General features: G+C 43.0%; 76 protein-coding genes and 2 pseudogenes (1 of these 78 cut by a window edge). 11 read left to right on the forward strand and 67 right to left on the reverse strand.

Annotation, left to right across the window (positions count from 1 at the left end):
* Positions 1–45: 45 nt before the first annotated feature.
* A complete protein-coding gene (locus tag IQQ51_RS13620) occupies positions 46–1,554 on the forward strand; it encodes an efflux transporter outer membrane subunit (RefSeq protein ID WP_193841338.1) in 1,509 nt (502 codons plus the stop codon).
* 124 nt (positions 1,555–1,678) lie between these two features.
* Here the strand turns inward: IQQ51_RS13620 and IQQ51_RS13625 are convergent, their stop codons facing one another.
* Complete coding sequence (locus IQQ51_RS13625; RefSeq protein WP_193841339.1) at positions 1,679–1,894, reverse strand: DUF6434 domain-containing protein; 216 nt, start codon at positions 1,892–1,894, stop codon at positions 1,679–1,681.
* Between the two features lie 34 nt (positions 1,895–1,928).
* Positions 1,929–2,261 (reverse strand): YnfA family protein, encoded by a 333-nt coding sequence (locus tag IQQ51_RS13630; protein ID WP_004733816.1) that lies wholly within the window; start codon positions 2,259–2,261, stop codon positions 1,929–1,931.
* 164 nt (positions 2,262–2,425) lie between these two features.
* Between IQQ51_RS13630 and IQQ51_RS13635 the strand changes: the two genes are divergently transcribed.
* Positions 2,426–2,749, forward strand: coding sequence for a hypothetical protein (locus tag IQQ51_RS13635; RefSeq protein ID WP_193841340.1), 324 nt, complete (start codon positions 2,426–2,428; stop codon positions 2,747–2,749).
* A 33-nt stretch (positions 2,750–2,782) separates the two neighbouring features.
* Here the strand turns inward: IQQ51_RS13635 and IQQ51_RS13640 are convergent, their stop codons facing one another.
* The 13 genes and pseudogenes from IQQ51_RS13640 to IQQ51_RS13700 all read right to left on the reverse strand — a co-directional run bounded on the left by IQQ51_RS13640 (position 2,783) and on the right by IQQ51_RS13700 (position 9,725).
* Positions 2,783–3,232: a DUF3291 domain-containing protein gene (locus IQQ51_RS13640; RefSeq protein WP_193841341.1), complete on the reverse strand. Its 450-nt coding sequence runs from the start codon at positions 3,230–3,232 to the stop codon at positions 2,783–2,785.
* A 44-nt stretch (positions 3,233–3,276) separates the two neighbouring features.
* Positions 3,277–3,735, reverse strand: a complete 459-nt coding sequence (locus tag IQQ51_RS13645) for a GNAT family N-acetyltransferase (protein WP_193841342.1) — start codon at positions 3,733–3,735, stop codon at positions 3,277–3,279.
* 191 nt (positions 3,736–3,926) lie between these two features.
* The gene (locus IQQ51_RS13650) at positions 3,927–4,442 is read right to left on the reverse strand and encodes a GNAT family N-acetyltransferase (protein ID WP_193841343.1); all 516 of its coding nucleotides are present in this window, start codon (positions 4,440–4,442) and stop codon (positions 3,927–3,929) included.
* Positions 4,443–4,542: 100 nt separating this feature from the next.
* Positions 4,543–5,001 (reverse strand): GNAT family N-acetyltransferase, encoded by a 459-nt coding sequence (locus IQQ51_RS13655; protein WP_193841344.1) that lies wholly within the window; start codon positions 4,999–5,001, stop codon positions 4,543–4,545.
* A gap of 90 nt (positions 5,002–5,091) precedes the next feature.
* Positions 5,092–5,373, reverse strand: a complete 282-nt coding sequence (locus IQQ51_RS13660) for a hypothetical protein (RefSeq protein WP_193841345.1) — start codon at positions 5,371–5,373, stop codon at positions 5,092–5,094.
* 194 nt (positions 5,374–5,567) lie between these two features.
* A complete protein-coding gene (locus IQQ51_RS13665; protein ID WP_102479195.1) occupies positions 5,568–5,972 on the reverse strand; it encodes a DUF1801 domain-containing protein in 405 nt (134 codons plus the stop codon).
* A 104-nt stretch (positions 5,973–6,076) separates the two neighbouring features.
* The gene (locus IQQ51_RS13670; protein ID WP_193841346.1) at positions 6,077–6,529 is read right to left on the reverse strand and encodes a hypothetical protein; all 453 of its coding nucleotides are present in this window, start codon (positions 6,527–6,529) and stop codon (positions 6,077–6,079) included.
* A 26-nt stretch (positions 6,530–6,555) separates the two neighbouring features.
* Positions 6,556–6,978: a hypothetical protein gene (locus IQQ51_RS13675; RefSeq protein ID WP_193841347.1), complete on the reverse strand. Its 423-nt coding sequence runs from the start codon at positions 6,976–6,978 to the stop codon at positions 6,556–6,558.
* 207 nt (positions 6,979–7,185) lie between these two features.
* On the reverse strand, positions 7,186–7,668 hold the full coding sequence (locus IQQ51_RS13680; RefSeq protein ID WP_193841348.1) for an AAA family ATPase: 483 nt from the start codon (positions 7,666–7,668) through the stop codon (positions 7,186–7,188).
* Between the two features lie 113 nt (positions 7,669–7,781).
* On the reverse strand, positions 7,782–8,327 hold the full coding sequence (locus IQQ51_RS13685; protein WP_017077823.1) for a GNAT family N-acetyltransferase: 546 nt from the start codon (positions 8,325–8,327) through the stop codon (positions 7,782–7,784).
* Entirely contained in the window at positions 8,324–8,521 is a 198-nt protein-coding gene (locus tag IQQ51_RS13690) for a hypothetical protein (protein WP_122081532.1), read from the reverse strand. The genes IQQ51_RS13685 and IQQ51_RS13690 overlap by 4 nt, the downstream gene beginning before the upstream one ends.
* Before the next feature lie 133 nt (positions 8,522–8,654).
* The gene (locus tag IQQ51_RS13695; protein ID WP_193841349.1) at positions 8,655–9,278 is read right to left on the reverse strand and encodes a GNAT family N-acetyltransferase; all 624 of its coding nucleotides are present in this window, start codon (positions 9,276–9,278) and stop codon (positions 8,655–8,657) included.
* A gap of 64 nt (positions 9,279–9,342) precedes the next feature.
* Positions 9,343–9,725: pseudogene (locus IQQ51_RS13700) on the reverse strand (nuclear transport factor 2 family protein).
* A gap of 154 nt (positions 9,726–9,879) precedes the next feature.
* On the opposite strand from IQQ51_RS13700, the pseudogene IQQ51_RS13705 reads away from it, so the two are divergent.
* Positions 9,880–10,008, forward strand: a pseudogene (locus IQQ51_RS13705) (IS110 family transposase); the annotation flags it as partial.
* 376 nt (positions 10,009–10,384) lie between these two features.
* Here IQQ51_RS13705 and IQQ51_RS13715 read toward each other — a convergent pair.
* From IQQ51_RS13715 to artP, 5 genes are all read right to left on the reverse strand, one after another.
* Positions 10,385–11,353 carry a hypothetical protein gene (locus tag IQQ51_RS13715; RefSeq protein WP_193841351.1) on the reverse strand — a complete coding sequence of 323 codons (969 nt, stop codon included), beginning with the start codon at positions 11,351–11,353 and terminating at the stop codon, positions 10,385–10,387.
* A gap of 414 nt (positions 11,354–11,767) precedes the next feature.
* Positions 11,768–12,436 carry an arginine ABC transporter permease ArtM gene (artM, locus tag IQQ51_RS13720; protein WP_193841352.1) on the reverse strand — a complete coding sequence of 223 codons (669 nt, stop codon included), beginning with the start codon at positions 12,434–12,436 and terminating at the stop codon, positions 11,768–11,770.
* Entirely contained in the window at positions 12,433–13,119 is a 687-nt protein-coding gene (gene artQ, locus IQQ51_RS13725) for an arginine ABC transporter permease ArtQ (protein WP_060981998.1), read from the reverse strand. Before artQ ends, artM begins: the two co-directional genes overlap by 4 nt.
* A gap of 3 nt (positions 13,120–13,122) precedes the next feature.
* Complete coding sequence (locus IQQ51_RS13730; RefSeq protein WP_193841353.1) at positions 13,123–13,854, reverse strand: lysine/arginine/ornithine ABC transporter substrate-binding protein; 732 nt, start codon at positions 13,852–13,854, stop codon at positions 13,123–13,125.
* Between the two features lie 120 nt (positions 13,855–13,974).
* The gene (gene artP / locus IQQ51_RS13735) at positions 13,975–14,703 is read right to left on the reverse strand and encodes an arginine ABC transporter ATP-binding protein ArtP (protein ID WP_032545343.1); all 729 of its coding nucleotides are present in this window, start codon (positions 14,701–14,703) and stop codon (positions 13,975–13,977) included.
* Positions 14,704–15,265: 562 nt separating this feature from the next.
* On the opposite strand from artP, the gene IQQ51_RS13740 reads away from it, so the two are divergent.
* Together IQQ51_RS13740 and IQQ51_RS13745 are read left to right on the forward strand one after the other, a co-directional pair.
* The gene (locus IQQ51_RS13740; RefSeq protein WP_193841354.1) at positions 15,266–17,089 is read left to right on the forward strand and encodes an ABC transporter ATP-binding protein/permease; all 1,824 of its coding nucleotides are present in this window, start codon (positions 15,266–15,268) and stop codon (positions 17,087–17,089) included.
* A gap of 180 nt (positions 17,090–17,269) precedes the next feature.
* Positions 17,270–17,734, forward strand: a complete 465-nt coding sequence (locus IQQ51_RS13745; protein ID WP_017061819.1) for an acyl-CoA thioesterase — start codon at positions 17,270–17,272, stop codon at positions 17,732–17,734.
* Between the two features lie 107 nt (positions 17,735–17,841).
* On the opposite strand, the gene IQQ51_RS13750 is transcribed toward IQQ51_RS13745, so the two are convergent.
* Entirely contained in the window at positions 17,842–20,097 is a 2,256-nt protein-coding gene (locus tag IQQ51_RS13750; RefSeq protein ID WP_017063916.1) for a peptidase U32 family protein, read from the reverse strand.
* A 104-nt stretch (positions 20,098–20,201) separates the two neighbouring features.
* On the opposite strand from IQQ51_RS13750, the gene IQQ51_RS13755 reads away from it, so the two are divergent.
* Complete coding sequence (locus IQQ51_RS13755) at positions 20,202–20,861, forward strand: glutathione S-transferase (RefSeq protein WP_081322207.1); 660 nt, start codon at positions 20,202–20,204, stop codon at positions 20,859–20,861.
* A 200-nt stretch (positions 20,862–21,061) separates the two neighbouring features.
* On the opposite strand, the gene IQQ51_RS13760 is transcribed toward IQQ51_RS13755, so the two are convergent.
* From IQQ51_RS13760 to IQQ51_RS13770, 3 genes are read right to left on the reverse strand one after another with little or no spacing between them, the layout of a single operon-like run.
* Positions 21,062–21,511 (reverse strand): GyrI-like domain-containing protein, encoded by a 450-nt coding sequence (locus IQQ51_RS13760; RefSeq protein ID WP_193841355.1) that lies wholly within the window; start codon positions 21,509–21,511, stop codon positions 21,062–21,064.
* A 58-nt stretch (positions 21,512–21,569) separates the two neighbouring features.
* Positions 21,570–21,803, reverse strand: coding sequence for a hypothetical protein (locus IQQ51_RS13765; protein ID WP_193841356.1), 234 nt, complete (start codon positions 21,801–21,803; stop codon positions 21,570–21,572).
* Between the two features lie 8 nt (positions 21,804–21,811).
* Positions 21,812–22,063, reverse strand: a complete 252-nt coding sequence (locus IQQ51_RS13770) for a Rho-binding antiterminator (RefSeq protein ID WP_048611134.1) — start codon at positions 22,061–22,063, stop codon at positions 21,812–21,814.
* 207 nt (positions 22,064–22,270) lie between these two features.
* Between IQQ51_RS13770 and IQQ51_RS13775 the strand changes: the two genes are divergently transcribed.
* Positions 22,271–22,636, forward strand: a complete 366-nt coding sequence (locus IQQ51_RS13775) for a c-type cytochrome (RefSeq protein ID WP_052878388.1) — start codon at positions 22,271–22,273, stop codon at positions 22,634–22,636.
* A gap of 118 nt (positions 22,637–22,754) precedes the next feature.
* On the forward strand, positions 22,755–23,933 hold the full coding sequence (locus IQQ51_RS13780; protein ID WP_193841357.1) for a BamA/TamA family outer membrane protein: 1,179 nt from the start codon (positions 22,755–22,757) through the stop codon (positions 23,931–23,933).
* 68 nt (positions 23,934–24,001) lie between these two features.
* Here IQQ51_RS13780 and catB read toward each other — a convergent pair whose 3' ends face one another.
* The 4 genes from catB to IQQ51_RS13800 form a co-directional block, all read right to left on the reverse strand.
* Positions 24,002–24,628 carry a type B chloramphenicol O-acetyltransferase gene (gene catB, locus IQQ51_RS13785; RefSeq protein ID WP_193841358.1) on the reverse strand — a complete coding sequence of 209 codons (627 nt, stop codon included), beginning with the start codon at positions 24,626–24,628 and terminating at the stop codon, positions 24,002–24,004.
* Between the two features lie 92 nt (positions 24,629–24,720).
* Positions 24,721–25,452, reverse strand: coding sequence for a glucose 1-dehydrogenase (locus IQQ51_RS13790; RefSeq protein WP_009846813.1), 732 nt, complete (start codon positions 25,450–25,452; stop codon positions 24,721–24,723).
* A 71-nt stretch (positions 25,453–25,523) separates the two neighbouring features.
* On the reverse strand, positions 25,524–25,907 hold the full coding sequence (locus IQQ51_RS13795; RefSeq protein ID WP_193841359.1) for a nuclear transport factor 2 family protein: 384 nt from the start codon (positions 25,905–25,907) through the stop codon (positions 25,524–25,526).
* A gap of 51 nt (positions 25,908–25,958) precedes the next feature.
* The gene (locus IQQ51_RS13800) at positions 25,959–26,675 is read right to left on the reverse strand and encodes an HAD family hydrolase (protein WP_193841360.1); all 717 of its coding nucleotides are present in this window, start codon (positions 26,673–26,675) and stop codon (positions 25,959–25,961) included.
* A gap of 255 nt (positions 26,676–26,930) precedes the next feature.
* Between IQQ51_RS13800 and IQQ51_RS13805 the strand changes: the two genes are divergently transcribed.
* Positions 26,931–27,263, forward strand: a complete 333-nt coding sequence (locus tag IQQ51_RS13805; RefSeq protein ID WP_017063923.1) for a PBPRA1643 family SWIM/SEC-C metal-binding motif protein — start codon at positions 26,931–26,933, stop codon at positions 27,261–27,263.
* A 94-nt stretch (positions 27,264–27,357) separates the two neighbouring features.
* Here IQQ51_RS13805 and IQQ51_RS13810 read toward each other — a convergent pair whose 3' ends face one another.
* The 3 genes from IQQ51_RS13810 to IQQ51_RS13820 form a co-directional block, all read right to left on the reverse strand.
* The gene (locus tag IQQ51_RS13810) at positions 27,358–27,909 is read right to left on the reverse strand and encodes a DUF1349 domain-containing protein (RefSeq protein WP_193841361.1); all 552 of its coding nucleotides are present in this window, start codon (positions 27,907–27,909) and stop codon (positions 27,358–27,360) included.
* Positions 27,910–27,926: 17 nt separating this feature from the next.
* On the reverse strand, positions 27,927–28,955 hold the full coding sequence (locus IQQ51_RS13815; protein ID WP_193841362.1) for a B12-binding domain-containing radical SAM protein: 1,029 nt from the start codon (positions 28,953–28,955) through the stop codon (positions 27,927–27,929).
* 149 nt (positions 28,956–29,104) lie between these two features.
* Entirely contained in the window at positions 29,105–30,004 is a 900-nt protein-coding gene (locus IQQ51_RS13820) for a LysR family transcriptional regulator (protein WP_050646671.1), read from the reverse strand.
* A gap of 149 nt (positions 30,005–30,153) precedes the next feature.
* Between IQQ51_RS13820 and IQQ51_RS13825 the strand changes: the two genes are divergently transcribed.
* Complete coding sequence (locus IQQ51_RS13825) at positions 30,154–31,113, forward strand: NAD(P)H-dependent oxidoreductase (RefSeq protein ID WP_193841363.1); 960 nt, start codon at positions 30,154–30,156, stop codon at positions 31,111–31,113.
* Between the two features lie 144 nt (positions 31,114–31,257).
* Here the strand turns inward: IQQ51_RS13825 and IQQ51_RS13830 are convergent, their stop codons facing one another.
* The 33 genes from IQQ51_RS13830 to IQQ51_RS13985 form a co-directional block, all read right to left on the reverse strand.
* Positions 31,258–31,728, reverse strand: a complete 471-nt coding sequence (locus IQQ51_RS13830) for a DUF302 domain-containing protein (protein ID WP_048611159.1) — start codon at positions 31,726–31,728, stop codon at positions 31,258–31,260.
* A 151-nt stretch (positions 31,729–31,879) separates the two neighbouring features.
* A complete protein-coding gene (locus tag IQQ51_RS13835) occupies positions 31,880–32,884 on the reverse strand; it encodes a S66 family peptidase (protein ID WP_193841364.1) in 1,005 nt (334 codons plus the stop codon).
* 139 nt (positions 32,885–33,023) lie between these two features.
* Complete coding sequence (locus IQQ51_RS13840; protein ID WP_050634388.1) at positions 33,024–33,281, reverse strand: hypothetical protein; 258 nt, start codon at positions 33,279–33,281, stop codon at positions 33,024–33,026.
* Between the two features lie 176 nt (positions 33,282–33,457).
* Positions 33,458–33,850, reverse strand: coding sequence for a hypothetical protein (locus IQQ51_RS13845; RefSeq protein ID WP_193841365.1), 393 nt, complete (start codon positions 33,848–33,850; stop codon positions 33,458–33,460).
* A 122-nt stretch (positions 33,851–33,972) separates the two neighbouring features.
* A complete protein-coding gene (locus IQQ51_RS13850) occupies positions 33,973–34,554 on the reverse strand; it encodes an HD domain-containing protein (RefSeq protein WP_050653446.1) in 582 nt (193 codons plus the stop codon).
* Between the two features lie 67 nt (positions 34,555–34,621).
* Positions 34,622–35,029: a GNAT family N-acetyltransferase gene (locus tag IQQ51_RS13855; protein WP_050653445.1), complete on the reverse strand. Its 408-nt coding sequence runs from the start codon at positions 35,027–35,029 to the stop codon at positions 34,622–34,624.
* Positions 35,030–35,117: 88 nt separating this feature from the next.
* A complete protein-coding gene (locus IQQ51_RS13860) occupies positions 35,118–35,537 on the reverse strand; it encodes a GNAT family N-acetyltransferase (RefSeq protein ID WP_050653444.1) in 420 nt (139 codons plus the stop codon).
* Between the two features lie 52 nt (positions 35,538–35,589).
* Positions 35,590–36,006, reverse strand: a complete 417-nt coding sequence (locus IQQ51_RS13865) for a VOC family protein (RefSeq protein WP_009846821.1) — start codon at positions 36,004–36,006, stop codon at positions 35,590–35,592.
* Between the two features lie 119 nt (positions 36,007–36,125).
* Positions 36,126–36,470 carry a VOC family protein gene (locus IQQ51_RS13870; RefSeq protein ID WP_193841366.1) on the reverse strand — a complete coding sequence of 115 codons (345 nt, stop codon included), beginning with the start codon at positions 36,468–36,470 and terminating at the stop codon, positions 36,126–36,128.
* 88 nt (positions 36,471–36,558) lie between these two features.
* Positions 36,559–37,029 (reverse strand): GNAT family N-acetyltransferase, encoded by a 471-nt coding sequence (locus tag IQQ51_RS13875; protein ID WP_193841367.1) that lies wholly within the window; start codon positions 37,027–37,029, stop codon positions 36,559–36,561.
* 36 nt (positions 37,030–37,065) lie between these two features.
* Positions 37,066–37,422 carry a hypothetical protein gene (locus IQQ51_RS13880; RefSeq protein ID WP_048615783.1) on the reverse strand — a complete coding sequence of 119 codons (357 nt, stop codon included), beginning with the start codon at positions 37,420–37,422 and terminating at the stop codon, positions 37,066–37,068.
* 89 nt (positions 37,423–37,511) lie between these two features.
* Complete coding sequence (locus IQQ51_RS13885) at positions 37,512–37,946, reverse strand: GNAT family N-acetyltransferase (protein WP_050621394.1); 435 nt, start codon at positions 37,944–37,946, stop codon at positions 37,512–37,514.
* 34 nt (positions 37,947–37,980) lie between these two features.
* A complete protein-coding gene (locus IQQ51_RS13890; protein WP_193841368.1) occupies positions 37,981–38,400 on the reverse strand; it encodes a GNAT family N-acetyltransferase in 420 nt (139 codons plus the stop codon).
* Between the two features lie 80 nt (positions 38,401–38,480).
* Positions 38,481–38,912, reverse strand: a complete 432-nt coding sequence (locus tag IQQ51_RS13895; RefSeq protein ID WP_050648970.1) for a DUF2000 domain-containing protein — start codon at positions 38,910–38,912, stop codon at positions 38,481–38,483.
* Between the two features lie 148 nt (positions 38,913–39,060).
* Positions 39,061–39,468, reverse strand: coding sequence for a bleomycin resistance protein (locus IQQ51_RS13900; RefSeq protein WP_193841369.1), 408 nt, complete (start codon positions 39,466–39,468; stop codon positions 39,061–39,063).
* Between the two features lie 43 nt (positions 39,469–39,511).
* Positions 39,512–39,889, reverse strand: coding sequence for a VOC family protein (locus IQQ51_RS13905; RefSeq protein WP_193841370.1), 378 nt, complete (start codon positions 39,887–39,889; stop codon positions 39,512–39,514).
* 161 nt (positions 39,890–40,050) lie between these two features.
* Complete coding sequence (locus tag IQQ51_RS13910) at positions 40,051–40,968, reverse strand: class I SAM-dependent methyltransferase (protein WP_193841371.1); 918 nt, start codon at positions 40,966–40,968, stop codon at positions 40,051–40,053.
* A gap of 484 nt (positions 40,969–41,452) precedes the next feature.
* A complete protein-coding gene (locus IQQ51_RS13915; RefSeq protein WP_048615768.1) occupies positions 41,453–41,791 on the reverse strand; it encodes a GFA family protein in 339 nt (112 codons plus the stop codon).
* A 45-nt stretch (positions 41,792–41,836) separates the two neighbouring features.
* Positions 41,837–42,253: a nucleotide triphosphate diphosphatase NUDT15 gene (locus IQQ51_RS13920; RefSeq protein WP_048615767.1), complete on the reverse strand. Its 417-nt coding sequence runs from the start codon at positions 42,251–42,253 to the stop codon at positions 41,837–41,839.
* A 245-nt stretch (positions 42,254–42,498) separates the two neighbouring features.
* A complete protein-coding gene (locus tag IQQ51_RS13925) occupies positions 42,499–43,086 on the reverse strand; it encodes a cold shock and DUF1294 domain-containing protein (protein WP_048611194.1) in 588 nt (195 codons plus the stop codon).
* 112 nt (positions 43,087–43,198) lie between these two features.
* Complete coding sequence (locus IQQ51_RS13930; RefSeq protein ID WP_193841372.1) at positions 43,199–43,540, reverse strand: hypothetical protein; 342 nt, start codon at positions 43,538–43,540, stop codon at positions 43,199–43,201.
* Between the two features lie 123 nt (positions 43,541–43,663).
* On the reverse strand, positions 43,664–44,509 hold the full coding sequence (locus tag IQQ51_RS13935; protein ID WP_193841373.1) for an MBL fold metallo-hydrolase: 846 nt from the start codon (positions 44,507–44,509) through the stop codon (positions 43,664–43,666).
* A gap of 126 nt (positions 44,510–44,635) precedes the next feature.
* Entirely contained in the window at positions 44,636–45,238 is a 603-nt protein-coding gene (locus tag IQQ51_RS13940; protein WP_193841374.1) for a glutathione S-transferase family protein, read from the reverse strand.
* 111 nt (positions 45,239–45,349) lie between these two features.
* Complete coding sequence (locus IQQ51_RS13945) at positions 45,350–45,982, reverse strand: RraA family protein (RefSeq protein ID WP_193841375.1); 633 nt, start codon at positions 45,980–45,982, stop codon at positions 45,350–45,352.
* 2 nt (positions 45,983–45,984) lie between these two features.
* Positions 45,985–46,398 (reverse strand): GFA family protein, encoded by a 414-nt coding sequence (locus tag IQQ51_RS13950; RefSeq protein ID WP_017057358.1) that lies wholly within the window; start codon positions 46,396–46,398, stop codon positions 45,985–45,987.
* Positions 46,399–46,475: 77 nt separating this feature from the next.
* Complete coding sequence (locus IQQ51_RS27765; RefSeq protein ID WP_086049349.1) at positions 46,476–46,610, reverse strand: hypothetical protein; 135 nt, start codon at positions 46,608–46,610, stop codon at positions 46,476–46,478.
* A 236-nt stretch (positions 46,611–46,846) separates the two neighbouring features.
* Positions 46,847–47,197 carry a hypothetical protein gene (locus IQQ51_RS13955; RefSeq protein ID WP_193841376.1) on the reverse strand — a complete coding sequence of 117 codons (351 nt, stop codon included), beginning with the start codon at positions 47,195–47,197 and terminating at the stop codon, positions 46,847–46,849.
* Between the two features lie 141 nt (positions 47,198–47,338).
* Positions 47,339–48,193, reverse strand: a complete 855-nt coding sequence (locus tag IQQ51_RS13960; RefSeq protein WP_193841377.1) for a hypothetical protein — start codon at positions 48,191–48,193, stop codon at positions 47,339–47,341.
* 95 nt (positions 48,194–48,288) lie between these two features.
* Positions 48,289–49,092, reverse strand: coding sequence for a hypothetical protein (locus IQQ51_RS13965; RefSeq protein WP_193841378.1), 804 nt, complete (start codon positions 49,090–49,092; stop codon positions 48,289–48,291).
* A 161-nt stretch (positions 49,093–49,253) separates the two neighbouring features.
* Positions 49,254–49,862 carry a sugar O-acetyltransferase gene (locus IQQ51_RS13970; RefSeq protein ID WP_048664954.1) on the reverse strand — a complete coding sequence of 203 codons (609 nt, stop codon included), beginning with the start codon at positions 49,860–49,862 and terminating at the stop codon, positions 49,254–49,256.
* Positions 49,863–49,958: 96 nt separating this feature from the next.
* Positions 49,959–50,333, reverse strand: coding sequence for a VOC family protein (locus IQQ51_RS13975; protein WP_193841379.1), 375 nt, complete (start codon positions 50,331–50,333; stop codon positions 49,959–49,961).
* A 78-nt stretch (positions 50,334–50,411) separates the two neighbouring features.
* Positions 50,412–51,110: a pseudouridine synthase gene (locus IQQ51_RS13980; protein ID WP_193841380.1), complete on the reverse strand. Its 699-nt coding sequence runs from the start codon at positions 51,108–51,110 to the stop codon at positions 50,412–50,414.
* A complete protein-coding gene (locus IQQ51_RS13985; protein WP_017059212.1) occupies positions 51,110–51,271 on the reverse strand; it encodes a hypothetical protein in 162 nt (53 codons plus the stop codon). The genes IQQ51_RS13980 and IQQ51_RS13985 overlap by 1 nt, the downstream gene beginning before the upstream one ends.
* Positions 51,272–51,481: 210 nt before the next feature.
* Here IQQ51_RS13985 and IQQ51_RS13990 point away from each other — a divergent pair, with 210 nt between their 5' ends.
* The gene (locus IQQ51_RS13990) at positions 51,482–51,883 is read left to right on the forward strand and encodes a YkgJ family cysteine cluster protein (RefSeq protein WP_017065706.1); all 402 of its coding nucleotides are present in this window, start codon (positions 51,482–51,484) and stop codon (positions 51,881–51,883) included.
* 53 nt (positions 51,884–51,936) lie between these two features.
* On the opposite strand, the gene IQQ51_RS13995 is transcribed toward IQQ51_RS13990, so the two are convergent.
* The 3 genes from IQQ51_RS13995 to IQQ51_RS14005 all read right to left on the reverse strand — a co-directional run.
* On the reverse strand, positions 51,937–52,338 hold the full coding sequence (locus IQQ51_RS13995) for an NUDIX hydrolase (RefSeq protein ID WP_048617150.1): 402 nt from the start codon (positions 52,336–52,338) through the stop codon (positions 51,937–51,939).
* 228 nt (positions 52,339–52,566) lie between these two features.
* Positions 52,567–52,947, reverse strand: coding sequence for an STAS/SEC14 domain-containing protein (locus IQQ51_RS14000; RefSeq protein ID WP_193841381.1), 381 nt, complete (start codon positions 52,945–52,947; stop codon positions 52,567–52,569).
* A gap of 112 nt (positions 52,948–53,059) precedes the next feature.
* Positions 53,060–53,593 carry the 3' portion of a class I SAM-dependent methyltransferase gene (locus IQQ51_RS14005; protein ID WP_193841382.1) on the reverse strand. It continues 63 nt past the right edge of the window, so only the last 534 of its 597 coding nucleotides appear in the window; the start codon falls outside the window, past its right edge — the gene reads right to left on this strand; it ends in the stop codon at positions 53,060–53,062.

A 53,593-nucleotide genomic window follows, 5' to 3' on the forward strand; every position in this document is an offset into this window, starting at 1 on the left:
TACAAATAGCGGCACTCCAACCTCATTCAACAAGGAGCAATAAACATGTATCCATTAACGAAGTTTAAAGTGGCTCCTATTGCTCTCGCCTTGTTGTTGACAGGTTGTGTGGTTGGCCCCGATTACGAAGAACCACAAACGACCATGGCTGAGACCTTCTTATATAGCCAAGGTGATGTAAACCAAGACGGCGTGAGCCAAAACGAGCAGCACAATCATTGGTGGACACAGTTCAATGACCCAACGCTCAATCAGTTAGTGGCCGATGTTCAAAACCAGAACATCCCACTTAAACTGGCCGCCGAGCGTATCAACATGGCGAACTCATATAAGACCGTTGTGGAGTCATTCAAAGTTCCGACCATCAATGTCGGTGGCGGTTATTACAACTACCAATTGAGCGAGAACGACTCCCTACTCGGCCCGGTATTTGGTGCCTCTGATGCGGTTGAATCGGCCACAGGTATGTCGTTGCTTAAAGCACAACACGATGGTGGGTTCTTAGGTGCGAGCATCGCGTGGGAAATGGACTTGTTTGGACGTATCGACAAGCAATCCAACGCGGCAACAATTCGAGTGGAACAAGCTGAGATCTTTCAATCGGGTTTGAACACCTTGATCACTGCCGATGTTATTCACAACTACCTGCAATATCGAGGCGCGCAAGAGCGAAAGGCGATCGCACTAGAGAACATTGCCGACCAAAAGCAGACTTTAGAACTGGTCACCAAAGTGGTTCGCAGCGGCTACGGCTCTGAGTTAGACCTTGCTCAAGCCAAAGCCATGCTTGCCGCGACTGAATCCATTGTTCCTCAACTTGAAATCGCAGAGCAAGTACATAAACAACGTATGGCAGTGTTGTTAGGTGAATCACTTACGAACGTGAACCAACGTTTAGCGGGTGAATTTACCTTGCCGCGAATGAACGATGTGATTCCGACAGGCTTACCTTCTGACTTGTTAGAACAACGCCCAGACATCCGAATAGCAGAGCGTGAAATGGCTGCCATTAATGAAGAACTCGGCGCAAGCATTGCCAATCGCTATCCAAAATTCTTCCTAACGGGCACACCAGGTGTGACGGCAGGAAGTTTTGATGACCTATTCAGTAGCGACTCGTTCGGTTGGGCGGCCTCTGCAGGCATCAGTTGGAATGTATTCGATGGTGGCCGAGGTGAAGCCATGGTGGAAATGAACGAAGCAAGGTTCCGTTCTGCTGCGCTTAACTACCAACACTCGGTAGACAGCGCCTTTGCAGAAGTCGATTCAAGCTTGTTTGCCTATGGCCGTAGCCAAGAGAACCAAAAGCGCATCGATGAAGCCACCCTCGCCGTCGATAATGCAGTGAGCAAAGCAAAGTCACTCTATAAAGCCGGCCTAGTCGATTACTTGTCGGTGTTAGACGCACAAAGACAACAAAAAGCGATGCAAGATCGCCAAGTGGCCGCCAAGCTTCAAACCGCCAACACCACGATTGCGGTGTATAAAGCGTTAGGTGGCGATTGGAAAGTCGCGAATGAAACGCAGACTGTTGAATTAGCCCGCGTAAACTAGGCTAACTGCTCTTCGTTATCTACTGAATAATGCGATAAGCGTAATAAAAAATACCGCCGTTGATTACGGCGGTATTTTTGTGAACTGGTTAGCTGGTAAATGAGTTTACCAACGAGATAATCCGTTACTTTATATCGTTACGCTTCGCCCGCTCTTGTAAGGCATCACCCATAGTCAATCCTGTCGCATTGTTCATCCACTGCATAAAATCACGGTCAAATTTAAACTCTTCGCCAAGCTTGGTCTTAAAATATCGACGCACGTTCTGAGTCGTTTTGTAGCTGTCCGTTATGACGGTACTGTCATCAATCTGATTCTTGTGCCAATCAACCTTTTCCATGGTTTATTCTCTTCCTGTCATCTCAATGCACGCACTACGCGTTTCGAGGGCCAAACATAATAATCGCCATACCGAGTAGTGCAACTGAGCCACCAACCAGATCCCACGTTGTCGGCTTCTCGCCATCAACAAGCCACAGCCATATTAGGGCAACAGAAATATACACACCGCCATAGGCCGCATAAACACGCCCTGTCGCGGTAGGATGAAGCGTCAATAACCAAGCAAATAACGCGAGGCTTATCGCAGCAGGAATCAATAACCAAATGCTCTTGTCTTCTCTCAACCAAAGATAAGGTAGATAACACCCTACAATCTCGGCGACCGCCGTAAGTACAAAAAGACCGACCGTTTTAAATTCAATCACAACTTACCTTTATTTGTTTAAATGCAGAGTACACTGTTAATTCTTAGGCTTTGTTAGCCCAGTAAAACCAAACCTTCACTAAACGCATGTTCAGTATTTATTGATATTTCGAGAGTTTATCTGTTTGATAAACTTGTCTCATTCACTACAAGAGTGAGCGAAAAATGATTCATATATCCCAAGTACTAACGTTAGTCGAAAAGCAGCTTAAGTGCTTACAACCTAAAGAAGCTGTGCACTTTAAAACCTACAAAAGAGACCGTGGCTTTCTGCTTTATTGCCTTGGTGACACGCAGTTTCAGATCATTGAAGCGGGTTATCACAACCATACATTTACTGGTGATGTAGCAAGCACTCGAAAACACGTTAAGAAAGTATTGAAACGAGAGTTTCCTAGAAGCAATAAGGTTTGGGTTGAATACTATCAAGCTGTCGATGACCCATCCAACGTCAACAGTTCCCACACACCACAGATGCCCCTATTTTAGTTTCAATGGAACATAACGCTGATTGGACGAACGCTATTTTGGTGCTTCTGACTCTGAAAAATTGGTTTTAAAAGTGAAAGCATACGGCGTATCACCGGTTTCTCTGAGGTGTTCAAGTCGCTCTATCGCTTCTTCGAGTGTGGGAATATGGTCTTCTTCGATCCACCAAAGAACATAAGTATCTTCAGGTAAACGATGAAACCAATCCCCCTTTCGGCGCATGAAATCACGGTGATGTGTGCGGAACATGAAGTTCTTTAACGAATCCACAGAGTCCCACACCGACATGTTCACGATCATATTAGGATCATCGAAAGCTTGGATGTTGGTGGCGTCACCAGATTCATCTTTCAGACGCCAAACAAACCCTTCACTACTTTCTGCGATTCCATTAACCAACTCTAAGTTATCGACAAACTCTTTGATTTCTGGCGCATCTAACGGGTATTTTGCCAGAGCGATATTCAACTGAGCTAATTTCATAACGTTTCTTCCTTGATAAATTATGAGTAATAAGCGACGTTTTGTTAGGCGTTCTTACTCAAGTAAACCCTAACAAATCCAAACTCTTCGTCGGTTTCTTCCCTATCAATTGACCAACCGTTTTTCAGATAAAACTGAATCGCTTGATCATTACCTTTGAATGTTTCAAGACGATAATGTTCATGGCCCAATGTGCTCATCTCATTCTCAACATACTTGAGAAGAGTCGCACCGAAGCCTGAACGTTGAATGTTCGGGGAAACCATTAAGATATGTACGAAGTTATTTTCAAACGCACAATAACCTTGAATCCGATTATTTGATTCGAGCACGACACAATTTGAGAGTTGTTTCTCAACTTCTTTATCAGACTCACCACTGTTGATGAACCAATCCACGCCTTCGTCGCCCAAAAATGAACGGTAACACGCATTGATTGTGTCTCTCGCTAGCTCTTGGATTGACGCTAAATCAGATGCTTGGGCTTTTCTAATATTTTCCATATAACCTTCTTGTTCTCGCGAATAACGCTTCACTCAATAGTGAGAAGTGCGACTACTGTACCTAAAAGTTTGTGCTGTAAACACTAAAGTTGAATCAAACGGGTGATTTTAAGCATTGGGGATGAATGTAAACGCAGATATGGCTTGAGTTAGGGATTAGAAATTAAGCACTGAGAGCTCAGAGTTAATAATTAAGAGTTAAGACGAGAAAGCTTATATTCATAAAAAACAACGGCACTTTCGTCAGAGGCTTGCTCAACAAAACCTAGCTTATTAAGTAAGTGTGTAGAGGCTATGTTTGAACGGTCGACACCGCCAATCAGTGTTAACCATGACTCCGTTTTTGCGACTTCTGTGATGAAACTCTGCAATAACTCACTTGCTAAACCTTTGCCCCAGAACTCTTCTGCAAGCAAGTAGCCAATATGAGCATCACTTTCCTCTTCCACATAAGCGAACAGAAAACCAATCAGTTGATTATCGTGGGTTTTCACTTGAAGTAAGCGGCTCTCCGACAACATTCGATCGAGCCAAATTTCAGCCAGCTCACGTGACACAATACCGTGAAAGTATGGTGGAAGATTTTCAACAACTGATGGGGCTAGAATGCCAGGTACTCGCTCAAGCAGTGCCGAACGTTCAGGAACAGTAAGCTCACCTGCAACTTCTTCTACTTTTAGTCTTTGAGTTTCAAACGAGATCGCCATGTGTCCTGCCTAATTCGATAAAAATGTGGATTATACACCTGAGTTCTCGTATTGGCTTCGTTTCCAAACCAACACGTCTTGTTCTAAGTAGAGTTGACACCTAAAAGTAATCTGGTATTCGTCCATCAAATTCAGAAGAGTCGTTCGAAATATACATACAATCTGAGCCTACTATGCTCACAAAGCCCAGCCTATTATAAAATTGATGCTTAATGTCGCTGTGTAGGTATAAAGCCTTACAAGTATGACGAGTGAATAACTCCGTTTTTACCAAGTTGATCAACTCAGACGCATAACCTTGGTGCCGTAATTCTTGAGGCGTAGCCACAGAGCCAATACCGAAACATCCTTTTGCAAGGCCAAACATATCACTGTAAACGATAAGAGACGACACGACTCTATCCTTCTCGACTAACACATACCAAGTACCAGATAAGTACTTTTCACTGTTACGACAACCTGTTAAGTAATTGTCTAACGTCAAGCCATCACCCCAAACATCGAAGCCCATTGTATAAATGGTATCTAGCTCATGAAGCTCTGCTTTTCTTACGTGCATTACTCTAAATATCCTGAATTAACTAACCCATGTAATGACACATTACCTAGACAACGACGGCAACTCATAAACTCTCGGATACGAACCAAACTAAAGAACAGCCACGCCTTCAACTTCAATCACTGAGTTCACATTAGCGCGTTCGATTATCTTGAGTAACGTCGTTTGGATTAACTCATTATCTCGGATTTCGGTTTCACAAGAAAAACGCTCTTCTTGGACACCATCGCCCTCACCCAGCATAAATTGAACTGCGACTTCCGTTGCGAGATCTTTGGTCGCTCCGTAGTACGCTAACGTGATTTTTGGGTATCCGTGGTCGCCTTTTTTAACCTGCTTTGCGATGCGTTTTTTAGCTTTATTTAAATTCATATAACTTCCTTTTAAGTCTGAAATACAAGGTGACTAGAACACCTTTTTAAACGGTAAGCAATACAATCAGCGTTGGTTATAGAGATTCCCTAGCCTCTTGATACTAATCAAGATGGTACAGTCTTAGCGCTTTAAAGAGTGATAGCTAGAACACAGATAACCAGTTTAAGAAATATAATGACAGCGCGTAAGAATTACGCGCCAAGAAGCGGTAGATGTTTTCGTTGTTGATAAGTTAAGGCTAACTCTAAGCACTGCTTGATTGGTGCTTTGGGAAGTGGTTCAGTTAGGTTCAAGATGATTGCCCGATTACCTTGAAATGCCAATGTGCCATCGTGCAATTCTCTGAATGTGTCGATTAGCTTCGTTTGACAGTTAAAGAACAAGTAATAGTTATTTGGCGATTTTAATTTCCAATCGATTCGAATTGGACTGCCCGTCTTAACGCTATAACTCGGCTCGCCCCATTTCAGAGACTCTTCGACGTCACCTAAATCCAAATCAGAACAAAGTTCAAAAATTAATGCACGCAACTCTTCAAGCCGAGCTCGAACATCATCGGGATACTCATCGAAATGTGTTTTAATTGCTTTGTCCATTCAATCTCCGATTCACTTGTTGAGATATTAAAGTGCAGCTCACTTACAGCATAGAGCCTTAAAAATTAGTCCAACTTAAAATGAAAAATGCCAAGCCTAGTAAATCATTTTTCGGTTATCTGTTCGTTAGCGGTTTTCAACGCCAGCTTTAAACCATCTGTATCCTTACAACCAATGTAAACATGCTTTCCATTGTTTAGGCTTAACTTCAGCGCTGAACCTATCGATGCATTATACAACCAGCCATCGCTCAGCATTCGGATGCCAATACCTTGGTACCACTTGCTTTGATAGAACGATGTCTCTGTAATGTCTGATACTTCTACATTCTTACGCCAAACACCAAAGCCGAAATACCAGCTTAGTACATTGTCTTTGACCTCAATTGTCATGGAGAAGAAGAGCAAAGCAATTAAACCATTGATGGCATGAGCGATTAATGTCCCAGGGTTATTATCCGAGGTAACGACAATGAAAGCACTTATCGCAACAAGGATGAGCAGCAATCCCTTGTTGAATTCCTTACTATAAAACACAGCGACAACTCCTATAGACAACGAACACCCCACTAACTAGCCAACAGTTATCTTACTGCAGCCTTTCTAAATAATCGTAGTAAGTAATGCAGGCATACTCCCACAACCAAACCAAATAGCATCGTCTTGATACTACCAACCCAAAGTATCAAACCAGAATAACCTTGTCCCGGACCTAAGCCTTGTTTATTAATCACATCGACGAACATAAATCCGTTCCACAGCACATGCAGTGAGGCTGTAAATCCATGCACACAAATTGCGATGGTTCCAAGTAACTTGTACTTGTTAATAACTGGTGCGCCACAAAAAATGACAACAAGCGCAAAGGTCAAAATCAGAGGGCCAGACAGTACTAAAGTGGGTGTTATTACTTCAACGTAGCTCTCTGTTCCATAACTGTATGTACAAAATACCATTGTCATTGAAAACAAAAGCGAAATGAGTGCGAACCATAGCGTTCTATTCATTGGGCTTCCCTGCCTTAATAGTGGGTTTAGGACAAATTCGATAATCGACAGGAAGAACTAATTACCAAAAATACGGCATGAGAAATGCCCTTGTTACACTACTATTCGATGGACGACTCAGACTTTCATAAACCCAATGTAACGTGAGACTTAGAACACAAGCTAGATAACAAAAACGCCACTCACCTTCGCGCCTGACTACATACCTTATCGAGCTTCCTGTTGAACCCAAACAACACTTTCATTTGAAGTTGGAACCTCAAACCAAGACCAAAACAGATCTAACATTTCAGGTGTCATTTCATAAGACTTGCCATTGAGTTCCGAGTTACGGTTAAATGCCCTCTCCTTACAAGTCTCAAAGGGAACATCAAGGTAGTGAACTTCGCTGTCCACGCCTAGGTTTGACGCCCAGCTTGTAAAAGAATCTCGGTCTGATTTACGCCAAAAACCAAAGTCAAAAATTACCGGAACACCCAAAGAAAAGAGCTGCATTGCAGAGTCCTTGAATAAACCTTGAAGCGTAGCCAGCCGGCTATCAAAAACTTCACGCTCCATATGTTCGCCATACAAAGGAATCATCCACTCATCAATCGAGAAACGAAAGGCGCCATGCTTTTCTTCAATCGCTTTAGAGTAAGTCGTTTTACCCGAGCCAATAAAGCCACATACGAAATAGATTTTAGTCATGATGCCTCTTTTGCTTATAGGTAGAGTTGCCGTGTAAAAGCGCTGACACCAAGCTTAAGCACTAACATAAGCTTTAGGATGCCAAGTGTCATAATTCATTCTTAAAAGCATTCTTACCCGGAACTTCTCGTGCATAGTGTCATCATTGTTTCAGACACAGACTGTCCTTCTATAAGATAACAATCTGGGACTTCTCCAATCACTTCGAAACCACATTTCAAATACAAATTTTTTGCAGGAAGATTATTCGAGAGAACATTGAGGTCTAACCAATCGATACTTGGGCTTTCGTTACAAAACTCAGTCACGCGCTTAATCAGTTCTACACCCAACCCTTGCTTTCTTAGACTTGAATCAACACCCATGCCGAGAAGCACACGATGAAACTTATACTCTTCACCGTAATGACGTAGGTCTATATGACCAAACACTCGTTCCTTAGAGTCTTTGATTACCCAGAGCTTTCTCCAGCCATGTTCACCAAGGCTTGCCTCAAAACCATTTCGAAACTTGTCTTTAAATTGTTCTGAAACTACACAATTCTCTTTAGAGATCGGTTGGAAAAGTGGAGAGTTATCATCCGCATTCTCAAGAAGCTGTGCTCCTATGTATTCGAAAAAGGATTCTAAATCCGACAGAACGGCTTCCGATATTCTCATGTAATCTCCTTCTTGCGCATGATTCTTTCTTTTAGAAGTGTACCAATACTGCTAACTACAAACGTAAAAGCAAACGCCACAAGTGGTCGATAGAAATCAAACGCACCATCCGTCATAAAAAAGTACTGATGAATGGCAACACCAAAGCCAACCCCTAATGCCAGCTTCAAGTTCTTGAAAAGTCGTTGTTTCACGTTCATTCCCTCGTAGAAAGCAACACTTTGTATAGGTGTGAGTGACGTTATGGTCGAACTCTCTGTGATATAAACGCTTTAAAGCCAAGTAAGTCGAAACTGCAAAGCGTTGGGAATTCATCTTGAGCGGTTGTTAGGCAAATTTCGTTTCGCGCGCCATTTCCTGAAAAGTTTGCCCATTGAGATCGAAATCTTTTGTATATTTAAAGCCTGCTTTATTGGTATGAGCAGCAAAAGAACGAGCATTGTCTTTATGCACGTACGTGTAAACGTAAGAAAATTTAGAACTTCTTACTTCACAACTAAACCGAAACAACTTCTCAAACACACCTTGACCACGACAAGCCTTACCCACACAGACAGGTCCCCAAAAGTATGAATTAGAAGAGCTTAGTTGGGTACACCCAACTACCACTGAACCAAGCTTGTTCGCCACAGAAGTGAGTCCTTCTGAACATTCCCAGAACTTCCATGAAGCACAAGCAGCCATCGCTACTATCGTATTGTTGAGTTCAGCAACATATATAGCCTGCTCTTGCTCGATAACTTGAGTTAGAAGCACTTCGTCCATCACTGTATTTAAGAAACCATCGCATTTATCAGATTCATCCAAGTTAGATACATGACAAGATTTCTGTAGTTCTACGATTTGACTGATGTCCTCAAGTTTTGCAGCTCTTATTTCCATGACTTCCTCTGTTGAATATTTCTTCTTTTTGCCTAAGGCTAAGTTAAGCCGCCACAACGCTGATGGCACTACAATTCGCGAAGCGAGAGTGCCATGCGTTAGAGGTCGGCTTGAACGCCTTGTTATGTGACTATTAAAACATCGAGTTATTATTGGCTGACTCTTTCGGGACCACTTGAATTGAATCCCAATGCTCGACTATTTTTCCATTTGAATCGAAACGGAAAAAGTCCATCGTTACGTACTCTCACCAGCAGGCCATGTTTGCCTTGTATGCAAAGCTACCTGATCACCTTCAGCAATAATTCTCAAAAACTCTATATCCTTTTTTGGATAGTCCCGAGACATTTCTTCAAAGTAATCTATAAAGCCCTGCTTACCATCAGCAACAACTGGGTTGTGCTGGATATAATCATCACCAACATACAAATCTACTGCTTTTGCTGGATCACCCATGTAAGCAGTTCTATAAAAAGCAATAGCATTGTCTTTGTTTTGTCTAAGTTGATTCGTCATAGCAGCCTCATGAAGGGAAGTTTCACACTAACAATATGAGATATCGAGTGCTTTCGCCAGCGATGGATTAACGCTTGTCACATAATGAATGACACGGATTCCCCTTCCGAGGCTCTGCCACACTTATGTGGTATTTAATTGCACCGGAGGCACCATGTCTGATTTTTCTTATTTCTGCGGTATCGACCTAGCTAAAAAGCACTTTAGTCTTCATGCCGTAGACCAAAATGGTAAGGTCATACTTCATAAGTCAGTAACTCGCTCTAAACTACTGACTACAGTAAAAACCTAAGCAACATAAAGAGTTAAACCTACCGGGTCATTGCAGACGCTAATGATGGAGATAGGTTAAGACCACTTGCGGAGAGCCTGTTAATGCGGCGGACACACTAGATGTCATCTAACGAATAAGGCACCGCAGTCGCGCAAAGTCATCAGGGCCACGACGTATGCGAATCGTCGACAAGTAGGCCGAATGTAGAGCGGCAGTCCAAAACCCATCAACATAAGTTTAGCGGATGTTTGACAACCGGGGGAATCCATGTAGCCCTGTTAAAGTGTGAGCAATGCAATACCGATGTTGCCGCATACCACCGTAAACACCAAACGCAACGCATAGTAAAAATGCCACGCGTTGCGAATCAATCTTAAACAGTTTGTTAGTTGCTGACGATATAGGTATTGTCTATATATTCTCTATAGTGGCTTTCCAAATACTCTCTTAAAGTAATTTTCCTATCTTCTTCTAGGTCATTACGAAAGATAAACATTTCTGAATATATTTCCTCATTCTTCGAGTCTTTCAATACTAACTGTGCATTTCGACTGCCATTCAAATACTCTCGTTTAACCAAGTCGAGCATTCTTTGTCTATTATTGTATTTATCAACAACTAGATTGATACTGTTAAACTCTTTCTCTTTGACAACTACAAAATCACTATTTGACAGCAAATTAAGATCTGGTAGGAATACCGAGTCACTTATAGGTGGCTGCTTGAGGTAAACGACATCTTCTCCGAACTTTAGATACCCCGAATTCCTAACTAATGCTTGGGTCTTACCAGAGTTTAAGATTATAACGTTAATCTGAAACTCCTGTTCTCTGTTTGAACGTAACGACTCATTGACTATAACTTTTATAGCATCATTAATTTTCTTCAGCCGATCTTCATTCTGTCCAATTTTCACCTCTATTTTCGCAGATATCATATCTAGTTTGTTTTCAGAATCGAAGCTATCCAAATACTTTGAGGCTATTTTATAAAACAACGCGAGATCAGGGTTGGTATTTTTCATACCATTTATTGCATTAAGGTCTTTTTTCAACACTGCTAAGGAGTCATTAAGTGCTAACTTTTCCCTACTCACATTCTCAAGCATGGATTTAATATGCTCGACACTGTATTGCTCTTTAGCATCTCGACGGATAGATAAAGGATAAATACCATATTCATCCACGTTAGTCGCATGCCTTTTAAACTCGGTAGAAGCTGAAATAGTCACTTCTTTCGGCTTAATCCCAATATGAGCTATTGATACTTTTTCTCGATCAAGGTAATCACTGATAAAAACACCAAATGTGGTAGATACAACAGCGATTAGTATCGCAACGGTTGCATTTTTCAAATTATTAGACTCTGTACTAGAACTCGTCCCTGACATTCACTAGGCCTCATTATTTTTAATATCAATATCATATATTTAAAAGGAAAATTATACAGAAAAACGATACTCATGCTATAGCAACTAAAAGCTATTAGACCGAAAATTCTGCGTTCAAATACCGAATCATTCTACCTAGTTTTATATGCACAGAAATTTACCACAATTAATCACAGCATTTCAGTGACTTAAAACATAGATAGACTCATTGAATGACTAAGTGCAGAATATTTCCACATAGTATGAATTTCGCAAAAAAACCGCCACACTGGATACAAACACAGCACCTCTACACATACCCAAACACAAAAAAGCCCGCCATCTATGCGAACATAAATGGCAGGCTTTATAGGTTAGTTAAGCTTGTGAGTAGCTAGCTTATGCAGCTTCGAATGCGAGGGCTTTCTTCTCTACCTGACGGAAGATCAGCGTTAGTATGCCGTTTACTGCTAAGTAGAATACGCCAACAATGCCGAACACGGTAAGCGTGTCGTAGGTTTGGCCGTTGATACGCTGTGCGTAGCCCATCAAATCCATGATGGTGATGGTGCTTGCCAGTGACGTGCCTTTGAAGACTAGAATCACTTCGTTCGAGTAAGCTGGAACAGCGCGGCGTAGAGCGTATGGCAATAACACTTTAAGCGTCGCTACTTTGTCCATGCCAAGTGCGCGACATGCTTCCCACTGCCCTGCTGGAATCGCGTTGAATGCGCCTCTGAACAGTAGCGTGCTGTATGCAGCGGTGTTCAATGCTAATGCTAGCATTGCACAGAACCAAGGTTGGCTTAACCAACTCCACATGAAGCTTTCACGAATCCAATCGAACTGACCCGGCCCGTAATACACCAAGAAGATCTGGACCAATAATGGTGTGCCGGTGAACAGCGTAATGATGCCACGAGTTAACCAGTGAATCGCCGGTATTCTTAGGATTAGCGTTACCGTCATCAGCAGTGACAAGATACAGCCAACCAACAATGAAGCGCCTGTGAGTTGAAGGCTGGTCACTAAGCCTTCAAGCATTTGAGAGAGGTATTGTTGATTCATGCCATTGCCCCTTTGTTACCCAAACCTTGAATAGAGAACTTACCATCAATCACTTTTACCAATCTTTGGGTGATTAAAGTGATGACCAAGTAGATTGCTGCTGCTGTCGCGTACCAAGTAAATGCTTCGTGCGTTGCCGCTGATGTTAGTTGTGCTTGTTTCAGCAAATCCGTTACGCCAATCAACGAAACTAGCGCGGTATCTTTCAGTAACACTAACCATTGGTTGGTTAACCCTGGTAGTGCGTGTCTTACCGCTTGAGGTAACACAATACGAAAGAATGCACGAGACTGAGAAATACCAAGTGCGCTTGCTGCTTCTCTCTGCCCTTTGCTTACTGCTTTCAAAGCACCACGCAAGGTTTGCGAAGCGTAAGAAGCAAAGATAAGTGACAGTGCAACAACACCAGATAAGAACGGGCTCACTTCTATGAAGTCGCCAGTGATCATGAACAGAATTTGTGTCGAACCAAAGTAGATAAACAGTACGACCAGAATTTCTGGTAAACCACGAACAATCGTCACAAATGCAGTCGTTGGCCATTTGATTGCAATACGACGAGACATCTCTCCACTTGCAAACAAAACTGCTAGAACCAATCCAACCAATAGGCTTACGAACGCAAGCTGAACAGTCATCCAGCTTGCTTCGACGAGCCCTAAAGAGTAACCCGTTAATTCCATAAATTACTTACCGAAGTACTTGTTGAAGATCTTGTCGTATTCGCCGTTCGCTTTCACTGCTGCAAGTGCAACGTTAAGCTGGTCTACAAGTTCTTGGTTGCTCTTGTTTACTGCGATGCCAAAGCCGTTACCGAAGTACTCTTGGTTTGTTACTTGGTCGCCAACGTACGTTAAGTTGTCTTCTTTCTTGAACCATTCAGCTACAACGGCTGTGTCACCGAATACAGAATCGATACGACCGTTCTTCATGTCGATAAATGCATCTTGGTAGCTTGAGTAAGGTACCGCTGTTACGCCAGTCATTTGCTCAAGTAGGAAGCTCTGGTGAGTAGAACCGTTTTGAACACCAACACGCTTTCCTTCTAGTGCTGCTTGTTCTGCTACTTTGCCTTCAAAAGAGATGAATGCTGCAGAGTTATCGTAGTAAGCGTTAGAGAAGTTCACTTGTTGAAGACGCGCTTCAGTGATGTCCATTGCTGAAATAGCGGCATCGTAACGTTTGAATTTAAGTGCAGGGATCAAGCTATCGAATGCTTGGTTGTGGAAAGTACATGTCGCTTTCATCTCTTCACAAAGTGCGTTTGCTAGGTCTACGTCAAAACCTTGGATTTGGTTGTTCTCATCCATGTATTCGAATGGTGCGTAAGTTGCTTCCATTGCGAATTTGATTTCTTCTTGAGCTGCTGCGTTGAAAGAAGCAAGGCCGATAAGTGAAGCTAGTAGAATCTTTTTCATTTTGTTACTCCGAATACTGTGTAGTAGCGGCCTGTGGCCATTCTTATAATTTGATTGTTTTAGTTGATGTTGTGTTTAGCTAAATCTAGTGAGTCAACTTTCTTTTAATAAGAGACTTACTTAATGAGTCAAATACTCGGCAAACTCAGGTGTCTGCGGATTAACGAATGAATCGCTGGTGCCGTGTTCAACGATGTACCCTTTCTCTAGGTACAGAACGTGGCTAGCAATCTTCTTCGCGAAATCGACTTCGTGCGTCACGACCACTTGGGTAATGCCCGTTCCGCTCAATTCTTTAATAATGCTCACGACTTGGTTGGTGATCTCAGGATCAAGCGCCGCTGTTGGTTCATCAAACAACAACACATCCGGTTTCATCATCAGCGCACGTGCAATCGCAACACGCTGTTGTTGACCGCCAGACAGTTGAAGTGGCCAAGCGTCTGCTTTGTCGGCAAGTTGAAGTGTCTTTAATACTTCTTGAGCTTGCTTAATCGCTTCTTGCTTATCCAAACCCGCAACTTTGGTTGGTGCTTCAATCAAGTTTTCCATCACCGTCATGTGTGGCCATAAGTTGTATTGCTGGAACACCATGCCGACTTTACGACGAAGTTTAAGCCCCTGCTTCTCTTGGATTTGGCTTGAAAAATCGAATTGCTCGTTCGCAATGTCTAATTCGCCGTTGTCCGCAATTTCTAGCAGGTTCAATACACGCAGTAATGAACTCTTGCCCGCGCCGCTTGGGCCAAGCAATACCAAGGTTTCGCCACTCTCACAGTCGAAACTGATGTCGTGAAGAACTTGGGTATCACCGTATGATTTGTTGATGCTCTTTACTTGAATACTCATGCCACAATACTGCATTAATTGTCATTTGTTGGTTATTCTATTCAATCCGAGGTTTTATGCAAGAAAAATGTATAAAAAACTACTTTGTTGAATTTTTGTAACAAATATTGCACAAAAAACAGTCGCTATAACTGGTCTTACAACCAAAAATCGCAAGTCATTGATAAAGTTAATATCGAGATAAATAGCAAACGTTTTACTGTCAATTTATAAATCATCACTCGATTGCTAACTTATGAGCACACTCTCCTATCAACGCTAATTTACTTGCATAAAAATTAGGGTTAACCCCCCCGCTTTCCTATTGAACTGACTCGATAGGAATGCTTATTTTTCCTTTAAGGTCGTTTCGAGTTATTCACTTAATGATGAGGAAATATTGGAAATTGAGTTTCCTAGGGAGCGTCACAGCGCAATAAATGCTTTAATGGGTTCTATTCTCAACAACAATGACTTCCCAGCGAACAACGCGCAGTAAAGGCAATAAGTCATAAACCATAAGCAATTAGCCATAAGCAACAAGCCATCTATTTTTAAAGCGACAACACATTAAGGCAGTCATATGCAAAACGATGTCTCTTCTACGCTCGACTCAAACCAGCGACAGACTCAAAAGAATCCCGATGCCAAACCTGAGAAAAAAAGCCTCAGTATTTTGTTTGAGCTGAGTAAATTCATTCAGCCTTATAAAGGTCGTGTTATTGCTGCGTTGATCGCGTTGATCTTCACGGCGAGCTTAACCCTTTCAGTCGGACACGGTATTCGTCTTCTCATCGACCAAGGTTTTAGCCAACAATCACTCTCAGATTTAGGCAGCGCGATTCAGTTCATCATGGTCGTGGTCGTGTTGATCTCGATTGGTACTTTCTTCCGCTTCTATTTGGTTTCTTCTGTTGGGGAACGTGTGAGTGCGGACATTCGCTTATCGGTTTTCAATCATGTCGTGACGCTGCATCCGAGTTACTTCGAAACCAATGGCAGTGGCGACATCATGTCGCGCATTACAACGGATACTACTCTGCTTCAAAGCATCATAGGTTCATCGTTTTCTATGGCGATGCGCAGCGCGTTGATGTGTATTGGTGCGATCATCATGCTGTTTGCCACCAACATTAAGCTGACGTTGATTGTATTGGCCTCGGTGCCGTTTATCTTGATTCCGATTCTTGTGTACGGGCGTCGTGTGAGAGCCCTATCTCGCCAAAGCCAAGATTCGATGTCTGATGTGGGTTCTTATGCAGGTGAAGCGATTGAGCACATTAAAACGGTGCAAAGCTATAGCCGCGAAGAGCAAGAGAAAGCGTCATTCGCGGTAGAAGTAGAAAAGGCTTATGAGATTGGCCGCCAGCGTGTAAAACAGCGCGCGATTCTTATCTCTGGCGTTATCGTGATTGTATTCAGTGCTATTGCAGGCATGCTTTGGGTTGGCGGCAGTGATGTCATCAACGGCACCATGTCGGCAGGTGATTTAGCCGCGTTTGTGTTCTATGCAATCATGGTTGCTTCGTCATTAGGTACGATTTCAGAAGTGATGGGCGAACTGCAACGTGCGGCAGGTGCGACCGAGCGATTAATCGAGATCCTACAAGTTGAGAGCCATATCGTTGCGCCAGTTACGAATCCAACTTCGCTTGCTAACGTAACGCCAGAAGTCGCATTTGATGATGTGACCTTCTGTTACCCATCAAGACCAGACCAACCCGCAACAAGTAACCTCACGCTCACAGCCCATGAAGGCAAAGTATTGGCATTGGTTGGCCCGTCTGGCGCAGGTAAAACCACCCTATTCGAACTACTGCAACGTTTCTACGACCCACAAGTGGGTAAAGTAACCTTAGGCGGCGTTGAACTGAATCAGTTTGACCCTAACGAGCTAAGAAAGCAGATGGCATTGGTGCCACAGCAACCTGCTCTGTTCAGTAACGATGTGTTCCATAACATTCGCTACGGCAACCCGCAGGCAACAGACGAGCAAGTTATCGAAGCGGCCAAGAAAGCACACGCGCACGAGTTTATTCAGAACCTACCAGATGGCTACAATAGCTTTCTTGGTGAACGCGGTGTAAGGCTTTCTGGCGGACAGAGACAACGTATTGCGATTGCACGTGCCATCTTGAAAGATCCAAATATTCTATTGTTGGATGAAGCAACCAGCGCACTAGACAGCGAAAGTGAGCACCACGTACAACAAGCGTTAGAAGAGTTAATGCGTGGCAGAACGACGATAATTATCGCCCATCGATTATCAACAATTAAACACGCCGACCAGATTGCAGTGCTCGATAAAGGACAGCTAGTAGACATCGGCGACCACCAGTCTCTCATTAATAGCTGCGGATTGTACCAACGCTTGGTTGAGCTGCAATTCAAACACCTTAGTGCGTAATCATTGAGTGGATGTGCAACTAAGTCACTGACATTGTGTGGTTTCAAGCTTCAAAAACTTAAATCACACGTGTTGCAGTTTTGTTAAATTAGCGGTAGGGTTTTTATTCCAATAACAACTTATTCCGACGAAGGATAAGTAAATAACGTTAATTACACAGATAACAATAAGAGAGTTCGCATGGAAGCACTATTATCTGACTATCCGGTAGTAACAGAAATCCCTGTCGCTTGGGGAGAAATGGACGCACTCAATCACGTAAACAACGCCGTATATTTTCGCTATTTCGAAACCGCTCGCTTAGATTTTTTCAAGCACGTTGAGTTGATGGAAGAGATGGCGATTACCAAAGTTGGCCCTGTTCTTGGTGACACTTACTGTAAGTATTTCCGCCCAGTCACGTATCCAGATACCTTGATGGTTGGCTCACGTGTCACCGACATTCAAGATGATCGATTCACCATGGAATACGCGATTGTCAGTAAGGCTCAACAGAAACTAACGACCGTTGGCACTGCGACTATCGTAATGTTTGATTTTGCTTCGAACCAAAAAGCCCTGCTCTCACTGCGCTTAACCAATGAAATCGAAAAGATGAACACGTTGAAGAGCCCATGCTTCAAACAAGAAGCCGTGACGGAATAACGTATTATCTGATTGATAAAGACTCAGAAAGTCTCAGACATTAAAAAGGCCACTCGATTGAGTGGCCTTTTGTATATTGGTTCTGAGTGCTTATAGGCGGTTAAGACTTATAGACCTTGCACGTATTGAGCATTAGTTCGAACTTCTACCATCTGCTCTAGGTTCTGTTGTGAACCTTCAACGCCGTTCAGTAGCGCTTCGAAATGCTTGATAAGCTCGACTTTGTCTTTCACTTCTTTAGAACCCGCACCGATGTTGGTTAGGTCAATGAAGAACTCGTCGAACAGACCAGAGAAGTCAGTTACTGCGTCGTGGTTCAAGAACTGCTCGTGGTTGTAAATGCTTGGGTAGCCACCCTTCTGTTTATCAACCGCAAAAGAGATGCCTTTCACGTTGGTGATCGTGGTCGCTTTCTCACACTTCAACATACAACCCGCTTCAATGCTTGGCTTGTTACAACCCACGGTTCTTTGGAAGAAACACTGACGGCTGGTCATCATCAAGATTGGGTGGTAAATGCTGTAGAACAGTTTGAAGTTCTCTGGGCGACGAATATGACGAATCTGACCTTTGTTGATCTCGTTCGAAATGAATGCGCCAGCACAGTTAAGCTCTTCTTTCAGAGTAACCAGTGCATGAGAGTTGGTTGTGTTCATGAACGGGCCTGCAACCCACTCAATACCCATCTCGTAAGCTTTGTAAGCAATACCCGTGTTGTTGGTTACGATGCGAGCTGGCTTGATCTCTTCAAGAATACGAACCGCTTCGTCGTAATCTTTACCGATCAATACCGCTGGGAACCAAGGAATCAAACGTGGGTTTGCTGCCAAGATATCGATGTACTTGTTACAACGCTTCTTGAAGCTTTCTGGAAGTTTGAAGTAAACATCCGCGTCAGTCACGTCACACAGGTGTAAGTCTTCCACATCCGCGATAAGCATCGACATAGTCGGCTTCTCGTTCACTTTAGGGTGCTGAGGCAGTGCTGGCACTTCAACGTGCTTAATCACTTCCACAGAGCCGTTCAGAATGAAGTCGATCTCGTCTTTCAGGTCTGAAACTTCTTTTAGAGGAATCAACAAGCCTGCATCCACTTCACTGAAGTCGTGGCTTTCTAGCGTGTGAACCGCACTCTTCACGTTTTTGAATCGCTTCTCAAGTAGCTCTTGAGTGATCGCCTTCTCTTCAACCGCTTTCAATAGCGATTTAGATTGAAGGGTAAAGTTCTCTTTAGGCGTGTTCACTGTCACCGTAAATGGTTGACCCACTTTTGCGCTGAACGACAGTGCTACTGGTGTCTTGCGAATATCAAGGAACTCGATCTTGTCACGCATTTCGTTACCAAGAACGTCTTTCGCTTGGTGAAGTTCGTTGGTCACTTCTTGAATCTGTACCACTGAGATTTCGTTGTTCTGCTCCGTCGCTTTCTCAACAGCGTAGTTCATGCTGTTGTCGCGCGGGTTATCGATGAACATGTCTTTCGTTAGGTTGCCCTTTAGGAAAGAGTTAGTGAAATCACGGTTGAATACTTTGTGCAGGTTCGAATCGTCTTCGATCAACAAACCACTTTCTACAAAGCTATCAATCTGTTTACGCCATGTGTCTACCACGGTGTAAACGTAGTGTGCGCCTTTAATACGGCCTTCGACTTTCAGTGAGTCGACTTTCGCATCAACCAATTCAGGTAGGTCGTAGTAAGCTGAGTTATCTTTCAGGTTGAGTGGGAACTTGTTGCCCGCGTTGGTGATTTCGTATTCATCACGACACGCTTGGCTACAACGACCACGGTTACCTGAGTTACCCACACTTACTGAGCTTGAGTAACATTGACCAGAGAATGCGATACACAGAGCGCCATGTACGAACACTTCGGTTAGTACATCGTGATCGTGTGCCACTTCCGTCAGCATCTTAATTTCAGGCAGGTTCAACTCACGAGACAAGTTAACGCGTGTCGCGCCAATCTTAGACAAGAACTTAATCTGGCCTTCGTTATGCGTTGTTAACTGAGTCGACGCGTGAACGTCTAACGATGGGAAATGCTTCTTAACCAGGTTGAATAAACCCAAGTCTTGAACAATGATGCCGTCCACTTTGGTGTTCACAAGCTGGTTCAGCAGTTTGGTGATGCTCTTCGTCTCATGCTCCAGTAGCACAACGTTAAGAGTCAGGAACACTTCACAGCCGTATTCATGAGCAAGGCGAATCACACCATTCAATTCGTCTAACGATAGGTTAGAGGCTCTGTTACGAGCGTTGAACGTGTCTAAACCACAATAAACTGCATTAGCACCCGCTACGATGGCGGCTTTTATCGCTTCTACATCGCCACCTGGGGCTAATAACTCAATTTTTCTGCTCATTTTTGAAGTCGCTCACTTACTTATAATTTTTAAGCCGCGTATTCTACCCACATCACGATCTCTTTACCACCGTACAACACTTTTCAAACTAAATGACCTCAATAATGCCGAACGAATCCGATCTACCTATCCTTTATTCTTTGCGCCGTTGCCCTTATGCAATGCGCGGACGAATGGGCATCGCACTATCACAGCAAAAAGTGTTACTTCGAGAAATCGTTACCAAAGACAAGCCTAGCGAACTATTGGCCAGTTCGCCAAAAGGAACAGTCCCTGTATTGGTGTTACCCAATGGACAAGTCATTGAACAGAGCTTGGATGTGATGAACTGGGCACTTCAACAAAACGATCCTCAAGATCTTCTACGTTCAAGCAATCCAGAGCTTAGCAAACAAGTTCAGCAGCTCATTAAAACCAACGACGAAGAATTTATTGGTCACTTAGAAAAGTATCGTGCATCGGTTCGTTACCGAAACATCGATGTTGAACAACGCCGACAAGCCTGCGAAACCTTCATTAGTCAGTTAGAAGCGCGACTCACCGATCAGCCCTACTTTTTTGGAGAAACCCCAAGCTTGGCCGATTTTGCGGTGATGCCTTTTGTCAGCCAGTTTGTGCGAGTCGAAAAGAAGTGGTTTGTAAAATCGGAATATCAAAACGTAGGACGTTGGTTAAGAGCGCACCTTGAAAGTAAGCTCTACACCCAAGTAATGAAGCAATACCCTCTGTGGAATGAAACCAAGCAAGATTGTCTTTTTGGGTGACTTAAGGGAATTTTGGGTGACTTAAGGGAATTTTGGGTGACTTAAGGGTATCTGGGATAATCTAGGGGAATTCTGGATAAGATAAAGCGTGGGTATCAAGGTAATTACGTGACACTGTATCTTCTTTGTAATTAACAGATATTCAAAGGCTTAGCTGGAAGACAGAGTCTAAGTTAAGCCTTTTGTTCATTTTTAACTGATCACTGAATCGCTATCGAAATCTCGACTTCAGTTTCACCTTTGTAGAGTTCAAAATCTGTCGTGTAAGTTCTCACATGTGGGCAGTCTGCAGCGTTGAAATACGCCCATACTTCACCCCATAGATCGATCACAGCTTGTGGTAATTCACCTTGAGCAGAAAACGTTAAGTATTTGCCTGCTTTTATTTCGGTTTCTACAAGTGTATCTAAATTCTGATCCGTAAGTGCATTAGTACAAGCGATGACATCAAATTCCCCCGTAAAGTCAGACTCGTAGTTAGTGTAAACGCCATACACTTTTGAATCAGGGGTTAATTTCGGAAATGCTTGGTCAAAAAAGCCCTGCCACAATTGGCCTATCTTGGCTGTTGCTGGGTCCATCTCATCGGTATTGGTGGTTCTTACTGAAAAACCATACGCCTTCACGGCTTCAATCATTTCTACTTTCATTCGTTTTATTCCTAAGCCAATCGACGCGTAACTCTACTAAATTTTTAAATAATCTTAACTAATCTTGTATCTCTTTATGACCACACTTTTCACACACAAGGTGACGAGAAAACTCATCCATTGACGCGATAAACGGACCGAGGAACCAACCTTTTATCACTCCTGCCCAAAACTCACTTCGCTTTTGGTTAGGTTTGTCTGCAAACGCACTCTTCTTGCGAACCAATATAACGACATGCTGTGTCTCTTCTCGGCACGCCTTGCAATAGCGTTGCTCTATCGTGTTATTCATTTGACAACCTATGACGCTTTAAATGAAACATGCTGAAAGTGAGGGTTGTCGACACAAACATCTAGTGTCGCTATTTGAGTTAATACGACAAGTTGTTGTTCGCCTTGAATACTGACTTTAATGCACTCTTCACGGCTGTCATTGCGCTGGGTATCTAACCCGACACATTCAATCTGCTCGCCAGACTTCAGCGTTAATTTGATTGGGTATCGGTGCATACACACAATCTCAATATAATCGTAATCGTTGCAACTAATCATAATACCCCTCCAATTCATCCACCACGCTAATGCGACACGCCATACTATGCAACATGCATATAATCAATCGTTTACCTAAATCACATTGATGGTCGTCCGTAACTTAACCTACTTTCGAATTCGGTTTAATCAAGCTTTCTCATTCACGTTTCTTCGACTCACACCTGATTATTCTTTCATTGTTAAATAATAATCGAGAACAAAACAATGAAAAACATCAACCATTTACACGTGTTAGCTTTCTTAGGTTTAGTCGCTTCAATGATGGCGTTTAATGCGAGTGCTGCCTCAGAAGTCGATGCGAGTCACTTCGCCAATGGCAAAACCAAATATCGACAGCTTTGTCAGGTGTGTCATGGCGACAAAGGTCACGGAGACGGGCCTACTGCCGCTTCATTACCACACAAGCCCGCTAACATTGCGAATAAACTGAGCGGCTTTTTTGCCAGTCCAAGTTCTTTAGCAGATGACATTTTAGAAGGCGATGTAGAGCAAGGCATGCCAGCGTGGCAAGGTGTGATCACCAAGCAAGATGCTCTGGATATTCTGACGTACGTAGAGCTAATCCAATAGTAAACGCTGTTCCAATCGCCTTTTGAACAGATATCTCGGTTAATACTCCCCGTTCTATTGCGCTATCTATTTGTTTGATTACACTCAATTTAATGGATAGTGAATAATACGGAATGTTATGACCTTTAAACCCCTAGCACTAAGTAGCCTGATACTTGTTTCTACGACGACACACGCCGTCAGCTTTATCGATGAAATTGATGGCCAACTCGATATGGGAGAATACCTCGCAGAAAATGCCTACGGTTTTCTTCCTGTTCCAATTCTCATTACAGAGCCTGCGGTAGGATACGGTGGCGGCTTCACCGGCATCTTCATGCACGAATCTGAAGAGCAAAAAAACACGCGTAAACAACTCGCCGAAAAATCCATCGATGGCGGCGCGCAACTTCTCACCCCTGCAATCACTGCGGTTGGCGGCTTTGCGACAGAGAATGGCACTTGGATGGCGTTTGTTGGTCACAAGCGCAGCTGGAAGGAAGATTCTATACGCTACCTTGGTGGCTTGGGTTATGGCGATATCAACATGACCTTCTATCGACAAAGCTCTCCGAACGCCTTGTCTCCACTTGATCCAAACGAAGGTGTGGAACTAGGGCTAAAAGGCATGGGCGGAATACAGAAACTCCAATTTAGAGTGCCCGACACCCAATGGTTACTTGGGTTTTCTCAACAGTTCTTCGCACCAACACTCTCACTTAATAATCATCCTAAAGCGCAAGAAATCTTAAACAACATTGGCAACACGTCACCGACCTCTTCCGGTTTAGGTTTGATCGCCGAATACGACAGCAAGAATAGCTTCTTGAATCCAACGCAAGGCTACAACTATGTCGCAGAATACCTTTGGTTTGGCGATGCAATTGGTAGTGACTACACCTATCAAACGTTTAACTTGGAAGGGCTGAATTATTGGGAGTTAAACAAGGAGTGGAACCTAGCGTTGCGAGGACAGTACAAATCATTGTCGACCAATGAACGCGTGCTTTCCCCTCAATATTACCCAGACATTGAACTCAGAGGTATCGCCCGTAATCGCTATCAAGGTGAACACACGGTCGCGGCAGAAGTTCAAGTAAGCAAACAATGGACACCACGTTGGTCAACTGCGGTGTTTACGGGGATTGGCTATGCGGGTGACAGCGATAAAGACATGTTTGATCAAAGCTCGCACGCGGCTTACGGCGTCGGTTTCCGTTACCTTATCGCAAGACGCTATGGTTTGATTTCAGGGATTGATATTGCGTTCAGTGAAGAAGATACCGCCCTCTACTTCCAAGTCGGTGCGGGTATCTAATTCATTACGCTGTGCTTACCCGATCAACTAAAGCAGTAGCAGGAGACAAAGCGCTCTGGGAACAGTAATTACTTGAGTGCTTTCCAGTATTGGTAAAGCCCATCGATATCTGAAGAACACATCAACGACATCGCGCCTTTGATCTGTTCTTCGCTCCACTCCCACCATTTCATTTCTAGCAACTGAGCGATTTCAGTCTCATTGAAACGAAAACGGATGTGACGCGCAGGGTTTGAACCCACAATCGAGTATGGCGCGACATCTTTAGTCACAACCGCTCGACTTGCGATGATGGCTCCGTCACCAACCTTAACACCACTCATGATCATGGCTTCTGTACAAATCCACACATCGTTACCAATCACGGTATCACCAGAGCGTTCAAAGCCGTCTATCGCACCTTCAAACTTCTCATCGTCTTGATAGAAGAACGGGAAGGTACTCACCCACTGGTTTTGGTGGCCTTGGTTGCCCGCCATCATAAACACGGCGCCAGAACCAATCGAGCAGTAGCTGCCAATGATCAGCTTATCGATGTCGGTTCTATCCGGTAATAGGTAACGCGCACAGTCATCAAAGCTGTGGTTATGGTAGTAACCCGAGTAATAGCTGTGCTCGCCCACGATGATGTTTGGGTTGGTCACTTGTTCTTTGAGTGACTTTCCAACAAACGGGCTTTCAAAATAGTTTTTCATGTTTGTACTCTTAGTTTCATTCTTTTAGTTAGGTACTTTTGTGCGTGTTTATGGTTGTAACTGGTTTATCTGAGTGTAAAGGCCAACGCGCCCTATCGACCGCCTGCAATATCAATAAACGAGCCGGTTACATACGACGCTTCGTCTGACAATAACCATGCGATAGAGTTAGCGACTTCTTCTGGTGTTCCGCCTCGTTGTAACGGTAACTGCGAAGCTAGTCTGTCTACGCGATCTGGCTCTCCGCCGTCTGCGTGCATCTCAGTATAAATACAACCTGGCCTTACGCCATTCACTCGGATATTGCGTGAAGCCAATTCAAGCGATAAGCCTTTGGTGAGTGAGTCCATCGCACCTTTTGATGCTGCGTAATCCACATATTCAAACGGTGCGCCTGTGCGAGAAGCGGCAGACGATACATTCACAATCGAACCCGCACCGTCCGCTTGTTTGATAAAGGCTTTGCTGCACAGAAAGCAGCTTGATACGTTGGATTTCATCACCTTTTCAAAGCGATCCAATTCAATATCAACCAATGGTGACTGGGTAAACAAGATGCCGGCATTATTGACCAAGTGCGTCACTGGGCCCAGCTTGTTACGAGCAATCTCAAATAAGGATTTCACGTCCGATTCAACAGACACATCCGCACGCACGCTTATGGCGGTTCCGCCTTGTTCACGAATCTCGTTCACTAGATCTTCAGCTCGCGACTCATTGTGTATGAAGTTAACGCATACAGCATAGCCTTTACTGGCCAACAATTTAGACGTCGCTGCGCCAATGCCTCGGCTTCCGCCGGTTACAATCACTACCTTGTTCAATGAAAACTCCTAATGTTTACTTTTTCTGTGCAACCTGATTGTTCGATACAAACTGATCGTATCGACACAAACTAATTGTTCGACACAACCTGAACCCATTGCGATCGCCACGCTGGCGCTTCGAATGGGTCTGGCCAAAACTCAGTTTGCTTTTGAATTAAACCATCAACGACCGTCTGAAAGGTGATCACTCGGTCTTTCAATACACTGTCTGTAACCGAAACGTCCGTTACTACCGTATCACCTTCACAGACAATCGAATTGAGCGTGAACTCCCAAACACCATTGGCTGGGTATTCAGCATTGATTGCCGTGAAGTTGTCGCGCCCTACCGTCAATTCAGACGACTGAGGCCAATAGCCTTCAAAATCTTCGGCTAGCCATTCACTCGCCTTTGCAAAATCATTACTGCGCATTGCATCCCAAAATCCCAATACCACTTGTTTTGGTGTCATTATTCTTCCTTAAAGTCATTCAGGTGTGGTGGTTTTTAAACGTCTGCTTCGTTATGCGTACTTGCTAATGATCGTTAAAAGATCATCGACGCTGTTAGCAATGTAATCGGGTTTGGTTTGCCAATTTTCAGGCTCAGATCGGCTATAACCTGCGGCTACGGCAATCACTTTTGCGTTGTTACCCAGTGCGGCTTCAATATTGCGAGCAAACTGTGTGTCCGCTTCATGGTCACCGATGTACATCAAACAAAGCTCGTTAGTCTGATTAACGCCAAATATGTTCTCGACACATTTCACACCACCAAATGGATGGGGTTTTTGGTTGCCGTTCGAGACATCGTCATAGCCCACTACCGATTTAAACAAATCACCAATTCCATAACTGTCGAGCACACCACGAATATTCAATTGAGAGTTTTGAGAGCAGATCCCATGTGGAAGATGAGCAAACTGATTAACCACGGTTTCCATTCCTTCAAACAAGGCAACGGCTGTTTGGTTTTTTTCTTGATGCTCTGCCCACATTCCACCAGCGATCAACATTTCATCGTGTGATAAACCGTAATAGTCGACATATAAGGCTTGCCAGTTTTTAGCGCCGTGGTTGGCTTCATGATAAAGCGCTTCGCTGAGCAAATATTTAGGTAAGTTGTCGCCTGACAAGTGTGGCGCGACTAACGAGATAATGTCTTTTGTGATAGCGATATTCTTTGGGACGGAATTGACTAAGGTTCCATCGTAATCCCACAGGATGGCATCTAACTTCATACACTATCTCTTTGTTTCGATTAATAATTTGAATTTATCATTCATAAGCCTATTGAGGGAAATCTTATTGTCTTGAATTTCGAAATTTGTCGAATAGGAGCAAAGCTAGATAACAAACCGTTGTTCGCAAACAAAAACCAAACAGCCTTTGCTCACATCACTGCTTTATCAATTGCAATATATGCGTATAATCCCCGCTCCATTGCGCTATCGCCGTTAAAAATAGCGCCATTCAACATTTTTAATGAGTACCCAATGTCGAAACTATTTTTCAAAGGCCGTATCGAAACAAGACAGAACCACGTTCTTGCTGGCTACAACGTAAACCGCGATGTAAAAGCGGGTACTGAAGAATCTCCAATCGCTGTAATGGTTCAAACTGAAGCGCGCAAAGCAGAAGTTGAAGCACTAGCCGCTGAAAATTCTATCTTCGTTACTGTTACAGTCGACGCAGACAAAGAAGAGAACACCATCGAGCTTGATACTCTACTGAACAAGCCAAAAACGATGACGTTTGAAAAGACCCCTAATCGTAACGATCCATGTTCTTGCGGTAGCGGTAAGAAATACAAGAAGTGTTGCGCATAAGCGCTTTGAACTGAAGAATTTAAAAACGGACCGGTAGCAATATCGGTCCGTTTTTTTATATACTAAGGAAGCTTATTCAGCGTAAGACAAACAATTAAGCGTCAGACAAACTGAAGCCACTAAACTTGGCGAAATTAGGCGTCGCCTTACTGCCACTGAACGTATAAAGCATCACACCCTGTTCACTGCCTACTAACGAATCAAACGTGATCACTTCCTGCCATTGTTGTTTTTCTAACGGACGGAAATGAGCGCTGACTTTCCCGCCTTGCTTGACGAGCTTTACCGACACACTAGATTCACTAAACAACAGGCGTTCCTTGATCTGTGGCTGACCATTTTGTTCTACAACGAACACCAATGAACGCTCGCCCATGAACATCTCTTTGCTCACTTTAATGTAGTTGTCGTTATCCCAGTAAATACCTAAGCCAGCTTGTTCAAATGCACGGTTTGGATCTAATTGAACCGCCACTTCTGTGCTGTAATCCGAGCTAGATACTGGATGAACGAAGATATTATCAACATCAGCTGACCCCGCACCAAAGATATTGCCCTCTTGTACTTGCATCGTCAGCACGCCGTTGTCCAAAGACCAATGTTCCGGATTTTCATTTCTGATTTGCCAGTTAACGAGGTTATTCATGTTATTAGTCCTTGCTGCTAGATCATGCGTTGACGGAGTTGATAAAACACATTGTCGAGTCCATCGGCATTTTGCTTTTGAATACGATTAAGCTCTCTTTGTACAGAATCGTACATAAGTTGGTTATCCATGTCTTTCAATGCCGCGTAGTAATGAATGCGACGTCCCAAGATAAAGTTACTCTGGTCATTCTCACTCATCATATTGAAACGATCTATTGTCGCTAAGAACTTCGCTTTATCCTGTGGCAACTGCCCGTTCAGTTCCATCAACAAATTAATACCGTGATAATTACCATAGTTGCCCGTCACGCTGTTTAGTTTACTGATCAGTTGATATTGTTCTTCAAGCATTTCACGTTCGCTAAGTGGCGTGAACTCTCCATTCTGCACCAGTTCATCCAATTCGGTTCCAGGCTTCACAGCAAGCGACAGAATGCGTATTTCATCTGGGTTGATTTGGTTAAGTAAGGCCGCCGTTTCTTCAACATGCTGCGCCGAATATTCTTTACCACCCAAACCAAGGATAATGAAGGTCATCATCTTCATACCCGCTTGCTTCGCGTACTCGGTCGATTTCAAAATAGACTTCGGCGTAATGCCTTTTTTCATCAGTTTCAGAACATCAATAGACCCCGACTCCATACCGCAATAAAGCATGTTGAGTCCTGCATCACAGATGGCTTTCATCTCTTCAGGCGACTTCTTAGTCATGCTTTGCGCTCGTCCATAAGAGCTGATCTGCTTTAACTCTGGAAAGGCTTGTTTGAGTGTATTCAACACATCCAGCAAGTCTTCGGTATCCATAGTGAATGAATCACCGTCTTGCAGAAAACAGGTCTCAAACTTACGGTTCTTATAGAACGCTTTCACCGCCCAAATGTCTTTCTTAATCTCTTCAACGGGACGAATTGCAAACTCCATCCCCTCAAACAATGTACAGAATTTACATTTGTTCCAAGGACAACCTTGGGTAGTGCGAATCAATAAGCTATCCGCTTCTGAAGGTGGACGAATAGGCCCTTGTTGGAACTGATACTGTGTCATTTGAATGCCCAATAATTAACTATTCGCATAGGCTACTGGAAGTTCATTCAATGAAAAACACGGTACAATTTGAATTATTATCAAATTAAAACGGATAATTGAAACAGAAATGAGTAAGTCATATCGCTTAAAGCAACGTGTTAGAGCGATTATCCGACTAGCTTTTCGTATAAGAAATCAATCAACACACGAACACGACGTGCTTTTTGTGTATTGCGATGGAAATACAAATAGAGCCCTACATTATCACTCCAACAATGTTCAAGAATCGGTACTAGCTCACCAGACTGAAACTCTTTCTCCACCATAGGCGTTAGTAAGCGACCTATCCCAAGCCCTTTTTTTGCCGCATCCACCATAATGTCCGTATCGTTCACCGTCATCGCCGTTTCTACGTTTACATGAACCGTATTTCCGTTATCCACCAGTGGCAATAAAGCGAGTTTGTTAGACGTGATGAATCGATATTGAATCAACTTGTGTTGTGACAGTTCTTCAATGCTTTGGGGTGCACCATGCATCTCTACATAACTCGGTGACGCAAACAGCGCTTCTTTTAACCTCGGAGTGATAGGCTTAGCTATCATTCCCTCTTCGACTTTGTCTCCAAAACGGATCCCCAAATCAATGCCGTTTTTCAATATATCAACGGTCGCATCAGAGATAGAGATCTCGAGTTGAATCTCAGGATAGCGTAAACAGAATTCCGCATAGATAGGCTCTATCCACTGTTTATAAGCAAAGCGCGGGACCGTGATCGATACATGACCAGATGGATTACGGCTTAGATCTGCAACACTTTCCATTGCGGTACTCAAATCACTGATCGCATCCACCGTTCTTGTGTACAACGTTCTACCAGCTTCTGTCAGTTCAACTCTTCTTGTTGTGCGAATAAACAAAGGCAATCCAAGTTCGCTTTCAAGCGCCTTAAGAGACTGACTCACCGACGGTGGTGCGACTCCAAGCTGCCTTGCTGCACCAGAGATTGAGCCTTCACTCACAATCGCATGGAACATCGTCAGTTGATTGTATGTTGCACCTTTCATTGCTTCTTACCCATCATTTCAATCGCTACTTTCACTTGTCACAGTATTATTAGCTTCAGCCTAATAATTATTTAAGGATTAGTCATCTAAAACTAACAAAAGAATGAGCTTATGATTACTCCATCAATTAAGCGAACGAGACAGTCATCATGAGTAAAACCCTTGTTATTTCAGGTCACCCTAACCTTGCCGAGTCATACACGAATACGCTAATCATCGACACTTTAGAAACACAGATGGAAGACATTTCAATTCGACGCTTGGATACACTTTACCCAGACTACAAAATTGATGTTGAAGCAGAACAAGCAGCATTGATTGAAGCGGATGTGATCGTGTTGCAGTTCCCGTTCTACTGGTACTCTGCGCCAGCATTACTAAAGAAATGGTTAGACGATGTGATGACCTTTAACTTTGCGTACGGGCCAGAAGGTAACAAACTCAAAGGGAAAGATCTGTTCCTCTCTTTCACCATCGGCGGACCAAAAGAGTCCTACGATCCACTGAGCTATAACCACTTTACGATTGAACAGCTTATGTTTCCCCTACAGCAGACGGCGTATCTTGCGGGCATGAACTACCGCCCACCGGTATACACTCACGGTATGGTTTACATCCCTAACGTATATAACAAGTTAGAAGACGTACAAGCCAGAGCTAAACAACATGCTTCGCGTCTAATGGATGAGGTTCGTAAGGTCACTCATTCCGACGAGGAACTTGTTCGTAAGTTCGTCACTAATTGGTTCGAGCAGTTAGACACACTGCCAGCAGAAGAATTGATATTTACTCAATCGTTGTCATCTGACGTTGTATTCAATATGCCTGAAGGACAATTTGTTGGTCACGCTGGGTTTAAAGATTGGTATTCAATCGCTCGATCTACTTTCAAACCAAACTGTTCTCATGGTATCGAACAACTGGAGATCAAGCCTATTGGTTCGCAGTATCAAGTTAGCCTGCATGTTCGACTAAAAGCAGACACCTTCCCTGATTCTTCAATGAAAGGAGAGTCTATTGAATTGGTGGTTAACGAAACTTGGTTGGTCTCTGTCGATGATACTAACAACGTCAAAATTCATGAATATGAAGTGGTTGCATTGTCGTAGCTTTAAGAAGCCAAAAACCTAATAAAGCGATGAGGAGAGCAAATTCGTTTCAACTGCTCTCCTCACCTTTGGATCTTTGCGTATTAGTCTAAGTACCTAACTACTTATCTACGTAGCTACTTAGCTGGCAACTTAGTGATCAAGCTATTTAGCTTTAGCTTTCTTTTTCGCCACTGTCGCTTCTGATAGCTTGCTTAGTACACCCGATACTTTCTTAACGACCTCGTCACAGCCATTGATCGCGTGACGCTCTACCAAGTAATTAGGATCGTTGTAAGACAACCATACTTTCTTGTTAGAGTCTTCAGTGACTAACACCTTCTGCGGTAAATCTATCGCGACTTCTTGAGCACATTGCATTAATGGCGTCCCTACTTTCGGGTTACCAAAGATGATGACTTCCGTTGGTCTCAATTCAAGATCGACCTTACTCGCGTTTTTCTGATGGTCGATTCTCGCAAACAAGGTCAAACCTTTGCTCTTGGCGATTTCTTCAAAGCGGTCAGCGGTCTCTTTCACTGAGTAATTACTTTGGTATTTAATCAAACCATCAGAAGCCGCAGCTGAAAATGATGCCGAGAGTAAAATGGCGCATAGTGGTAGTAATTTTTTCATCGTCACCTCAGAGATTTAACCTAGTCAAACTTACATTCATAGCGCCACTTCTAAAATCAGCGACGTAACCCATGTCAGTATAGACGCGATTCCATTCTCAGTTTGCAGAGAGGATCACTTTTCTAATGCGTCTTATTATCATCAGTTTAGGTTAACTCGACGCTAACCATTGGCTTTGAAGCTTGAATGTTTGGTCATCAAAATCAATAGTGCCTTGCACACCTAGTGGCGTGACTAGCATGGGATGGGTGTGGCAACTGTCGAAACCATACAGGATCGGGACATTTTTACCGTTCAACACTTCAAGAAGTACATCGAGTGGTGTTCGCCCTGTCCCTTTGTCATCAAACAGCTCATGTTTGCCGAGTACAATAGCGCCTACTTTATCGAATACTCCGCAAGCCAATAAGTGCGCGAATGAACGCTCGACCGCTTCAATGCCTTTTAGTGAATCTTCGATAAGCAAGATGTCGCCAGACTGAATTTCTGGCATGTATTCGCTGCCCCAAATCCCGGCCATTGTACTCAAGTTGCCACCAATCACGCGACCGCTTACTTGACCTCTTCCCATGAAGTGCCATTCGTTATCGTAAACTGGCTTTGCCGAATCTTGAGTTTCCCAATCGTGTTTAATGTCCGTCCAACTCTCAGGCATCGTGTACTGATGTTGGCTTGAATTCGAACATAAGATGTCAGTAAACGATTGGAAGGTTTCGTCGACTAACGGCGGGAACTCACCAAATGACGCGACGAGAGCCGGGCCATAGAAAGTCACCAATCCAGTTTTGGCGTAGATGCCTAACAGTAATGCGGTGGCATCTGAATAGCCGACGATGATCTTAGGGTCGTTTCTAAGGGCATCATAATCGATGTATGGCAACAGTGAGTTACTGTTGTTACCACCAATGGTCGACATAATGCAGCGCACGTCAGGATCTCGAATGAGCTGATTGAGTTCTTCGGCTCGCGCTTGAATCGAACCAGAACGATACCCTTCTGACTCTCCAGTTAACGAACCTTCAACTAGCATGAAGCCCTGCTTTTCCAAATAACGTTTAGCACGATCAAATCGATTAGGTGCAAAGACCGTTGCGGGCGATGACGGTGAGAAAAATCCGATTTTGTCACCGATATTTAAAGCTTTTGGGTATATCACTCGTTTGTCCTCCATAACAAAGTGGGAATAATACGCCTGATTGAGACTCACTAATTATTAAAGCGAACAAGTTCTTTAAGCGAGTTGATTTCGGAATTAGAGCTCAAAAATTAAGGTTGAATCAAATTTTCATACCCAATTAATGCCACGATTTAGTCCCACATTTCTCACATTGGTACTCGTAATCACTGTCGACATAAAAACCGGGAACATTATGGTCACCTCTAAACAATAATGTCATCAGGTACTCCATCAACACGCCTAACTTCCATTGTTTCTTTTCAGATTCAGCGTCCGCTTTAGATTCAGTATCGGAAGCGTTAACAGCAAGGTGCGGGGTAAGTGCGTTGCACTGCTCACAGTGATAAGGGTGTTTAATATACTTATTATCAAGCATTTATATAAGCCAGCCAATATTTATAAAGTTGATGCATGCTAACAACTTATCACTCGGTTCTCTAACTTATTGTTGTCCACTAGAGTTTTATTAGAAAGAAATGAGACACAAGGTAAGTGCCATGTATCTTGAATCTACTTCAGTTGGCATTGCGGGTGTTCGATAACAGAAAAAGTTTAGTTAAGCGCTTTAATTAGAACCGAGTATTTCCACAGGTTTACGCCATCTTCTTCAAACTCGATACTTGCTTCTCCCCCCTCTTTATCAAGAGTAAAAACCGGCATATCACCGCTAGACTCACCATCTTCATAATCGCATGACATTTTGGCCTCTAATAGAATAGCGTTAGCTTCATGCTTAGAAAGAACACCCGAATAAATGCATTCTTCAGTTTGAGATGAGACTTCCTGCCCGAAAGAGTGGAACTTAAAGGTTGGAAAGTTGAGTTTTGATTCAGAATCCTCGACAGTGACTGACACTTGGTAATCGATAGCTTCAATATTGTTATCGGTTGCAAATACACAACCGGAAACGCCAAGTAACAATACAGCTAAGGCAGTGGTTTTCATGTGGTTCTTATTCCTTCAACAATGAGCTTGCTACTCTTGAGTAACATTATGAATTCACAAGTTTAATTTAAACGTTGTTAGGTTGAAACTTGTTTGCCATTCCTTGGCAAGATGGTTAACTTTTACTTTAATAGCCCTTTGTCCGCAGCACCTTCAAGCTGCACTTCTAGCTCTTTCCAGAGAGCACGACTGCCTTTAGAAATACGCTCGCCATTGAAGGTTAGTACTTTGTCTTTTGATATGTTGTGCTTCTTCCAGCTATGGCCACCACCATGGATGTTATGAAGCAAAGGCGGCACTCTATCGATCGCCTTACCAAATCTAGCTTCCGGTGACTCACCCGCTTCGAACTCAAGCCATAAATCCAAATACTCGCTTCTTAAATGGCTCGGCAATGCTTTCAGCAAGCGCTCGACACAGTTTCTCTCTTTGAGCTTGTTTTCTTCGGTTTCACTGGCATAAATGATGGTGTCTCCGGCATCGATCTCCCCAAGATCATGAATCAGCAACATCTTCATCACTCGCGTAATATCGATTTCTTCATTGGCATAGTCTTTCAACATAAGTGCGCTCAAACAGACGTGCCAACTGTGCTCTGCCGAGTTTTCATATCGCTCCAATCCAACTGGTTTTGTTTGTCGATGAACATCCTTTAATTGTTCAATTTCGACCATGAATTGGAGAATGCCTTTGATTTCTTCCACGATGACCTTCCTTAACTTAAGTTGATGATTTAGCGGTGCGGAGGGTTAACTTAGCGACAAAGAAGCGTTAGTCCCAATGAACCGACATTTTGTAATACGCAACGCCCGATTTTTCAAATTCAGAGCCTTCTACAGCCATCCCAAACTTTTGATAAAATCCTAAAGCCGTTGTACGCGCATCGCACCAAAAGTATTGGATGTTTAAATCTTTGAGGTTAGAGATTGCATGATCAACCACGTTTGAACCGATTCCCTGCCCTTGGAATTCAGGCAGCGTTGCAAACTTTCTCAGCCTCGCTTCATGGCCTTGGATATAGATAGACGCGACACAAACCAGCTGTTCACCAATAAACGCGCCGTAATGCGTTGCTTGTTCGTCATCTGGCACCATACAAAACGACATCGGTTTATCAGGCCAAAGCACTTGATGCCTAACCGGAAGTACCTCCGTCGCTGAAAGCTGTTTTATTTCCATATTCTCGGTTTAGCTCCGGACTTGATGACCCTTGTTGTAATTGCAGCGCTTGTGGTTGCCATGATTGTTATTACTAAGCTTATTATTACTAAACTTGGTAAGTCATTAAGTGATAACGCTCTAATCCCTCTCCTTTTGTTGATGAGATAACAAAGCCTTGCGACTGATAAAAGCCAATGGCGTTTTCATTAGCAGTCAAACACTTCAAAGTCAGATCAGAGTAATGTTGTTTGCAGGTATTGAGTAAAGCAGAGCCTGCCCCAGAACGTAGCATTCGCGGGCAAACATAGAGATGATGGATGAAGCTTTCAGGTTTCCAAATAGAGGCAAAACCTAAAACCTTATTGCCAGAAACGGCGACCCATATTTCTTCACCTTCTGTATCGAATTCGAAATCGGATAACTTAAAAGCGTCGGCATCAGCCCAATGAAAGGTGTCCTGTCTTGATTCTAGATAGAGCGCCTGTAAAGCGGTTAAATACTTGGGTTGATACCTTGTGACTTCCATGTCGCTCCTGCCAATCCGTATGACTAGAATTAAGGTTGTGGGCTAAGCTTTTCTACCTGTTAGCCATAGGATGTTCAGGGTTTAACTGAAGCAGATCCCACAAGTTACCGTAAAGATCTTCAAACACAGCAACGGTGCCGTAGCCTTGCTCTTTAGGCTCTCGGACAAAGTTAATGCCCAAAGACGTCATACGTTCGTAATCACGCCAGAAGTCATCGGTGTTTAAGAATAGGAATACGCGTCCACCAGCTTGGTTGCCGATGAAATCGTGTTGCTCTGGCTTGGAAGCTCTAGCAAGTAATAGGCTCACACCTGTTGAATTTGGTGGAGCAACAACAACCCAGCGCTTATCTTCTTCTGGTAGATACGTGTCTTCGATGAGATCAAACTTAAGCTTGTTTACATAGAAATCAAGCGCTTCATCGTAGTCTTTTACCACGAGTGCAATGTGGACAATATTCTGTTTCATAACATACCTTGTTGGGGTTTTAGCTGCGTGGAATGATGCCATGAAGCAGGGAAAGACACTAGGTGTCGCATCGTAAATCGTAGTATCTCGTCCTTCACAATCTAAAAGCTACGCATCACCTATAATTCCCAGAATCCGAGTTCGACGCCACCTTGAATAACAATGGCACACATGCCGTGACGTGGTAACTCCATTGGCGGCACCACAACTTCGGCGCCTAGTTTCTCGGCTGCAGTTACTGCAGACTGGATATCGTCAACCAGCGTGTAATGACGAACAGTTGGTTCTTCAGTTTCACGAAGCGGTGCTCGAATGCCAATTACCCCGCCATTAGATAGCTTTGCAGTGCGCGCCCCACCAAGGTTCACATCTGCACCACTGAACTTCACGTTGTAGAGCTGAGCGTATGTAGCACAAACAACATCGACTTCTGGGGTAACCACTTCAAGATATTGAACCTTCATCAAATTTCCTTCTCGTGTTCTTTAAAACTCTCAATCTGCATACAGCTGCGCAGGTATTTATCATCAACAATTAGTCGGTTTCATATTACTAAGCAATTTGACCACGCATGATAAATTGCGAGCCTGCTGCGCCACCTAAATACTGCTCACTGGTATCTTCGAAGCCGCCTTTCTTATAACAGTTGAATGCTGCCGGATTTTTGCAATTCACAGTTAAGTAAATCGACTGATACGCTGAGTAATTCGCTTTTAAATATGGGAACAAAGCTTTGACCGTGCCAGTTCCTAAACCTTTACCTTGCTGGTTTTTATCAAGCACAAAAGCTCTTAACCCAATGCTTCCTTCAGGGCAGAATTCGTAGTGCTCTGCGTAAGCGATATCCAGCTTAAAGAAACCAACAACTTCGTTATCAGACTTAATCACGTGCAAGTGCGTCGTTTCACTGCCGTCTAATAAAAACTCTGCAGCTGTACCAGCGAACTTAACCTGTTCATCGGCGAGTTGGATAGCCTGAACTGACGCCACATGGGATTCTTCAAGCCTTTCGATAGTTATCATTGTTGTTCCTTCTGTATAACACGCACGAAAAACCGACTAGAGCTCATCGCTAGTGTCTCGAGAACCGTAGTTTGGGAAGTTGATATTAAGAACGTTATCATCCTCAAGTGTGAATAGAACACTTCCATTCTCTACACCGGTTTCGTTCCTATCTGAGCATCCTAGAAACAGCTCCCAATCAAACGCATATTTAAGTCGGTATTGATTCGCATTGATGTGTAGAACGTCTTTGATTTTGATACTGTTCACCACATGTGCCATATCATCGATGTATGACAGATCAGGGATTAACTTTTCTTCGAAATCACTCTTATGCTCGGTTAAGAAATTGAGCAGTTCAGAACATAACTCGGAGCCATGAACCAATGGTTTAGACAGACTAGAAAACAACATTTCTAAATACTCCAAGGATTGTTTTGATATTGGGAAGATGCACGCAAATCTGTTACAAATTCAAGCTCAGCCAGCGCGAACCTTTAAGGCTAAACGTTACTATTATCCGAGCTATTAAACGAGTACATTCGAACTTCATCTCGAGGAAACCAGCCCAATTTTTCGTAAAACTGTTGAGCATTGATGTTGTCGTTATAGACAAACAAGTGGGTCTTCGGGATGCCTAACCCTGCAAGTGCGTTGACCGCCTCTGCGACAAGCTTACAACCTAACTTTTGCCCTCTGAAGTTGGCCGAAACAGCTAAGTGTTGTAAATACCCTCGACGCCCATCCGTTCCGACCAACACAGCGCCAATGATCTCGTTGCTATTTTCAGCCACAAAACTCAGACCGGGGTTACGATCTAAATAACTCCCAATACTTTCTTTCGAATCGGCATCGCGAATACTCATGCCTTCTGTCTGGCACCACAACGCGATCACTGAGTCGTAGTCTGAAATTGCCATTTCCCGAATGTTGACCACTCTACTCTCCTTGTATAAACGGGCGCTTAATACGCTATTTTTTGACGAGCGACTTGGTGAGAAACGATAGCGAGGAATCTACAGGGTAATTTTCTAACACCATCTGGCATTCATACCCTCGTTTCTCATAGAAAGGCTTCGCTTGGAAACTTAATGTATCGACCAATGACGACGTACAACCTTGAGACTTCGCATACTCTTCAATACGCTCAAGTAGCTCACTGCCGACTTGCTTTCCTCTCATCGAATCTTCGACCCAGAGAAACTTAATCAGTAACCAGTGTCCCCAAAGGTCAGCGATAATGCCACCGACTTTGTTGCCTTCCACAATCGCGTAGTACGCAACTTGAGACTTGAGGATCCCTTCCAGAAACGGTGTGTTGTGTTTGATTAACCCGCCTCGGACTTCATTAATGTCGTCATCGGAGGGCTCGATATCTAATTGGTAGTCCATTGACTTCCTATCTCTGGATTAACGGCTTATGTAACATGTTCGATGCACTTACTAGCAGATAGCTAAACCACTAAAGTGAGTTACTTATACAAGCTAAACTTCTTTGTAAACTCACGTAGAATCTCCGTGTCACCAAACAGGCATACACCAAGATACTCAAGGTCTTCTTCTTTGATTTCTTTGGTTCGTTGCTGCTGCTCAGCAGAACCACCTTCGATCATTGAGCTCGTAAAATCAGTAAATTTAATACCACGACTGAACGCTTCTTCGCGCACTTTTCTAAGCTTATTTGAGTTGTCTGCTTTCAGCACGATGAAAGGATAGTGAGATAAATTAGGGTGAACATTGCCATCCAAATCTTGATAATCAACGTAGCAAGCCTCTTCACTTTCTAATCGATTAGAGAGGCCAACGCTCAAGTGCCCTAGCACGTTCAATGTTCTTCCCAAATCCATCTTTTTGCTTAAAATCGCTATGAATCGTTTTTGGCTTTCGTCTGGTAAATTGCTCACTACATATCCTCATTCATTCTTAATTGCACTATTTGTATAACGCATTACTGGGGCGTGAGCAATGCAACCTTAGTACTCAGTTAATACGTTTAATCCATCCAATAATGCCGAGCAAAGACCAGTAATCGTTAAACCACAAGGTCATGACTTAATGAATATCTTGGCAGAACCTAAACAGATAACCGTCTGGAGTTTGAACGATGAACTGCTTCTGAGTCGCAATCGAATCACCACATTGATAAGACTTCGACTCTAACGCTAAGTAAATAGAATCAGCGGCGCTTTCGTTTACTTTCTGATAAAGAGGTTCGATGTCGATAACATCCCATTGAAAGTTAACGCCACGCCCTAAAGGTAGCTCCAGATCACCTGAAAGCCATTTTCGACTTTTGCCCGCAATCCCTTCAAGCATCACATCAACACCATCAAGCGTTAGATAAGCAAACTCCTCATCTGGCCGCTCGTATTTCACTTCAAACCCTAACACATCGACAAAAAAGGATTTGCTCACATTAATATCGAAACAATAAAGCTCCGGAACTACTCTTAACGTCATGACTTATCCTTTGTACGTGCACTTAGAAATATGGAAAAACTGTTCAGGATGCCCACTTATCAAAAACAGCTTCAATATTATGTCCGTCTGGGTCATGAATAAAACATGCGTAATAATTTTCGGTGTAATGTGGACGGGGCCCTGGAGCACCATTGTCTTTAGCTCCGGCCGACAGCGCAGCATCATAAAACTCATGGACTTGTTGTTGGTTGGCGACCCGAAAGGCAATGTGGAAACTCGTTAAAGGCCCCTCTACGTTCGAACTGCATATCTCAAATAAAAAGCCTTTTCCCAAATCAAACGCCCAGAACTTTCCTTTTTCTCCAAAGACGACTTTATACCCAAGTGGGCGAAACGCCTCTTCATAGAATGTTCGGCTTTTTTCTAAGTCACTTACGGAGACGGTCACGTGGTCAATCATATTCTTACCTTAAGATTCGATGAGCAGAAAGATTATCTCAACGCCCTTATTCTTTGAAGCAAAACCAAACATATCAACCCACTAAAACGTAAAGCCAAGGGCTCAACGTGTAGCACAAAGAAAGTAACCAACCGTCGTCAGGCTTCAATCGACTCGTCAATTTAGGTTGCTGTTGTATTGGATTCTGCCACGACAAAGTGTTCTAGCTTGAAGATGTGATGCTCAGGAATCCTTCTACCGACAGGGGTAAAGTACTCATCATTCAGGTCAGCCAATGTCTTGTTTTGTGTTAATGCAAAACCATTTTCAGACAACAATGTTTCGATCTCTTCAGCGTTGAAGAACGATACCCAAGGTTCACCTACCTTTGCGGATAAGTTTTTAATGGTGTCCGCTCGCTTCGTCGCCTTGGGATACCCTTTACCAAAACAAGCTTCAGGATCATTTTTTAGCGATTCATCGACATACGATATAAAGAAATTAGAACCAGAATGTTTCGTAAGCTCAGACAGCTCTTTAATGGTCGAGGCTGTCGCGTCTTTGCTTATGTATTGCGAAACACCTTCTAGGGTAATGATCGTGCGCTTCGATTGATCGAACCCCGCCGCTAAGAGCTGTTCGGTGAGTGACTGGCGATTAAAATCGACGCCGACATAGGTAACATTGCTCGCGTTAGGCAAATCTTTAGGCAGTTTAGAGCGTTTTCTAGTTTGGACTTCGAGCTGGTCCACTTCAAAAACCTTCAACGAAGATGGTAGCTCAAGGCGATGAGCTCTCAAGTCGTACCCAGCCCCTAAAATGATGTATTGCTCTGAACCACTCGCCGCATTCTTTTCGACAAGATCATCAATGAAGCGCGTGCGAGAGATTAGGTGCTCGTGGAAACCAGGTGCAAACTTTTGAGTTATCCAAACGCTAAGCTTATGCCCCATGAGTTTGATCAGACTTGCGCCTAAAACAAACTGTTCTGCATAAGGGTCGTTAATCACGCGCTGATTAGGTTTAGCCAAGGTTTCGATATAACGCTGTTTTGCCACACCTTGGGCAGTGCCGTCTTTTCTAAAAATCGAATCACTCATAAAGCCCCCTTCTATAAAAACTTACGCCGTATTATGTCATGGGAAACAAGACACCAACCTAAAACCGTAAATCTTGATGCATAAACTCAGACTTAGCTCCAAAGTACCAAAGGTTAAGCATCTTCTTTTTATTCTAGAGGGCTATTGCGAGACTTTCTTTATTGGCTGACACACTAACAACACGTAAACCAATACAAAACTAAGCACAATGGCACCTAAAGTGCTAAACCCAGCATAATTCATTGATATCGAAAATGAGAAAGGGGCAACAAAGAAGAGTGAATAGTAATAAGCAGTAAATGGCTTCAATACTTGAGCGCGTTGTTTACATGGTATGTGCTTGGAAGGATGCAACTTTGATTTCTCTTTAATAGAAACCGACGCCCCACAATTAGGACACTTGAACATCGAACATCTCCTTTGGTACCACCAAACCTACCGTCTCAATACTGCAAGGCGCAGTGAAAGTACCTTGTTAGTTGACTTAGTACGCTGCACCATTGATCTTACGAACTGGGATACTTGCAAGCACTTCATTTTCGGCCATTCTCATGTTCACGGCCAAAATATCTGCGGAGCATTTCTCTGTCGTTACATAGTGCGTTAAACATCCACATGACTTACAACGATGAAATTCGACTTCTTTATCGCCCCAGCAATAAAACTCAGTTTTCTCGCTCAAGTTGATCTGAACTTGCTCTGGAGAAAAATACGCCCAAGCGGCAGCATAACGACGGCAGATAGAACAATTACACTCCCCGACTTCATCTGGAAGCGAACTCAGTTCTAAACTCACGTTTCCACAGTGACACTTTAATTCCATTTGATTATTCCCTGTATTCGCATAGCAACGAACTAACAATTTGCATTACTGCGCTAGCTTCGCAAGGATGACTGGATCGCTCAACAGATTCGTCAGAGGAAGAAACAATGGCTCAGGTAACTCATCTAGCTTAAACCATTTCCATTGCTTACATTTATCAGGCTCTGTCACCTGTGGTTCGCCGCTAACGTCAGAAGCAACAACAAACAGCGTTATATAGTGCTTGTTCTCTTTCTCAAAAATATCATTGGTAAAAGAAAGCTTCTCAAATCCACTAACAACAAGGCCAGTCTCTTCAAGTGTTTCACGTTTGGCACACTCTTCAATGCTCTCACCCCATTCAAGGTGTCCGCCCGGCGTTGCCCACGTATGAGCGCCGTGAGAACCAATTCGTTCTCCAAGTAACACTCGCCCTTCACGTAGAATAACCGCAGCGACACCTACTCTTACTTCCTGATTCACTTAAAACTCCTTGTTTCACGGAACGTGTGTTGCGTCGTGAAAAATATAATTAGACAAACATGAAACCGATTCACACTAGAGCGTCTAAGCTCAAGCTCTATAGGATAAAAAAAGATAGACATAGCGCGAGTTTCAGATAGTAGCCCTTTTAAAGTATCGCGGCTCTAAAGCTGGAAGGTCCGAGAATATGTATAAAGTAAGATGACTCAATTAACCTTGGTCCGTTAGCTAACTCCAAATTATGACTAAAAGAGGTTAAGCACTCCCAGCGCTAAATTCCTACCTTGTTCCGTAAACAACCAAAGAAATCCGCAGACATTTAATAAAATCGCAACCCAAAGGATGAATTTGAAAGGCTGCTTTCTTGATTTATGTCGTAGCTGAAATTGAGCCAATAACGCTCCTGGCCAACCACCTAAAAGAGAAAGCATATAAAGTGTTTTCTCTGGCGTTCTCCAATCCCCGCTCAGTGCAGCTTGCTTATCCCAAGCGAACATAAAATACGTAAAGATGCTCAATACAATATATAAAGGGATCAGCAGTTTCTCACCATTGAACACTATGACCGATGCGGTCGCTGCTACCAAAAAACTAAACCCGAACAAGACCGTGAAAGGAAAGCCATTAGCACCTTGAACTATCACACTTTCAGCTTTTAGACGCCCTTCATTATCTTCCGTTACTTCAAAGGTAACACTGTCTTGTACTTTAGGGCGGTAACCGCGATTTGTGACAGATGAAATATGGAAAAACACCTTCAATTCACCACCAACAGAAGAAATGAAACCGTAACCCTTAGAGTCATTCCACTCTATTACCTGACCTTTGATCATAAAACGTCCTAATCTCTGACTTATAAGGGTTAACGTAGCATCACTCGATGCCTCTTAACATATAGCGGTCTAATAGACCAAAAACACCGAGTGTTTAAATACTTTGCGACGACTATACTTTAAAGCGCTTCATTAACTCTCTTTTAGAGCCCATAAGCTCTTGGTAACATGATATGTCTATTTTGAAACACATGTGATTCTTATCATGCCGTATGTAGAAACCAGACTTATGCTGACGTAAGTAATCAGTCGGAATATCGAGCAAATGTAGATTCACACCATCTTCAAGTAAAAAATAGATTTGCTTAACCCTATTATCATCAATTTTGTCCAATGAAATCTCTAACCACCAAACAGGTAGAGCCTTGTTAATCTTGGAAAAATGAGTATTACGATTTTGAAAGTCAATACCATAGATACTTCTCGCTCGCTGCATTGCTTCTGACTTTTTCATGATTCATGTCCTAGCCTCGGATACAAATCAATTATAGCAACGAATAACATATCAAATATGCCAAGGAGATGTATAAACACTCAAACTACTGATTGATAGTATTGGAGAAGAAAACAAGTTACGCTACACATTAATACGCCTACCTGTCGGCATTGCTTCCAAACGCTCGCCTAATACTTCTTTCAACAGGCCATAAGCTTTCTTGCCTGTGCAGTGCCCTGTATAAAGTTTATCGATGGGATATTGAGACAACGTCAATCCAAGCTCTCTAATGTCTTGCTTTGTGCCACCAATACTATTAAACAATGGTAACCCTACTAGATGGAAGCCCCCGACAACGGCTTTTATTCTCTCTCCTGGGAACAAAGTAACGGCTGTATCAACCATATTGAGAACGCCACTATGCGCACAACCGGTAAATATAACTAAACCGTCCGGCTCTTTAATCACTAACAGTAATTCATGATCAAATAAGTCACGCTCTCGTTGATTCTTCGACTGTGTATATAGGTATTTATTGCCCTTAGGTTGTTCGTGTTTCGCGCTAATATCAGTAATAACAAAGACATTGGGAGCGATCTCGGTCGTACGATTGACGAAGACTAACCGCTCATTGCTGTTTTCTAATAAATCCTTATTGATCCCGACATCACTTTTGAAACCAAAAGCCCGGAAGTGATAGCTTTTCTGTTCGCAATTTTTCAGAAACACTTTGGCTTTAGAGTTATGAGCAACAAAATCAGCGGTGCCATTACAATGATCATGATGTCTGTGTGATATAACGGCGAGGTCTACATCTTTGATATCAATACCCAGTAACGGTGCGTTTTGACAAAACGTATCGCCACTTCCCATATCGAACAAGATCTTTAGCTTCTCGGTTTCAATATGCAGTGATAGCCCGCGCTCAACAGCTAAGTCTGTCCTGTTATCCAGTCGAGAGTTATCAACCAGCGTCGTTATTTTCATAGTTCTCTTTTGATTTATTTACGTCAAGTGCTGTTAAGGTCTATCCCTCACAAACAATGCCGAAAACCGACTAACTTAAACATAAGCGTACACATTCTTGGAAATACCACATGCCATGATTCACATCTAAGCTGTTTGTGGTTCTGACACCGCTACACTTTCATTTAACCTTATATACATCAAGTGTTTGTCGTAGAAATTATTTCTCGCACAACCATGTTGTAACGCCTTTTTATAGATTGAAGCCACAAATATATCAGCAACGCTAAAGTCACTGCCTACTGCAAACTCTGATTCACGACAGATTGACGTACTTAACTTTTCTAGACAGCACATAATCCATTCCCCACGAAGCTCCCGCTTTGAACGCTCATGTAGCTCTGGACGCATGAACCTTAATACTGTTCTGTTTTGAGGGGAATGAATACTAGAGTTTACGTATTCGCAAACTCTACGAATGTGCGTTTTTTCAACAAGGTCTTGTCCAAATAAGTTGGGGTTAGGGAATCGCTCTTCAAGATACTCAATAATCGCCATTGATTCAGAAAACACCGAACCATCGACCGAGAGTGATGGAACATAACCAAAAGGATTTATATCTAGGTATGTGGTCGTTAGTTCATCAGAGCTAACCTCGATTCTATCGTAAGGTATCTGCTTGAAATTAAGCACCCACTCGACCCTTTCGGAACTGTTCGATCCTTGTGCGCTATACAATAAGGCTTGCATACATCCTCCCCAAAGCATGCTGATGCGTTAAGTTGTAAACTGCGTAACCGCACTTCCAGCATTTATCGATAAGCCAAACTGGTTTGAACTAAAAATGCCGCGCATTGCGAATCAACTTACAGTGTTCTCAGGTTTTTGTTTCGCAGACGCTATTGCTTGGGTTATTTTGGCCCTATGGTTTATTTCCCACTCAGCGAGTGTTAATGACGCCTCTTTACTCGCTTTCTGTGAAGCCATTAAAAACACTTCGTCTTTTCTGGATTTAGGAATAACGACAATACCCTCTACATCAGCAACAATGATATCTCCCGTAGAGACCTTTGCTCCCCCGCAAGTGATTGGAGCGCCCAGTTTAGAATAGACCTCTTTCTTTCCAGGGACTGGATGAACACCTTTCGCAAAAACTGGAAACTTCATATTTGAAATTTCAGTCAAATCTCGAATGACACCATCAATAATAAAGCCTTTGATACCTCGACTCTTCGCGACTGCGCATACATTACCGCCGGCTACTGCATATTCGCTATCAACGCCATCCACTACAATGATGGAACCTTCTGGTGCCTCGTATATAGCTGAATGAAGCATTAAATTATCACCAGACGTTAACTGGACAGTAAACGCGTCTCCACAAATTCGCGGCATTCCTTGCCAAAGAGGACCAATACTAAAGTTAATAAAGTGCTCGTTACTTAGTATGTTCCCATACTCGGTTGTCGCTAATTTAGAAAAATCTCGCTTCATATTTACTCTCCACTTTCAAAGTGGGCAAATACTTCTGCGCCAGTCATATTGTGCGTTTCATTTTTAAATTCGTAGTATTCGGGCTTTTCATCGATGAATATCTGATGAGTTAACTTGTAATCATCTCCAGACATCAATAAACCGACAGGAAGGTGATACTGATTATTTGGCACCAAAAAGTAAAACAAGTGAGTGCCACATTTACCGCAGAACCCCCTCTCTGCCCAATCTGATGACTTATATCTCACTACATTTGATTCACCTGATATTTTGACGGAGTCAGCGCAATCAATGACCAACATCGGGCCGCCAGACCAATTTCTACACATACTACAATGACAAGCCCCCAATTCATTACTAGCGTACTCTACTTCCAACTCAACCGAGCCACATAGGCACTTTCCTTTACCTTTCATGAATCCTCCAATCTTTGCAATGTGCGTAAAATGAATAACCGATAACGCTTTTTATACCGATGACTTAATAAGAAAGGCTATTTTTTGTTTCCCTTCTCCGACAGATACGCGGCATACTTTTTAGAGATCCATTTATGAATATGAAGCCCTGTTTTACGGACAAGATACCAATCTATCGCAACTAGAATCACCAAACCGATTACAGTTCCCATTATAAAACCTCCATGCTCATTGAAATGCTACTCTAACAAATGGTTAAGAAAAGCACCGTGAACCTAAACAAACTATTAAGACTAGATATGGATTGTTACTTTAACTCTGGAAGAATGAGGAGGCATAACGCCCGCTAGGTGGTGAGGAACGTAATACTACCTTCAATACTTGGATCTACGAATAGTGAAAATGCCAAGTGATGTGAATCTTATTAAGTTTATTGTTATGTTCGTACTCAAAAAAATTGAAGAACTAAACAAGTAATAAATGCAGGTAAACCGGCTATAAAGAAAACCAAACCTGTCTGGTAGTTCACTCGATAGTGCTCGTGTTGCTCTTTTTCGAAATCATGCCCTTCTACCATTTTGTAGACCTTATCTGTACTCGGATCATCTAACCGAGTTGTCTTACTATGGATGCCTCCTTCCCACATTAGTTTCGCTAAAATCCATATAACGATGACAACAAAGAACAGGAAGTCGACCAACTGAGTAGTCGCGAAGAAAGGAATAAACTGAGCTAGAGCTATAACTACAAGTGCAGCTGAGAGGTTAATTAGAACCACTTTTTTGAATAAATCGAGCAAATTTGCCTCCTAGAGCATTACACCGCTTAAATAGCTGGCTGCCACCACAGAAATTAACCCATGGTGCCGTAAACAAAAAGCCACGATGTAATGAAAAATACCACGCATTGTGAATCGCCCTTAAAAAGTTTGTTGGGCATTCTATTGGAGCTCAATGTAAATACGAACAATATCGCCCTTATATTTTTCCCCTAACACCCTGTATCCCCCGTCACCATATACTGTTTTAATGCAGAATCCAGCTCCCAACGCACCATTTTCAAATGGTAATACACCAAAACCTAGTTTAGAGCCTGTAGCATACGCTGAACCAGCAAATGAATATGATAGTTCTCTCTCTTCGTCCATTAGAACTAACGTCTTTTCATTTATCAACTCAAATACTTTTTTCTCATATGGTAAAAGTATTTCATCGTAACGCTGAAAATCCTTACGAAACTGATATACATCCCCAGACTTAAAGTCCTTATATTTATCAAATGGTTCATAGGGGATATTTTTCCATTCACTCGAAACATAACATGGGTCCGTGACCATTAGTGACCCTGAGTCAACAAACACCTCGCCAAGTTCAACCAATTCAATGTCTGACTCAGGAATAATAACTTCATCATCTAACTCTGAATCGTAATATGTTAGTGCTCTACCAAAGTATTTAGCTTTTTCTAGTTCACTATGCAGCATGTCTAGTTGCCTATTTTTCTCTTCGATGTCTTTGGCATTAAACTCTGCATCTTCATTTAGTCTAGCTAACTCCTTTTCGCGAATTTCAATACGGTTGGACAAAATATTTTCAACAAACTCTGGAGATTTTTTCTCCAATTCACTAGCTTTATCTTTCCAAAACGCCATATTCTTTTCAGATGCTTTTACTTGCTCATCTTTTAACTTCGCTTCTGACTTCAGGTTTCGTATATATGCAAAATAGAGCCAACCTAAAATGGTCAAGACGATCCCATTAGCTCCCAGTTGTAAGTAGTCAATAATATCTTTCACCAAACCTCCTGTGATGCTTAATTCCGTATTAAGTGGTGAGCAACGCATTGCAAAAATGTTAAGTGTTGCGATTTACTCTTAAACAGATTGTTATGTTAATTCTTCAAGTTTAGTAACACTGGCAGTTCAATTACTTTGGCCTGAACTAGCCCGATAAATGCTAACACTAATGTAAGAGCTATCATAAGCCACTGTTGAACCACTGAAACTTTATGCCGTCTAGCTTCAACTTGAAAGTTTTCTAAGGTAATGATTGCTCTGCCCGTTAAGCGATAAGCACCGTTATTAAATACTAACTCCCCTGTTTGTACGAATGAATCAAGTTGTAGGTCTAATAATTCCTTAAGCTTATCTTTATCTGGGTGCCGAAACATGTGTGCACTGTAAACCTGATGCAACAAAGTTATCAAATGAAACTCTTGTTTCATGCTGCCATAATTCTCTATGAGAAACTTAAGGAGTTCGTGCCGCTTTTTGCTTTCAACTTGGCGCTTATTAAATAGATATTGTGCAAGGTCACTTTTATTTCTTCGATAAAAAGCAAGTAACGCCATTAGTTTGGTATTTTCGAACAGGACGAAATCCCATAAACCTGTGTAGGTTACTGAAAAGTAGCCAATGTATTGCTCAATCTCTAAGCTATCGATAGTAAGCCAGTCAACGTGGATAGTTGCTTCTTCATCATACCTATCAAGCTCTTTGCTATATTGGTAACCCTTTAAGTTCTCACCATCAAAGTCTTTTACCAATAACTCGTATTGGCCCCCAAGTTTTATACATGTTGAGTAACACCGAATCTTAGCTCCAGCTTTGCCAGAACGAGGAATACGAGTAGGACAATTGTTTTTGACCACTTTCGCTAGAGTTCGCTTTAGCAGATACTTTTCTAATTTGTCCATGGAACCTCTGAATTAATTTAACAGCTATTAAACCGAAAAAATTCTGCACTTAAATCCAGAATAATTCTGTCTAGTTTCTAAGATAGGCAAGCAATATGCAATTAAGCCATTGCATAACAATGGCTTATGTCACAGCTAATTTAAGGCATGTGAAAAGTCGCTTACTTTAATTCATCGGGAATGCGGCGATCTTTGTGGTAATACTCTCGGTCGCGTTCGTTGATTTCGCGTACCACACGGCATGGGTTGCCGACTGCGACGACATTAGCTGGGATGTCTTTGGTGACGATGCTCCCTGCGCCTATTACTGAGTTTTCACCAATGGTGACACCGGGAAGCACCACGGTGTGCGCGCCAAGCCAAACGTTGTTGCCAATACGAACGGGAACATTGAATTGCGCTGCTTTTAGCCTGAGTTCTGGGCTGATGGGATGTGTGCCAGTGGCAATGGTCACGTTAGGCGCAATCATCACGTTGTCGCCAATGAATACGTCTGTGTCGTCGACCAGAGTTAGATTGAAGTTCACGTATACGTTGTTGCCTAGGTGCGTGTGACGCCCCCAGTTCGCATGTAATGGTGGTTCAATGTAGCAGCCCTCACCGACTTCGGCGAACAACTGCTTCATGATTTGTTGTCGTTTATCACCTTCACTCGGGCGAGTGTGGTTGAAATCGTATAGCACTTCTAAGCATTGAGTTTGCTCAGCAACCAAATCAACGTCGTCACAGTAGTACACGTCTTGGCTGTGCATTTTAGCCTTTATATCCATGTTTGAACCTATTTGATCATTGCCTTATGTCGGCATAAATAAAGAAACAGATGGATAATTTGAAGTTTTCACTGGCCTTAATGCAAGTTGGCTGAATTAGCGCGGTCTGACGTTTTCAGCCACGCGCCACAGCACACCACTTGGGTCAGTGATACAAAACTCAAGCATTCCCCAAGGCTGCTCAACAACCTCGGAAACGGTAACTTCAAATTCCGACACTACATTAGAGTTTTGGATGTGTTGATACCAACTTTTTACGTCTTCAACCAGCAAGTGCATCATGTAATTGTGACAGTGCGCAGGTTCATAAAAATTTTGCAGAAGGAACGCACAACTGCCGTGTCGTAGATGGGCGATATCGTGAAATTCAGACATCACTTCGAAGCCGATTGACTGGTAAAAGCGCTTGGATAAATCGAAATCTTTCGCGGGTACGAAAGACTTAATTTCTGAGACTTTGAGGTTTTCCATCCTACATCCTTATAGTGTTGATATTCTTGTGCTGACACGCTTAACGCTTTAAGTGGTTACAGCGTTTATTCAGAGCTATTATTCAGAGTTTTGCTGAAATGAGTCGACTTCGGCTTTGGTTAGATAACGCCACTGGCCTGCTTCAACATCTAAACGCACATCTCCAATCTGTTCACGGTGTAGGCCAACAACTCGATTCCCTACTGCAGCAAACATTCGTTTCACTTGATGAAACTTACCTTCTGTAATGGTCAACAGCACTTCTTTACTGGTAATCACTTCGAGCTCTGCCGGACGCGTCGGTTTTTGCTCGCCTTGCAATTGAATGCCCGCTTTGAACTTGTCAGCGACATCATCTTTGATATCTCGTGACAATGCCACGCGATACACCTTCTTACACGACTTGGTTGGCAGCGTGATGTTGAATGACCATCGCCCATCATCGGTAATCAAGACTAAGCCTGTGGTGTCAGCATCTAAGCGCCCTGCAATGTGCAGTTCTGATGCTTTGTCTATCTCGATGTAGTTGAACAATGAAGGATAAACTTCGTCGATATTGGAGCAAATAGTACCCGCAGGCTTGTGCATTAGGAGGTATCGAAATTCACGCAACTTAAGCGGCGTGCCATTTAACAAGATGGTGTTGCTTTCATGAACCTGAGCTGATTCATCGGTGACGATTTCACTGTTTACGTTCACCTCGCCATTATGGATGCGTTCAATCGCTTCAGGCTTGGTTAGGTCAGTGCTTTTACATAAGTATTTATCAAGGCGCATTAATCGTCGGCACCACATTTAGCACAAGGCTTGTAAGTTCGTTCACCTTGCTCGATAACCACGTAATCACCAACGCACTTGTCACATAAAGCGAGCTTTGGGTAAGCCTCTTTTTGTTTCTTTGCGTTGATGTTGCCTTCGGTGGTGTATACGGTTCTCATTTTGATGCCTTTGCTTGAATAACGTGATAGGCGCAAATTGTATCGCTGTTTACAGCTTTGATTGGAGTGGTGGTGCATAGATAAATTGGATTTTAAGTGCCGCTATTCCAAGTTCCCTCCCCGTAACGGCTTAACCATGAATAACAAAATCAACGTGCCACGCCTATCAGTGGTAAAATGATAAAAGCTCACCAATTTATGAAGTCGATAATGAAAGATTGTAATCAATGCGGAAAATGCTGTATCAAATACGGAGATGGCGACCTTGCCGCGACTCAAGAAGAGATCGATTTGTGGGAGCTGTTCAACCCAGATATCTTTGAATATGTTCGAGGAAGCGAGATTTGGTTTGACCCTGAATCTGGTGAACGTTTAACTCGCTGCCCTTTTCTGGAGCTGGTTCCGACGAAAGACACCAAGGCTCAAGCCAAGTACACATGTAGCATCTACTTAGACCGACCAGAAGATTGCCGACACTACCCAAGCCTGATTAATGAGATGGTACGAGATGAGTGTGAAATGATTGAGGTGGTGGATTTACAAGACACGAAGAAAGCTCAAAGGAAACTCGACCTATTGATGAAAGACAGCCGCCCTTCAAGCTATTCGTAAGCGATGATCTTTTGAAGATCAATCTTCAGCATTCGCTAAAAACAGCTAAAACCTTAAGCCAAATACTGGTTCGCTTCTAACCAATCAAGCGCAACCAGTGCTGCCAATGAACATACTGCTCTGTCGTTGCCATCAACAAACTTAAGCTCTTCGATTTCGGCATCTGGAGACAGTTCACCAGTATAATCTGCAAGATAGCAAGTCAATTGCACCGATACGCCTTCCGCTTTTCCATCAGCTTGTCCTGTAAACGTCTCGACGTATTTGATGGAATCAGGCACTAAATCGACTGAGATCTCTTCTTTGATTTCGCGAACCAGTGCTTGCTCATCACTTTCGCCCGCTTCACGCTTACCACCCGGTAAATAGAACAGTTCTTTGCCTTTTGATCTGACCATCAACAGCTTGCCGTCTTTGATGAAAATCCAAGCCAGCTTATCAATTATCTTATGCATGTCGTTAGACCTTATTTCTGTTTTAGTTCTCGTTATTACTGAATCTAGCCACACCATTAGTCGCGACCAAACAAAGCCTGGGTATGTTACACGCTGGAATGAATATACTCTATTGAATCGAATGGGAAATATCATAACCAAAACGAAAAATGACAGCGTTCGAGACAATGCTCGTCAACTGTCATTGGCGATGTTTACTGATTGTTCGTTAGCTGTTCGCGAATATTATCAATCGACTAACCACTTAAGCGCAGAGTCGTGGTCTTCGAATGACTTAATCTCACCAGACACAAACCAGCTCCCTACTTTTGAAGCGAATTCTTGCCAGCTTTTATCACCATAAATCGCGATTTTGTCTATCTTCGAATTGAGCTCTAATCCCAGTTTGAAATCATCCCAAGCAGCACGTAGCTCCCAGCCCGTTAAGGTGGAGATGTCGACCAGCATCTTGATTTTAGATGAATCGAGTTCTTCTAGCGTGGTATTTAGAATTGGCATCATTGCTTGGTAGTCATCGTGTGTGAGTTTGCCTTTCGCTTTAAACACAACGATGGTTTCACCGCTAACACGTTCAATTCCAACCGATATTCCGTGACGTTCGATACTCATAGCCTAGCCCTCATAGTAGAAACTAGAGTTAGCTTAGAGGATTAAACAACAAAGAGATGAGAGGTTGACGTCAAAACGGACAAGCATTCGAATGAGTTTTAGTTACTGACTTTTAACGACGCTTAATCGCAACGACCGAGTAAGTGTGCCAATGCTTCACCCTACCCAGCGACGTGAGTGCTTGTTCGTCTCGCTCATGGAATCGTACTATCTCAAAGTCGTTGAATAAGCTGAGTACTTTAGTTTTCGTTAACGGCGTTGTTGGGGTTCGATAGCCATGCGCCCAACTGTCATCGACGCCCATGAAATCACCTGCAAATACGCCACCTACTTCAAGACAGTTTTCAATATTGTGCCAAACCCCGTCAAAACGCGTTGGGTCAGCAAAAAACAGACTCGAATTGGCAATCACTACGCCAGATTTCGGGTAATCATAGTGTTCAAATCCACTTTCAGATATTTCGACCAAAGATTTGCGACCAAAACGATCCCGACATATAGCAATCGAATCAGGATTAACGTCGAAGCCATACACTTGGTACGCTTGTTGTTCTAAAAGGGCGATGTCACTACCTGTTCCACAACCACAATCAATCGCAACATTTAAGCCTGACTCATTCAGTTTGATTGCGAATTCCGTTCTTTT

Source organism: Vibrio sp. OPT18 (assembly GCF_015163615.1).
Lineage (GTDB): Bacteria > Pseudomonadota > Gammaproteobacteria > Enterobacterales > Vibrionaceae > Vibrio > Vibrio coralliirubri.

What these genes read in the sequence shown, in the direction of transcription:
- IQQ51_RS13620 (WP_193841338.1), top strand. Translation starts at nt 46, where the DNA reads ATGTATCCATTAACGAAGTTTAAAGTGGCTCCTATTGCTCTCGCCTTG.
- IQQ51_RS13965 (WP_193841378.1), bottom strand. Translation starts at nt 49,092, where the DNA reads ATGGACAAATTAGAAAAGTATCTGCTAAAGCGAACTCTAGCGAAAGTG.
- IQQ51_RS14000 (WP_193841381.1), bottom strand. Translation starts at nt 52,947, where the DNA reads ATGAGTATCGAACGTCACGGAATATCGGTTGGAATTGAACGTGTTAGC.
- IQQ51_RS13985 (WP_017059212.1), bottom strand. Translation starts at nt 51,271, where the DNA reads ATGAGAACCGTATACACCACCGAAGGCAACATCAACGCAAAGAAACAA.
- catB (WP_193841358.1), bottom strand. Translation starts at nt 24,628, where the DNA reads ATGAAAAACTATTTTGAAAGCCCGTTTGTTGGAAAGTCACTCAAAGAA.
- IQQ51_RS13805 (WP_017063923.1), top strand. Translation starts at nt 26,931, where the DNA reads ATGTCGAAACTATTTTTCAAAGGCCGTATCGAAACAAGACAGAACCAC.
- IQQ51_RS13680 (WP_193841348.1), bottom strand. Translation starts at nt 7,668, where the DNA reads ATGACTAAAATCTATTTCGTATGTGGCTTTATTGGCTCGGGTAAAACG.
- IQQ51_RS13770 (WP_048611134.1), bottom strand. Translation starts at nt 22,063, where the DNA reads ATGATTAGTTGCAACGATTACGATTATATTGAGATTGTGTGTATGCAC.
- IQQ51_RS13825 (WP_193841363.1), top strand. Translation starts at nt 30,154, where the DNA reads ATGAGTAAAACCCTTGTTATTTCAGGTCACCCTAACCTTGCCGAGTCA.
- IQQ51_RS27765 (WP_086049349.1), bottom strand. Translation starts at nt 46,610, where the DNA reads ATGGGAACTGTAATCGGTTTGGTGATTCTAGTTGCGATAGATTGGTAT.
- IQQ51_RS13675 (WP_193841347.1), bottom strand. Translation starts at nt 6,978, where the DNA reads ATGAATAGAACGCTATGGTTCGCACTCATTTCGCTTTTGTTTTCAATG.
- IQQ51_RS13765 (WP_193841356.1), bottom strand. Translation starts at nt 21,803, where the DNA reads ATGAATAACACGATAGAGCAACGCTATTGCAAGGCGTGCCGAGAAGAG.
- IQQ51_RS13870 (WP_193841366.1), bottom strand. Translation starts at nt 36,470, where the DNA reads ATGAAGGTTCAATATCTTGAAGTGGTTACCCCAGAAGTCGATGTTGTT.
- IQQ51_RS13840 (WP_050634388.1), bottom strand. Translation starts at nt 33,281, where the DNA reads ATGCTTGATAATAAGTATATTAAACACCCTTATCACTGTGAGCAGTGC.
- IQQ51_RS13830 (WP_048611159.1), bottom strand. Translation starts at nt 31,728, where the DNA reads ATGAAAAAATTACTACCACTATGCGCCATTTTACTCTCGGCATCATTT.
- IQQ51_RS13685 (WP_017077823.1), bottom strand. Translation starts at nt 8,327, where the DNA reads ATGAGAATATCGGAAGCCGTTCTGTCGGATTTAGAATCCTTTTTCGAA.
- IQQ51_RS13855 (WP_050653445.1), bottom strand. Translation starts at nt 35,029, where the DNA reads ATGGAAATAAAACAGCTTTCAGCGACGGAGGTACTTCCGGTTAGGCAT.
- IQQ51_RS13665 (WP_102479195.1), bottom strand. Translation starts at nt 5,972, where the DNA reads ATGGACAAAGCAATTAAAACACATTTCGATGAGTATCCCGATGATGTT.
- IQQ51_RS13925 (WP_048611194.1), bottom strand. Translation starts at nt 43,086, where the DNA reads ATGATCAAAGGTCAGGTAATAGAGTGGAATGACTCTAAGGGTTACGGT.
- IQQ51_RS13945 (WP_193841375.1), bottom strand. Translation starts at nt 45,982, where the DNA reads ATGAAGCGAGATTTTTCTAAATTAGCGACAACCGAGTATGGGAACATA.
- IQQ51_RS13905 (WP_193841370.1), bottom strand. Translation starts at nt 39,889, where the DNA reads ATGATTGACCACGTGACCGTCTCCGTAAGTGACTTAGAAAAAAGCCGA.
- artP (WP_032545343.1), bottom strand. Translation starts at nt 14,703, where the DNA reads ATGAGTATTCAAGTAAAGAGCATCAACAAATCATACGGTGATACCCAA.
- IQQ51_RS13860 (WP_050653444.1), bottom strand. Translation starts at nt 35,537, where the DNA reads ATGGAAGTCACAAGGTATCAACCCAAGTATTTAACCGCTTTACAGGCG.
- IQQ51_RS13990 (WP_017065706.1), top strand. Translation starts at nt 51,482, where the DNA reads ATGAAAGATTGTAATCAATGCGGAAAATGCTGTATCAAATACGGAGAT.
- IQQ51_RS13660 (WP_193841345.1), bottom strand. Translation starts at nt 5,373, where the DNA reads ATGAATTTAAATAAAGCTAAAAAACGCATCGCAAAGCAGGTTAAAAAA.
- artM (WP_193841352.1), bottom strand. Translation starts at nt 12,436, where the DNA reads ATGAATCAACAATACCTCTCTCAAATGCTTGAAGGCTTAGTGACCAGC.
- IQQ51_RS13760 (WP_193841355.1), bottom strand. Translation starts at nt 21,511, where the DNA reads ATGAAAGTAGAAATGATTGAAGCCGTGAAGGCGTATGGTTTTTCAGTA.
- IQQ51_RS13875 (WP_193841367.1), bottom strand. Translation starts at nt 37,029, where the DNA reads ATGATAACTATCGAAAGGCTTGAAGAATCCCATGTGGCGTCAGTTCAG.
- IQQ51_RS13930 (WP_193841372.1), bottom strand. Translation starts at nt 43,540, where the DNA reads ATGAAAAAGTCAGAAGCAATGCAGCGAGCGAGAAGTATCTATGGTATT.
- IQQ51_RS13635 (WP_193841340.1), top strand. Translation starts at nt 2,426, where the DNA reads ATGATTCATATATCCCAAGTACTAACGTTAGTCGAAAAGCAGCTTAAG.
- IQQ51_RS13980 (WP_193841380.1), bottom strand. Translation starts at nt 51,110, where the DNA reads ATGCGCCTTGATAAATACTTATGTAAAAGCACTGACCTAACCAAGCCT.
- IQQ51_RS13915 (WP_048615768.1), bottom strand. Translation starts at nt 41,791, where the DNA reads ATGGAATTAAAGTGTCACTGTGGAAACGTGAGTTTAGAACTGAGTTCG.
- IQQ51_RS13865 (WP_009846821.1), bottom strand. Translation starts at nt 36,006, where the DNA reads ATGAAACAGAATATTGTCCACATTGCACTCGTGGTAAAAGACTACGAT.
- IQQ51_RS13740 (WP_193841354.1), top strand. Translation starts at nt 15,266, where the DNA reads ATGCAAAACGATGTCTCTTCTACGCTCGACTCAAACCAGCGACAGACT.
- IQQ51_RS13950 (WP_017057358.1), bottom strand. Translation starts at nt 46,398, where the DNA reads ATGAAAGGTAAAGGAAAGTGCCTATGTGGCTCGGTTGAGTTGGAAGTA.
- IQQ51_RS13745 (WP_017061819.1), top strand. Translation starts at nt 17,270, where the DNA reads ATGGAAGCACTATTATCTGACTATCCGGTAGTAACAGAAATCCCTGTC.
- IQQ51_RS13940 (WP_193841374.1), bottom strand. Translation starts at nt 45,238, where the DNA reads ATGCAAGCCTTATTGTATAGCGCACAAGGATCGAACAGTTCCGAAAGG.
- IQQ51_RS13995 (WP_048617150.1), bottom strand. Translation starts at nt 52,338, where the DNA reads ATGCATAAGATAATTGATAAGCTGGCTTGGATTTTCATCAAAGACGGC.
- IQQ51_RS13900 (WP_193841369.1), bottom strand. Translation starts at nt 39,468, where the DNA reads ATGACGTTAAGAGTAGTTCCGGAGCTTTATTGTTTCGATATTAATGTG.
- IQQ51_RS13890 (WP_193841368.1), bottom strand. Translation starts at nt 38,400, where the DNA reads ATGGACTACCAATTAGATATCGAGCCCTCCGATGACGACATTAATGAA.
- artQ (WP_060981998.1), bottom strand. Translation starts at nt 13,119, where the DNA reads ATGGAATTAACGGGTTACTCTTTAGGGCTCGTCGAAGCAAGCTGGATG.
- IQQ51_RS13775 (WP_052878388.1), top strand. Translation starts at nt 22,271, where the DNA reads ATGAAAAACATCAACCATTTACACGTGTTAGCTTTCTTAGGTTTAGTC.
- IQQ51_RS13780 (WP_193841357.1), top strand. Translation starts at nt 22,755, where the DNA reads ATGACCTTTAAACCCCTAGCACTAAGTAGCCTGATACTTGTTTCTACG.
- IQQ51_RS13845 (WP_193841365.1), bottom strand. Translation starts at nt 33,850, where the DNA reads ATGAAAACCACTGCCTTAGCTGTATTGTTACTTGGCGTTTCCGGTTGT.
- IQQ51_RS13750 (WP_017063916.1), bottom strand. Translation starts at nt 20,097, where the DNA reads ATGAGCAGAAAAATTGAGTTATTAGCCCCAGGTGGCGATGTAGAAGCG.
- IQQ51_RS13655 (WP_193841344.1), bottom strand. Translation starts at nt 5,001, where the DNA reads ATGCACGTAAGAAAAGCAGAGCTTCATGAGCTAGATACCATTTATACA.
- IQQ51_RS13910 (WP_193841371.1), bottom strand. Translation starts at nt 40,968, where the DNA reads ATGAGTGATTCGATTTTTAGAAAAGACGGCACTGCCCAAGGTGTGGCA.
- IQQ51_RS13880 (WP_048615783.1), bottom strand. Translation starts at nt 37,422, where the DNA reads ATGTTGTTTTCTAGTCTGTCTAAACCATTGGTTCATGGCTCCGAGTTA.
- IQQ51_RS13975 (WP_193841379.1), bottom strand. Translation starts at nt 50,333, where the DNA reads ATGGAAAACCTCAAAGTCTCAGAAATTAAGTCTTTCGTACCCGCGAAA.
- IQQ51_RS13625 (WP_193841339.1), bottom strand. Translation starts at nt 1,894, where the DNA reads ATGGAAAAGGTTGATTGGCACAAGAATCAGATTGATGACAGTACCGTC.
- IQQ51_RS13645 (WP_193841342.1), bottom strand. Translation starts at nt 3,735, where the DNA reads ATGGAAAATATTAGAAAAGCCCAAGCATCTGATTTAGCGTCAATCCAA.
- IQQ51_RS13640 (WP_193841341.1), bottom strand. Translation starts at nt 3,232, where the DNA reads ATGAAATTAGCTCAGTTGAATATCGCTCTGGCAAAATACCCGTTAGAT.
- IQQ51_RS13970 (WP_048664954.1), bottom strand. Translation starts at nt 49,862, where the DNA reads ATGGATATAAAGGCTAAAATGCACAGCCAAGACGTGTACTACTGTGAC.
- IQQ51_RS13815 (WP_193841362.1), bottom strand. Translation starts at nt 28,955, where the DNA reads ATGACACAGTATCAGTTCCAACAAGGGCCTATTCGTCCACCTTCAGAA.
- IQQ51_RS13650 (WP_193841343.1), bottom strand. Translation starts at nt 4,442, where the DNA reads ATGGCGATCTCGTTTGAAACTCAAAGACTAAAAGTAGAAGAAGTTGCA.
- IQQ51_RS13755 (WP_081322207.1), top strand. Translation starts at nt 20,202, where the DNA reads ATGCCGAACGAATCCGATCTACCTATCCTTTATTCTTTGCGCCGTTGC.
- IQQ51_RS13730 (WP_193841353.1), bottom strand. Translation starts at nt 13,854, where the DNA reads ATGAAAAAGATTCTACTAGCTTCACTTATCGGCCTTGCTTCTTTCAAC.
- IQQ51_RS13810 (WP_193841361.1), bottom strand. Translation starts at nt 27,909, where the DNA reads ATGAATAACCTCGTTAACTGGCAAATCAGAAATGAAAATCCGGAACAT.
- IQQ51_RS13820 (WP_050646671.1), bottom strand. Translation starts at nt 30,004, where the DNA reads ATGAAAGGTGCAACATACAATCAACTGACGATGTTCCATGCGATTGTG.
- IQQ51_RS13800 (WP_193841360.1), bottom strand. Translation starts at nt 26,675, where the DNA reads ATGAAGTTAGATGCCATCCTGTGGGATTACGATGGAACCTTAGTCAAT.
- IQQ51_RS13935 (WP_193841373.1), bottom strand. Translation starts at nt 44,509, where the DNA reads ATGAAAATAACGACGCTGGTTGATAACTCTCGACTGGATAACAGGACA.
- IQQ51_RS13795 (WP_193841359.1), bottom strand. Translation starts at nt 25,907, where the DNA reads ATGACACCAAAACAAGTGGTATTGGGATTTTGGGATGCAATGCGCAGT.